Annotated in this window: 48 protein-coding genes (1 of these 48 running past the window's edge); 18 read left to right on the top strand and 30 right to left on the bottom strand. The window is 69.6% G+C overall.

The window, feature by feature from the left end; translation table 11 throughout:
- A protein-coding gene (gene dapA, locus M1E25_RS21415; RefSeq protein ID WP_251418220.1) for a 4-hydroxy-tetrahydrodipicolinate synthase crosses the window boundary here: on the bottom strand, window positions 1-243 show its start. 657 nt of this gene lie to the left of the window's left edge; 243 of the gene's 900 nt are visible here — the first part of the coding sequence; it begins with the start codon at window positions 241-243; its stop codon lies off the left edge, out of view.
- Between the two features lie 203 nt (window positions 244-446).
- Window positions 447-1,208 (bottom strand): FAD-dependent thymidylate synthase, encoded by a 762-nt coding sequence (gene thyX, locus M1E25_RS21410; RefSeq protein ID WP_285831049.1) that lies wholly within the window; start codon window positions 1,206-1,208, stop codon window positions 447-449.
- 208 nt (window positions 1,209-1,416) lie between these two features.
- Here thyX and M1E25_RS21405 point away from each other — a divergent pair, with 208 nt between their 5' ends.
- Complete coding sequence (locus M1E25_RS21405) at window positions 1,417-1,656, top strand: hypothetical protein (RefSeq protein WP_251418216.1); 240 nt, start codon at window positions 1,417-1,419, stop codon at window positions 1,654-1,656.
- 98 nt (window positions 1,657-1,754) lie between these two features.
- Window positions 1,755-2,303 (top strand): SCO5741 family PH domain-containing membrane protein, encoded by a 549-nt coding sequence (locus M1E25_RS21400; RefSeq protein WP_251418214.1) that lies wholly within the window; start codon window positions 1,755-1,757, stop codon window positions 2,301-2,303.
- Window positions 2,304-2,371: 68 nt separating this feature from the next.
- On the opposite strand, the gene M1E25_RS21395 is transcribed toward M1E25_RS21400, so the two are convergent.
- From M1E25_RS21395 to eccD, 6 genes are all read right to left on the bottom strand, one after another.
- Window positions 2,372-2,824, bottom strand: coding sequence for a tetratricopeptide repeat protein (locus M1E25_RS21395; RefSeq protein ID WP_251418211.1), 453 nt, complete (start codon window positions 2,822-2,824; stop codon window positions 2,372-2,374).
- A 2-nt stretch (window positions 2,825-2,826) separates the two neighbouring features.
- Entirely contained in the window at window positions 2,827-3,585 is a 759-nt protein-coding gene (gene dapB / locus M1E25_RS21390) for a 4-hydroxy-tetrahydrodipicolinate reductase (protein ID WP_251418208.1), read from the bottom strand.
- Window positions 3,586-3,613: 28 nt separating this feature from the next.
- Entirely contained in the window at window positions 3,614-4,993 is a 1,380-nt protein-coding gene (locus M1E25_RS21385) for a M16 family metallopeptidase (protein ID WP_251418204.1), read from the bottom strand.
- A complete protein-coding gene (locus tag M1E25_RS21380) occupies window positions 4,990-7,209 on the bottom strand; it encodes a polyribonucleotide nucleotidyltransferase (protein WP_251418201.1) in 2,220 nt (739 codons plus the stop codon). Before M1E25_RS21380 ends, M1E25_RS21385 begins: the two co-directional genes overlap by 4 nt.
- Before the next feature lie 415 nt (window positions 7,210-7,624).
- Window positions 7,625-7,915, bottom strand: a complete 291-nt coding sequence (rpsO, locus tag M1E25_RS21375; RefSeq protein ID WP_251418198.1) for a 30S ribosomal protein S15 — start codon at window positions 7,913-7,915, stop codon at window positions 7,625-7,627.
- A 275-nt stretch (window positions 7,916-8,190) separates the two neighbouring features.
- Window positions 8,191-9,663: a type VII secretion integral membrane protein EccD gene (eccD, locus tag M1E25_RS21370; protein WP_251418195.1), complete on the bottom strand. Its 1,473-nt coding sequence runs from the start codon at window positions 9,661-9,663 to the stop codon at window positions 8,191-8,193.
- Between the two features lie 232 nt (window positions 9,664-9,895).
- Here eccD and eccCa point away from each other — a divergent pair, with 232 nt between their 5' ends.
- Window positions 9,896-13,843, top strand: a complete 3,948-nt coding sequence (gene eccCa, locus M1E25_RS21365; RefSeq protein ID WP_251418193.1) for a type VII secretion protein EccCa — start codon at window positions 9,896-9,898, stop codon at window positions 13,841-13,843.
- Between the two features lie 132 nt (window positions 13,844-13,975).
- On the opposite strand, the gene M1E25_RS21360 is transcribed toward eccCa, so the two are convergent.
- From M1E25_RS21360 to M1E25_RS21350, 3 genes are all read right to left on the bottom strand, one after another.
- Window positions 13,976-14,770 (bottom strand): alpha/beta fold hydrolase, encoded by a 795-nt coding sequence (locus M1E25_RS21360; protein WP_251418191.1) that lies wholly within the window; start codon window positions 14,768-14,770, stop codon window positions 13,976-13,978.
- A 231-nt stretch (window positions 14,771-15,001) separates the two neighbouring features.
- Window positions 15,002-15,790, bottom strand: coding sequence for a WXG100 family type VII secretion target (locus tag M1E25_RS21355; protein WP_251418189.1), 789 nt, complete (start codon window positions 15,788-15,790; stop codon window positions 15,002-15,004).
- Window positions 15,787-16,101, bottom strand: a complete 315-nt coding sequence (locus M1E25_RS21350; RefSeq protein WP_251418186.1) for a type VII secretion target — start codon at window positions 16,099-16,101, stop codon at window positions 15,787-15,789. Before M1E25_RS21350 ends, M1E25_RS21355 begins: the two co-directional genes overlap by 4 nt.
- Window positions 16,102-16,412: 311 nt before the next feature.
- Between M1E25_RS21350 and M1E25_RS21345 the strand changes: the two genes are divergently transcribed.
- The 4 genes from M1E25_RS21345 to M1E25_RS25830 all read left to right on the top strand — a co-directional run bounded on the left by M1E25_RS21345 (window position 16,413) and on the right by M1E25_RS25830 (window position 24,906).
- Entirely contained in the window at window positions 16,413-16,814 is a 402-nt protein-coding gene (locus M1E25_RS21345) for a hypothetical protein (RefSeq protein ID WP_251418184.1), read from the top strand.
- A gap of 78 nt (window positions 16,815-16,892) precedes the next feature.
- Window positions 16,893-17,372: a hypothetical protein gene (locus M1E25_RS21340; RefSeq protein WP_251418182.1), complete on the top strand. Its 480-nt coding sequence runs from the start codon at window positions 16,893-16,895 to the stop codon at window positions 17,370-17,372.
- A gap of 64 nt (window positions 17,373-17,436) precedes the next feature.
- Complete coding sequence (locus M1E25_RS21335; protein ID WP_251418180.1) at window positions 17,437-22,743, top strand: toxin glutamine deamidase domain-containing protein; 5,307 nt, start codon at window positions 17,437-17,439, stop codon at window positions 22,741-22,743.
- Window positions 22,744-22,755: 12 nt separating this feature from the next.
- Window positions 22,756-24,906 (top strand): SUKH-4 family immunity protein, encoded by a 2,151-nt coding sequence (locus M1E25_RS25830; protein WP_251418177.1) that lies wholly within the window; start codon window positions 22,756-22,758, stop codon window positions 24,904-24,906.
- A gap of 357 nt (window positions 24,907-25,263) precedes the next feature.
- Here M1E25_RS25830 and M1E25_RS21325 read toward each other — a convergent pair whose 3' ends face one another.
- Together M1E25_RS21325 and M1E25_RS21320 are read right to left on the bottom strand one after the other, a co-directional pair.
- Window positions 25,264-26,919, bottom strand: coding sequence for an outer membrane protein assembly factor BamB family protein (locus tag M1E25_RS21325; protein WP_251418174.1), 1,656 nt, complete (start codon window positions 26,917-26,919; stop codon window positions 25,264-25,266).
- On the bottom strand, window positions 26,916-28,244 hold the full coding sequence (locus M1E25_RS21320) for a hypothetical protein (protein ID WP_251418172.1): 1,329 nt from the start codon (window positions 28,242-28,244) through the stop codon (window positions 26,916-26,918). Before M1E25_RS21320 ends, M1E25_RS21325 begins: the two co-directional genes overlap by 4 nt.
- A gap of 823 nt (window positions 28,245-29,067) precedes the next feature.
- On the opposite strand from M1E25_RS21320, the gene M1E25_RS21315 reads away from it, so the two are divergent.
- The 3 genes from M1E25_RS21315 to M1E25_RS21305 all read left to right on the top strand — a co-directional run bounded on the left by M1E25_RS21315 (window position 29,068) and on the right by M1E25_RS21305 (window position 32,871).
- Window positions 29,068-29,385 carry an SUKH-4 family immunity protein gene (locus tag M1E25_RS21315; RefSeq protein ID WP_251418169.1) on the top strand — a complete coding sequence of 106 codons (318 nt, stop codon included), beginning with the start codon at window positions 29,068-29,070 and terminating at the stop codon, window positions 29,383-29,385.
- Window positions 29,386-29,558: 173 nt separating this feature from the next.
- Entirely contained in the window at window positions 29,559-31,490 is a 1,932-nt protein-coding gene (locus M1E25_RS21310) for an ATP-binding protein (protein ID WP_251418167.1), read from the top strand.
- A gap of 64 nt (window positions 31,491-31,554) precedes the next feature.
- Window positions 31,555-32,871 carry an SUKH-4 family immunity protein gene (locus M1E25_RS21305; RefSeq protein ID WP_251418165.1) on the top strand — a complete coding sequence of 439 codons (1,317 nt, stop codon included), beginning with the start codon at window positions 31,555-31,557 and terminating at the stop codon, window positions 32,869-32,871.
- Window positions 32,872-33,086: 215 nt separating this feature from the next.
- Here the strand turns inward: M1E25_RS21305 and M1E25_RS21300 are convergent, their stop codons facing one another.
- Entirely contained in the window at window positions 33,087-33,449 is a 363-nt protein-coding gene (locus M1E25_RS21300) for a hypothetical protein (RefSeq protein ID WP_251418163.1), read from the bottom strand.
- Between the two features lie 475 nt (window positions 33,450-33,924).
- Here M1E25_RS21300 and M1E25_RS21295 point away from each other — a divergent pair, with 475 nt between their 5' ends.
- Genes M1E25_RS21295 through M1E25_RS21285 form a run of 3 tightly spaced genes read left to right on the top strand, consistent with a single transcriptional unit; the run spans window position 33,925 to window position 35,446 of the window.
- A complete protein-coding gene (locus M1E25_RS21295; RefSeq protein ID WP_251418161.1) occupies window positions 33,925-34,239 on the top strand; it encodes a hypothetical protein in 315 nt (104 codons plus the stop codon).
- A 23-nt stretch (window positions 34,240-34,262) separates the two neighbouring features.
- Window positions 34,263-35,021 carry a WXG100-like domain-containing protein gene (locus M1E25_RS21290; RefSeq protein ID WP_251418159.1) on the top strand — a complete coding sequence of 253 codons (759 nt, stop codon included), beginning with the start codon at window positions 34,263-34,265 and terminating at the stop codon, window positions 35,019-35,021.
- A 26-nt stretch (window positions 35,022-35,047) separates the two neighbouring features.
- Entirely contained in the window at window positions 35,048-35,446 is a 399-nt protein-coding gene (locus M1E25_RS21285; RefSeq protein WP_251418157.1) for a hypothetical protein, read from the top strand.
- Window positions 35,447-35,547: 101 nt separating this feature from the next.
- On the opposite strand, the gene M1E25_RS21280 is transcribed toward M1E25_RS21285, so the two are convergent.
- From M1E25_RS21280 to mycP (M1E25_RS21255), 6 genes are all read right to left on the bottom strand, one after another.
- A complete protein-coding gene (locus M1E25_RS21280) occupies window positions 35,548-35,865 on the bottom strand; it encodes a hypothetical protein (RefSeq protein ID WP_251418155.1) in 318 nt (105 codons plus the stop codon).
- 125 nt (window positions 35,866-35,990) lie between these two features.
- Entirely contained in the window at window positions 35,991-36,551 is a 561-nt protein-coding gene (locus tag M1E25_RS21275; protein WP_251418153.1) for a hypothetical protein, read from the bottom strand.
- Between the two features lie 76 nt (window positions 36,552-36,627).
- Window positions 36,628-37,713 (bottom strand): WXG100-like domain-containing protein, encoded by a 1,086-nt coding sequence (locus M1E25_RS21270; RefSeq protein WP_251418150.1) that lies wholly within the window; start codon window positions 37,711-37,713, stop codon window positions 36,628-36,630.
- A 100-nt stretch (window positions 37,714-37,813) separates the two neighbouring features.
- A complete protein-coding gene (locus M1E25_RS21265; RefSeq protein ID WP_251418148.1) occupies window positions 37,814-38,143 on the bottom strand; it encodes a WXG100 family type VII secretion target in 330 nt (109 codons plus the stop codon).
- A 288-nt stretch (window positions 38,144-38,431) separates the two neighbouring features.
- Complete coding sequence (locus tag M1E25_RS21260) at window positions 38,432-39,814, bottom strand: S8 family serine peptidase (protein ID WP_251418145.1); 1,383 nt, start codon at window positions 39,812-39,814, stop codon at window positions 38,432-38,434.
- A 104-nt stretch (window positions 39,815-39,918) separates the two neighbouring features.
- Window positions 39,919-41,202 carry a type VII secretion-associated serine protease mycosin gene (gene mycP, locus M1E25_RS21255; protein ID WP_251418143.1) on the bottom strand — a complete coding sequence of 428 codons (1,284 nt, stop codon included), beginning with the start codon at window positions 41,200-41,202 and terminating at the stop codon, window positions 39,919-39,921.
- Window positions 41,203-42,162: 960 nt separating this feature from the next.
- Between mycP (M1E25_RS21255) and M1E25_RS21245 the strand changes: the two genes are divergently transcribed.
- Window positions 42,163-42,753, top strand: a complete 591-nt coding sequence (locus M1E25_RS21245; RefSeq protein ID WP_251418226.1) for a hypothetical protein — start codon at window positions 42,163-42,165, stop codon at window positions 42,751-42,753.
- A gap of 20 nt (window positions 42,754-42,773) precedes the next feature.
- On the opposite strand, the gene M1E25_RS21240 is transcribed toward M1E25_RS21245, so the two are convergent.
- The 5 genes from M1E25_RS21240 to M1E25_RS21220 all read right to left on the bottom strand — a co-directional run bounded on the left by M1E25_RS21240 (window position 42,774) and on the right by M1E25_RS21220 (window position 46,996).
- Window positions 42,774-43,094 carry a hypothetical protein gene (locus M1E25_RS21240; protein WP_251418141.1) on the bottom strand — a complete coding sequence of 107 codons (321 nt, stop codon included), beginning with the start codon at window positions 43,092-43,094 and terminating at the stop codon, window positions 42,774-42,776.
- Window positions 43,087-44,295, bottom strand: coding sequence for a type VII secretion-associated serine protease mycosin (gene mycP, locus M1E25_RS21235; RefSeq protein ID WP_251418139.1), 1,209 nt, complete (start codon window positions 44,293-44,295; stop codon window positions 43,087-43,089). Before mycP (M1E25_RS21235) ends, M1E25_RS21240 begins: the two co-directional genes overlap by 8 nt.
- Window positions 44,296-44,501: 206 nt before the next feature.
- A complete protein-coding gene (locus tag M1E25_RS21230; RefSeq protein ID WP_251418137.1) occupies window positions 44,502-44,795 on the bottom strand; it encodes a WXG100 family type VII secretion target in 294 nt (97 codons plus the stop codon).
- Window positions 44,796-44,868: 73 nt separating this feature from the next.
- Window positions 44,869-45,192 carry a WXG100 family type VII secretion target gene (locus M1E25_RS21225; protein WP_251418135.1) on the bottom strand — a complete coding sequence of 108 codons (324 nt, stop codon included), beginning with the start codon at window positions 45,190-45,192 and terminating at the stop codon, window positions 44,869-44,871.
- 214 nt (window positions 45,193-45,406) lie between these two features.
- Window positions 45,407-46,996 carry a type VII secretion protein EccB gene (locus M1E25_RS21220; RefSeq protein WP_251418133.1) on the bottom strand — a complete coding sequence of 530 codons (1,590 nt, stop codon included), beginning with the start codon at window positions 46,994-46,996 and terminating at the stop codon, window positions 45,407-45,409.
- A 315-nt stretch (window positions 46,997-47,311) separates the two neighbouring features.
- On the opposite strand from M1E25_RS21220, the gene eccE reads away from it, so the two are divergent.
- The 4 genes from eccE to M1E25_RS21200 all read left to right on the top strand — a co-directional run bounded on the left by eccE (window position 47,312) and on the right by M1E25_RS21200 (window position 52,630).
- Window positions 47,312-48,523, top strand: a complete 1,212-nt coding sequence (gene eccE, locus M1E25_RS21215; protein WP_372501242.1) for a type VII secretion protein EccE — start codon at window positions 47,312-47,314, stop codon at window positions 48,521-48,523.
- Window positions 48,523-49,353 (top strand): hypothetical protein, encoded by an 831-nt coding sequence (locus M1E25_RS21210; protein WP_251418131.1) that lies wholly within the window; start codon window positions 48,523-48,525, stop codon window positions 49,351-49,353. The genes eccE and M1E25_RS21210 overlap by 1 nt, the downstream gene beginning before the upstream one ends.
- Window positions 49,354-49,585: 232 nt before the next feature.
- On the top strand, window positions 49,586-52,219 hold the full coding sequence (locus tag M1E25_RS21205; RefSeq protein ID WP_251418129.1) for an SCO5717 family growth-regulating ATPase: 2,634 nt from the start codon (window positions 49,586-49,588) through the stop codon (window positions 52,217-52,219).
- A gap of 135 nt (window positions 52,220-52,354) precedes the next feature.
- Complete coding sequence (locus M1E25_RS21200; RefSeq protein ID WP_251418126.1) at window positions 52,355-52,630, top strand: DUF2087 domain-containing protein; 276 nt, start codon at window positions 52,355-52,357, stop codon at window positions 52,628-52,630.
- 47 nt (window positions 52,631-52,677) lie between these two features.
- Here M1E25_RS21200 and M1E25_RS21195 read toward each other — a convergent pair whose 3' ends face one another.
- From M1E25_RS21195 to infB, 5 genes are all read right to left on the bottom strand, one after another.
- Entirely contained in the window at window positions 52,678-53,631 is a 954-nt protein-coding gene (locus M1E25_RS21195) for a bifunctional riboflavin kinase/FAD synthetase (RefSeq protein ID WP_251418123.1), read from the bottom strand.
- A gap of 138 nt (window positions 53,632-53,769) precedes the next feature.
- Window positions 53,770-54,708, bottom strand: a complete 939-nt coding sequence (truB, locus tag M1E25_RS21190; RefSeq protein ID WP_251418120.1) for a tRNA pseudouridine(55) synthase TruB — start codon at window positions 54,706-54,708, stop codon at window positions 53,770-53,772.
- Window positions 54,705-55,157, bottom strand: a complete 453-nt coding sequence (rbfA, locus tag M1E25_RS21185; RefSeq protein WP_251418117.1) for a 30S ribosome-binding factor RbfA — start codon at window positions 55,155-55,157, stop codon at window positions 54,705-54,707. The genes truB and rbfA overlap by 4 nt, the downstream gene beginning before the upstream one ends.
- Before the next feature lie 57 nt (window positions 55,158-55,214).
- On the bottom strand, window positions 55,215-55,511 hold the full coding sequence (locus tag M1E25_RS21180) for a DUF503 domain-containing protein (protein ID WP_251418114.1): 297 nt from the start codon (window positions 55,509-55,511) through the stop codon (window positions 55,215-55,217).
- Window positions 55,512-55,653: 142 nt separating this feature from the next.
- Window positions 55,654-57,671: translation initiation factor IF-2 (gene infB, locus M1E25_RS21175; protein WP_251418111.1), on the bottom strand; the 2,018-nt coding region annotated here is incomplete at its 5' end.

Below are 57,671 nucleotides of genomic sequence, written 5' to 3'. Positions count from 1 at the left end.
GTGGGCCCGGTCGCCCACGGCCTCCACGACAGCCCGCACGAGCCGGGCTTTCTCGACATCGCTGGTGGTCGGGGACTCGCCTGTTGTGCCGTTGACGATCAGACCGTCGTTGCCGGAGTCCACAAGGTGCACTGCGAGGCGCTGGGCACCGTCGATGTCGAGTTCACCGTCGGCGGTGAAGGGCGTGACCATGGCGGTCAGGACCCGCCCGAAGGGGGTCTGCGGTGTGGAGGTCGGAGCCATGGGTACCACGCTACTCGTAGCTCGCGCGGTCGTGCTCGCTCGGGGCGGCAGAGTGTGGATCCCGGCACTGCCTGCTCGGGGGTTCAAGCAGCGCCGGGTCCATTTCTTCAGCCTAGATGAACATCACTAAATGCCGCAATACGGACACCTCGCGCGACGGACCGGACGGTTCTCCGACCCGGACACGGGTGGCTCGCGAGCCGTCAGGGAGCGATACGTCCGTTGGCGTTGAAAGCGGCGTGGGTGAGCGGCATGAGCCGGGCCCACTCGGCCTCCATCAGCTCTCCTACCATCTCGATCTCACGCTGGGGGAAGGACGGGACGGCCGCCTGCTCGTGCTGCGTGCGCAGCCCCAGGAAGTGCATCAGCGACCTGGCATTGCAGGTGGCGTACATCGACGAGAACAGCCCGACCGGCAGGACCGCGCGGGCCACCTCCCGGGCAACACCCGCGTCGAGCATCTCCTGATACGCCACGTAGGACTGCCGGTACGAGGCCTCCATCACCCGGCCCGTGAGCTCCTGCTGCTCCCGGGTGCCGGGCACGAACTCGTACTTGCCGGGGCGGCCCTGCTGCACGAGCCGGCGGTCCTCGCCCGGTACGTAGAAGACCGGCTGGAGCTGCCGGTAACGGCCGGACTCCTCGTTGTAGGACCAGCCGACACGATGCCGCATGAACTCGCGGAACACGAAGATCGGCGCACTGATGAAGAAAGTCATCGAGTTGTGCTCGAACGGGCTGCCGTGCCGGTCCCGCATCAGGTAGTTGATGAGCCCCTTCGACCGCTCCGGGTCCTTGGTCAGCTCGTCGAGGGACTGCTCGCCGGCGGTGGAAACCCGGGCCGCCCACAGCACGTCGGTGTCCGCCGCGCTGTGTTTGACCAACTCGACACTCACATCACTGCGGAAGCCGGGCTTGGCGCTCTCTTCGGGTGTATGGGTCACCTGCGGGTCCTTCCGTGGCATCGCTCGTGCGGCGACCAGCCTAAGGCCCGCCACCGACAGAGCCGGACACCCGGCCATCGGCGCCCAAAGGGGGCCCTGCCCGCAGGTTCGGGGGCACGGGTTGATATTTTTCCGGTAGGCGTCGAATCCGGGCATGCCGCACAGGAGCGCGCAGACGGCCCGGATGCACATGAGCCGTCCCACCACATTCAGCCAGGAGAGTTCCGTTATGCCCCGGCGGGGAGAGCACGTCCCGTACGCCTTCGTTGCGGAGGCCGACAGGTTCCGCAGCAATGTCGCACCCCCACCGCGCCGACGAGCGGGTGCGTCCGAGATCGCCGGCCGCACCTTGATCGGGCTCACCGTCGTGGCGGGTCTCGTCGGCTCGCTGCTCTTCGGCATGCCCGCTCTCGAGACCGGGTCGGATGCCGGTCAGCCCCCGCGGTCGGAAGCGGCCCACCAGCCCTGATGCGACGCGTCAGCCCCGGGCTGGTCCCAGGGCGCGCCCGCGGATAGCCTCACCGATCAGCAAGCCCGTTCGAGCGTGCAGACGAGTGAGGACCCGCCGTGCCCCTTCCCTTCCTGACGGCCGAGCGCGCTGTGAACGGCGCCACTGCGGACCCCGCCCTTCCGTACGAGGACCGGGAGCGGTGGCGCCGCCCCTACCGCCCCGGCCCCGGGCGAGTGGCCGGTGCGGCGGTTCTGCTGCTTCTCGCCTCGTACATCCTCTTCGCCGCGGTGATCATCGCAGTGGCCGGCGGTCTGCCCGGTGCCGGTGTCTGCACCGCCCTGGCCACGGGCGTCATCGTGCTCGCACTGCGGCTGGTCAGATCGGGGGTGTGGGTCAGCCGGACGGGGATCCGAAGGATCGGCCTGGTCAGCACGTCGACGCATTCCTGGCCGGAGGTGCGGTCCGTGCGCACCGTGCAGCAGCCGGTCAAGTGGCTCGGCATGCCGCGCACGGTGCAGGGCCAGGCGGTGCTGATCGACACCGCCGACGGCGGAACACTGCGTCCCCTGGTCACCGACCGCAACGCCGATTTCCTGGGGCGCGCCGAGGCGTTCGACATGGCGGCCGACGCCGTCGAGGGCTGGGCTGCCGCCCACGGCCGCTGACCTCGCACCCACGGACCGAGGGCGGTGGAAGGAGACTCGTGCTCCTCCCACCGCCCATGCGGACATTCTCAGGCCCGCACCTGCCGTCCGTCGTGCAGGGCGATGGCCCGCTGCATGGCCTTCCTGGCCCGCGGGGTGTCTCGGGCGTCGTGGTAGGCGATGGCCAGCCGGAACCAGCAGCGCCAGTCCTCCGGGGACTCCTCGGCCTCGGCCCGGCGCTTGGCGAATACCGCGTCCGCGGAGGCGCGGTCGATACGCCCGGACGGGGTACGGACCAGCTCGTCGACCGGCAGGCCGCCCTCGGCGTCCAGCTCCGCGGCCAGCCGGTCGGCCCGCCGCGCGAACACAGTCGTCTGCCACAGGAACCAGACACCGATCAGCGGCAGCACGAGGACCGCGACACCGAAGACGACGGTGACGGCCGTGCCGTGCCGGATCAGCATGACGCCGCGGCTGCCCACCAGCACGAAGTAGACGACCAGAACAGCCGCGAGGACGAAGTAGGTGATGCGGGCGCGCACGGTCAGTGGTCCAGGTCCAGGAAGTGCTCGAGGCCGAAGGTCAGCCCCGGCGCCGAGCCGACCCGCCGCACACCGAGCAGGATGCCCGGCATGAAGCAGCTGTGATGGAGCGAGTCGTGCCGGATGGTGAGGGTCTCGCCGGTGTCGCCGAAGAGCACCTCCTGGTGGGCCAGCAGGCCGCGCAGGCGGACGGCGTGCACCGGAACCCCGTCGACGTCGGCTCCACGGGCACCCTCGAGGGACGTGGTGGTGGCGTCGGGCTGCTCGGCGCATCCCGCCTCGCGGCGGGCCGCGGCGATGAGCTGGGCGGTGCGGGTCGCGGTGCCCGAGGGGGCGTCGGCCTTGTTCGGGTGATGCAGCTCGATGACCTCGGTCGACTCGAAGAACCGGGCGGCCTGCTGGGCGAAGGCCATGGTCAGCACGGCACCGATGGAGAAGTTCGGGGCGATGAGCACACCGGTCTGCGGCGACTGCGCGAGCTTGCCGCGCAGCGTCTCGAGTCGCTCGTCGGTCCAGCCCGTGGTGCCGACGACGGCATGGATTCCGTGGGCCACGCAGAAGTCGAGGTTGCCCATCACCGCGTCCGGGTGAGTGAGGTCCACGGCGACCTGGGCCCCGGCGGCGGTGAGTTCGTCCAGTGCGTCGTCGCGGTCGAGTGCGGCGACGATTTCCAGGTCGTCGGCCGCCTCGACGGCGCGCACGGCCTCGGAACCGATCCGGCCCTTGGCCCCCAGGACGGCGACGCGGAGCTTGCTGCTCATGGTGGTTCGTACCTCCGGTTGAACGTCTTCAGGAGACGGCGTCGTGCAGGCGTGCAGCCTGCTTGTCCTTCAGCGGGCCGATCACGGACAGCGAGGGCTGCCGGCCCAGTACGTCGCGGGCCAGCTCGCGCACGTCGTCGGGGGTGACGGCGGCGATGCGGCCGAGCATGTCGTCGACCGAGAGCTGGTCGCCCCAGCACAGTTCGCCCTTGCCGATCCGGTTCATGAGTGCCCCGGTGTCCTCCAGGCCGAGGACGGTGGAGCCGGCCAGCTGGCCGACGGCACGTCGCAGTTCCTCGTCGGTCAGACCGTTCCGGGCCACCCGGTCCAGTTCGTCGCGGCAGATCTCGAGCACGTCGTGGACCTGGCCGGGACGACATCCGGCGTAGACGCCGAACAGGCCGCAGTCGGCGAACCCGGAGGTGAACGAGTAGACGGAGTAGGCCAGTCCGCGCTTCTCCCGGACCTCCTGGAAAAGCCGGGAGCTCATCCCGCCGCCGAGGGCGGTGTTGAGGACACCCATGGCCCAGCGGCGGTCGTCGGTGCGCGGGATCCCGGGCATGCCGAGGACGATGTGGGCCTGCTCGGTCGACCGGTCGTCGAGTGCCACGGCGCCGGCCGTCCGGATGCCGAGGGAGCCCGAACGCGGTCCGACGGGCTCGGCCGACGATGCGGACAGGGCCCCGGCGGACTCGAATGCCTCGGCGACGCGGCGCACCACGTCGTCGTGGTCGATGTTGCCGGCCGCGGCCACGATCAGGTGCGTCGGGTCGTAGTGCTCGCGGTAGAAGCGGGCGATCCGGTCGGCGGACAGGCCCTCGACGGTCTCGACCGTGCCGAGGACGGGCCGCCCGAGCGGGGTGTCGCCGAACATCGTGTGTGCGAAGAGGTCGTGGACGACGTCACCCGGGTCGTCCTCGGTCATCGCGATCTCTTCGAGGATGACGCCACGTTCGGCCTCGACATCGTCGGGCCGGATGAGCGATCCGGTCAGCATGTCGCACACCACGTCGATGGCGAGCGGCAGATCGGTGTCGAGCACCCGCGCGTAGTAGCAGGTGTACTCCTTCGCCGTGAAGGCGTTCATCTCGCCGCCGACGGCGTCGACGGCGGCGGAGATGTCGAGGGCGCTGCGGCGTTCGGTGCCCTTGAAGAGCAGGTGCTCGAGGTAGTGCGTCGCCCCGTTCAGGGACGGCGTCTCGTCGCGCGAGCCGACATGCGCCCAGATCCCGAAGGTGGCCGAGCGCACGGAGGGGAGGGTCTCCGTCACGACACGCAGGCCGCCGGGGAGGGTGGTCCGCCGAACGGTTCCGATGCCGTTCTCGCCCTGCAGAAGTGTTTGGGTACGGGCGACGGCCCGCCCCTCCGAAGAGGCGCGGGCCGTCATTCCGTGTGCACGGGACGTCACTTGGCGGCGTCGTCCTTCGACTCGTCCTCGGCGTCCTCACCCTCGATGACGGGGATGAGGGACAGCTTGCCCCGCTGGTCGATCTCGGCGATCTCCACCTGGACCTTCGAGCCGACGCCGACCACGTCGTCGACGTTCTCCACGCGCTTGCCTCCGGCGAGCTTGCGGATCTGCGAGATGTGCAGCAGTCCGTCCTTGCCGGGCATCAGCGAGACGAAGGCGCCGAAGGTGGTGGTCTTCACGACCGTGCCCAGGTAGCGCTCGCCGACCTCGGGCATCGTCGGGTTGGCGATGCCGTTGATGGTCGTGCGGGCGGCCTCGGCGGCCGGGCCCTCGGCCGCACCGATGTAGATGGTGCCGTCGTCCTCGATGGTGATGTCGGCGCCGGTGTCCTCCTGGATCTGGTTGATCATCTTGCCCTTGGGGCCGATGACCTCACCGATCTTGTCCACCGGGATCTTGATGGTGATGATCCGCGGGGCGTTCGGGGACATCTCGTCCGGGACGTCGATGGCCTCGTTCATCACGTCGAGGATGTGCAGACGGGCGTCGCGGGCCTGCTTGAGGGCCGCGGCGAGGACCGACGCAGGAATGCCGTCGAGCTTGGTGTCCAGCTGCAGGGCGGTGATGAACTTCCGGGTGCCGGCGACCTTGAAGTCCATGTCACCGAAGGCGTCCTCGGCACCGAGGATGTCGGTGAGGGCGACGTAGTGCGTCTCGCCGTCGATCTCCTGGGAGATCAGGCCCATGGCGATACCGGCGACGGCGGCCTTCAGCGGCACGCCGGCGTTCAGCAGCGACATGGTGGAGGCGCACACCGAGCCCATGGACGTCGAGCCGTTGGAACCGAGAGCCTCGGACACCTGGCGGATCGCGTACGGGAACTCCTCGCGGGTCGGCAGAACCGGGAGGATGGCCCGCTCGGCGAGGGCACCGTGGCCGATCTCACGGCGCTTCGGCGAGCCGACGCGACCGGTCTCACCGACCGAGTACGGCGGGAAGTTGTAGTTGTGCATGTAGCGGCGGCGCGTCTCCGGGGAGAGCGTGTCGAGCTGCTGCTCCATGCGCAGCATGTTCAGCGTGGTGACGCCCAGGATCTGGGTCTCACCGCGCTCGAACAGTGCCGAACCGTGAACCCGCGGGATGGCCTCGACCTCGGCGGCCAGGGTGCGGATGTCGGTGACCCCGCGGCCGTCGATGCGGACCTTGTCCTTGATGACGCGCTCGCGGACCAGCTTCTTGGTCAGCGTGCGGTACGCGGCCGAGATCTCCTTCTCGCGGCCCTCGAACTGCGGCAGCAGCTTCTCGGCGGCGATGCTCTTCACCCGGTCGAGCTCGGCCTCCCGGGCCTGCTTGCCGGCGATGGTCAGCGCCTGGGCGAGCTCACCGCGGACCGCGGCGTCCAGCGCCTCGAGGACGTCGTCCTCGTGGTCCAGGAAGATCGGGAACTCGGCGGTCGGCTTGGCGGCCTTCGCGGCGAGGTCGGCCTGCGCCTTGCACAGGGTCTTGATGAAGGGCTTGGCGGCCTCGAGACCGGCCGCGACGACCTCCTCGGTCGGCGCCTCGGCGCCGCCCTCGACGAGGGTGATGGTCTTCGTCGTGGCCTCGGCCTCGACCATCATGATCGCGACGTCGCCGTCCTCGAGGGTGCGACCGGCGACGACCATGTCGAAGACGGCTTCCTCGAGCTCGGTGTGCGTCGGGAAGGCCACCCACTGGCCGCGGATCAGCGCGACGCGGACGCCGCCGATCGGGCCGGAGAACGGCAGGCCGGCCAGCTGCGTGGAAGCGGAGGCGGCGTTGATGGCGACCACGTCGTAGAGGTGGTCGGGGTTGAGCGCCATGATCGTGGCGACGACCTGGATCTCGTTGCGCAGGCCCTTCTTGAAGGACGGGCGCAGCGGGCGGTCGATCAGGCGGCAGGTGAGGACGGCGTCCTCGGAGGGCCGGCCCTCACGGCGGAAGAAGGACCCGGGGATGCGCCCGGCGGCGTACATCCGCTCCTCGACGTCCACCGTCAGCGGGAAGAAGTCGAGCTGGTCCTTGGGGTTCTTGGAAGCTGAGGTGGCCGACAGCACCATGGTGTCGTCGTCCAGGTAGGCCACGGCCGAGCCGGCGGCCTGACGGGCCAGGCGGCCCGTCTCGAAGCGGATGGTGCGGGTGCCGAAGGAACCGTTGTCGATGACGGCCTCGGCGTAGTGGGTCTCGTTCTCCACCAGGAAAATCTCCTCATCTGCGTCCCGCGCCCGTGTGGCGGGGGACGATGGCGGTGAAGCGCCCTGGTCCGCTCTGTCCCGGCGACCGGGCCGGTCTTCGATCGAAGCCTCCGGGATGTCTCGCGTTTCCGGCGGCCACTACCGAGGACCGGCGCCTGCGGCGTCGATGCGGCGGAGAGGGGGCGCTCCTCCTCGTGCGTTGTTCTGTTTGCGCTCTCTGGCGTTATTGCGTTGTGCGACCAGACTACAAAGCTTCCGTCGCTCTCACGACGGGTGAGCGGTCCGGTCCGCCGGCCGCCGGGCGGCGCGCGGTGCGTGCCCGGTGAGCCGCGAGGGGGCTCCGGCCCTGACGGAAGCGCCGGATACGGCAAAGGGAGCGGCCCCCGCGGGTGGGAACCGCTCCCTTCACGGCGTACTACCTGGCGCCGCCGGCAGCACCGCGGCGGATGCCGAGGCGCTCGACGAGCGCACGGAAGCGCGTGATGTCCTTCTTGGCCAGGTACTGCAGGAGGCGGCGGCGCTGGCCGACCAGGAGCAGCAGACCACGACGGGAGTGGTGGTCGTGCTTGTGCTCCTTCAGGTGCTCGGTGAGGCCGGAAATCCGGCGGGTGAGCAGCGCGACCTGCACCTCCGGGGAGCCCGTGTCGCCTTCCTTGGTGGCGTAATCGGCCATGATCTGCTTCTTCGTTGCGGCGTCGAGCGACACGCAGTACTCCTCAGGATTCCTCGTCATGGGCAGCCGAGTGCCCCTGGTCTCTGTCACAGGGGGGCTTCGGTGACTCGGCAGCCGGATCGGCAGTGTCCGAGGTTCTCGATCAAGGATGATCACGAACATGGACACACGGCCGTCACACAGCGTACCAGCCTGTGCCGGTCCCCGGTTCCGGAGCCGTTCCCGCCCGGAGCGGGGGAACGACGCAGGGGCGGTGCCGGTCTCCCCGGTCACCGCCCCTGCTTCCCGTTCCGCTCCGTGGCGGCGGACTAGCTGGTGAGTCCGCGCGCGAGCGTGTAGACGTCCAGGACCGCAAGGCACAGCGGCACCAGGGACAGCAGGACGATGCCGTCGAAGAGATCGAGCAGCCGGCCCCAGAACGGGGAGACGCCGGCACGCGGAACGATCAGGCCGACAGCGACGAGCAGTGCGGCACCGAACGCGATGCTTCCGCTGAACCAGATGGTGCGGATGTTGAGCGGTCCGCCGTCGCCGTCCTGGAAGAACGCCCGGAGCGCCTCGGCCGGCGGATCGAGGGCGATGCCCAGAATCAGCAGCAGGACGGTCAGTATCCCGGCGACGAGCAGACAGGCGACCTGCGAGGTGTAGTCGAACAGGCGGGCCCGCAGCATGATCGTCACACCGGCGGCGAGAGCGAGGAGCTGCGCCCAGCCGTTGTCGGAGAAGCCGAGGACGACGCCCGCGGCACCGACGACGAGCGCGGCGCAGCCGGCGACCAGGCCGAGCAGCAGCTCGTGGCCGCGGCGGGCCTGGTTGCCGATTCGCTGGAAGTCGACGGTCTCCTCTTCGGGGGCACGGTTGCGGCCCTCGTAGTCGCGGCCCTGAGCGATCTGGTCCGGCGACCGGTAGCCGATGGGCAACCTCGCGAACCTGGCCGACATCCCGGGCAGCCACGCCACGACGGCGATGCCGACCACCGCCGTGACCGAGGCGACGTCGCGAGGCGGGGCGTCGGTCAGCACGGCTGCGAAGGTGGCGAGGGTGCCGACGGCAGCCAGGAACGCGGCGGCCACGAACGGGGAATCGCCACTCGGCAACAGCCCCACCAGCAGCACCGAGGCGACGAGGACGACGACACAGCCGACGAGGAAGTGGAGCCGCCCGGGACCTTCGCCCTTGTCGACTCCGAAAACACCGGAGCCGGCGAGCAACAGGTGCGGCAGCGCGGCCAGTCCGAGGGCGACGGAGGAGCCGCGGTCGTCGTAGACGCGCGCTCGTACGCCGGCGATGGCGACGAGGACGACACCCGTCACACCGGCCACGATGCCGGGCAGGCGGTGCATGTCTCGGTCGACCGGGTTGGAGAACCAGAGGGCGAAGGCCATCATCGCGAGCAGCAACACGCCCGCGGTCAGGCCCACCGTGTTCATGAGGTCGTCGCTCCAACGGCGCCGGTCCCTGCGGACGTTGGAGGCGATGGCATCGGAGACGTCGTCGTAGACCGCGGACGGCAGCGACTCGGCGAACGGGCGCAGCAGGAGCAGGTCGCCGTCGAGGATGCGCTGCTCGGCGAGCGACCGCCCGGCGTCGAGCACGGTGCCGTCTCTGCGGACCAGGTGGTACCCGGTCGGAACCCCCTCGGGCTGCGACTGGCCGGAGAGTTGCAGAATCTCCGGATAGATGTCGACCAGTGCGACGTCCTCGGGCAGCGCCACATCGATCCGTGCGTCCGGCGCGGCGACGGTGACGCGGCAGAATCCGGTCCCTGCGCTCGTGCTCACCTGGCGGTTCCCCCTCGACAGATTCGACTGATGGCCGTCCGCTCGTGCGAAACCAGGCGGCGGCGGTGCGTCAGCGTACCGCCCGGGACCGCTTTGCCCCCACTCCCCCCTCGGGTTGACCCGAGTCAGTAGGATCACGGGCCTGTGCCAACGGAGAACTGGTTTGGCCGGGGGGACCGTTCAAAAACGGGGGCGGTCCGAACTGCGATCTGCGTGAAGGACTGGTGCCTCGGTGAGCGTGGTCATCGTCAAGCGCCCGCCTCGGGCTCTCCCGCCCGAAGTTCCCGGTGAGGAGGTGACACTCGAGCCGCCACCGGAGTTGCCCCGCGAGGGCGACCAGAACCTGATGATGAATCTGCTGCCCATGCTCGGCATGTTCTCCTCGGCGGCGTTCTTCTTCATGCCCGGGATCCAGCCGTTCATGAAGATCATGGGCGGCATGATGTGCGTCTCCGCCGTCATCATGGCGGTCGTGCAAGTCGTCAAGGCCCGGCAAGGGCCTGCGGGGGAACTGGTGCAGGAACGCCAGGACTACCTCAAGTACCTGGCCCAGAAGCGCCGCGAGGTCCGGCGGACGGCCCGCAGACAGCGCGATGCCCAGCTGTTCATCCACCCCAGTCCGGATCAGCTCTGGTCCATCGTGGCCGAGGGCAAGCGGGTCTGGGAGCGGCGCGCCTCGGACACCGACTTCGCCCAGGTGCGGGTCGGGCTCGGCCCGCAGCAGCTGGCCACGCCGCTGAAGGCGCCGGAGACGGCACCGGTGGACGAGCTGGAGCCGCTCACTGCCCACGCGATGAAGCAGTTCCTGGCGTCGCACGGAAGCCTGGACGGGCTGCCGCTCGCGGTGTCGCTGCGCGCCTTCTACCACGTCACCGTCTCGGGAGACCCGGACACCGTGTACGGCACGTCGCGCGCGCTCGTGGCGCAGCTGTGCACCCTCCAGTCGCCCGAGGACCTGGTGGTGGCCGTCGTGGCCGCACCGGGAGCGCTCGCCGAGTGGGAGTGGGCCAAGTGGCTGCCCCACACCCAGGACTCCTCGCTGGACGGCGCCGGCACCCGGCGGCTGATCGTGGGCGACCTGGAGGAGATCGAGGAGCTGCTCGCCGACGAACTGGACGGCCGGGGCCGCTTCAGTACGCAGGCGCCTCCGGTGTCGGACACCCCGCACGTGGTCATCGTGCTGGACGGCGGCAACGTCCCGATGGACTCGGTGATCGCCGGGGCGGACGGGCTGCAGGGTGTCACCATCATCGAGGTGGTGCCCGGCGACCTGGACGAGATGCGCAGCTCGCTGGCCGTGCAGGTGTGGCCGGACAAGCTGGTCCTGGAATCCGCGAGCGGTGCCGTCTACACCGGCACGCCGGACGTGCTCTCGGTCTCCGAGGCGGAGTCGCTGGCCCGCCAGCTCGCGCCGCTGCGGGCCGGCACCGCGGACGGCGACGAACCTCTGCTGGCCAACCTGGACTTCACCGATCTGATGAGCATCGGTGACGCCGGCTCGGTGGACGTCTCCCGCACCTGGCGGCCGCGGACCCTGCACGAACGGCTGCGGGTACCGATCGGCATCGGCCAGGACGGCCAGCCGATCATGCTCGACATCAAGGAGGCCTCGCAGGAGGGCATGGGTCCGCACGGCCTGTGCGTCGGCGCGACCGGCTCCGGCAAGTCCGAACTGCTGCGCACCCTGGTGCTGGGCCTGGCGGTCACGCACTCCTCCGAGACGCTCAACTTCGTCCTCGCGGACTTCAAGGGCGGCGCCACGTTCACGGGTATGGCGGAGATGCCGCACGTCGCGGCTGTCATCACCAACCTCGCCGACGACCTCACCATGGTCGACCGCATGCGCGACTCGATCACGGGTGAGCTTCAGCGCCGTCAGGAACTGCTGCGAACGGCCGGCAACTACGCGAACATCACGGACTACGAGAAGGCGCGTGCGGCGGGTGCCCCGCTTGAGCCGCTGGCCTCGCTGGTCATGGTGCTCGACGAGTTCAGCGAACTGCTGACGGCGAAGCCCGACTTCATCGACATGTTCATCCAGATCGGTCGCATCGGCCGTTCGCTGGGCGTGCACATGCTGCTGGCCTCGCAGCGGCTGGAAGAGGGGCGGCTGCGCGGCCTGGACACGTATCTGTCGTACCGGATCGGTCTGCGGACCTTCTCGGCGGCGGAGTCCCGGGCGGCGATCGGCGTCCCTGACGCCTACCACCTGCCGAACGTGCCCGGCGCCGGCTACCTCAAGTACGACACCGAGTCGATGGTGCAGTTCAAGGCGGCGTACGTGTCCGGCCCGTACCGGGCGAGCGGCTCGGTCGGCAGTGGCGGCGGCAGCCGTACGGACCGTCTGCCGGTGCCGTTCACCGCGGCACCCGTCGTCCGGCACGTCATCGAGGAGCCGGTCCAGGAATCGGTCATGCCGGAGACGGACGACGCGCTCGCCGACACGGTGCTCGACGTGATCGTGCAGCGGCTGCAGGGTCAGGGCCCGCCGGCCCACCAGGTGTGGCTGCCCCCGCTGGACGAGTCCCCGTCCATCGACCGTCTGCTGCCCCCGCTGTCGGTCACGGCCGAGCGCGGTCTCCATGCGGCCGAGTACACGGCTCTGGGCAAGCTGGTCGTGCCGGCGGCGATCGTGGACAAGCCGTTCGAGCAGCGGCGTGACGTGATGTACCTCGACTTCTCGGGGTCCGCCGGTCACGGCCTGATCGTCGGTGGACCGCAGTCCGGCAAGTCGACGATGGTCCGCAGCGCGATGACCGCGTTCGCCCTCACCCACACGCCCTCCGAAGTGCAGTTCTACTGCCTGGACTTCGGCGGTGGCGGCATGCTGGCCCTCGACGGCCTGCCGCACGTCGGCGGAGTGGCCTCGCGGCTGGACGCGGAGAAGGTGCGCCGCACCGTCTCCGAGGTCGTCGGCATCCTCAACGAGCGCGAGGAGTTCTTCCGCGCCAACAACATCGACTCCATCGGCACCTACCGGCAGCGCCGGGCAGCCGGTCACTACCCCGACCAGGCGTGGGGCGACGTGTTCCTGGTGATCGACGGCTGGGCGACGTTCAAGACGGACTACGAGCAGCTCGACAGCGTCATCCTCGACATCGCCGGCCGCGGTCTCGGCTTCGGTGTCCACCTGGTCATCAGCGCCGCCCGCTACACCGAGGTGCGTCCTGCGCTGCGTGACCAGCTGCTCAACCGGGTCGAGTTGCGACTGGGCGACCCGATGGAGTCGGAGTTCGACCGCAAGCGGGCCGAGAACGTGCCCATGGGGCAGCCGGGCCGCGGTCTGTCGCCGGACAAGCTCAGCTTCCTCGCAGCGCTGCCGCGCGTGGACGGCTCCAGCGACCCGACGTCCCTGGGCGAGGGCATGGCGCACCTGGTGTCCACGGTGGCCGAGAACTGGTCCGGGCCTCCGGCTCCGAAGGTCCGGATGCTGCCGACCCTGCTGGAGATCAACGAACTGCCGCGGGGCGGCGACCACCCCGAGCACGGCATCGCCTTCGGTGTCGACGAGACCACGCTCTCGCCGGCATTCATCGACTTCGAGACCGACCCGCTGTTCGTCGTCTTCGGCGAGAGCGAGTCGGGCAAGTCGTCGGTGTTGAGGCTGCTGGCCAAGCAGATCGCCGAGCGGTATCCGTCCGACAAGGCGCTGATGGTGGTGGCGGACTACCGGCGTGCGCTGCTCGGCGAGATTCCCGAGAGCCACATGTACAAGTACTGCGCCGCCGCACCGCAGTTGCAGGAGGTGCTCACCGGGCTCGCGGGGTCGCTGGGCCGCCGGATGCCGGGGCCGGACGTCACTCCGGAGCAGCTGCGCAACCGCAGCTGGTACGACCTCCCCGACGCGTTCGTGATCGTGGACGACTACGACCTGGTGGCGACCAGCAGCGGCAACCCGCTGCAGCCGCTGCTGGAGTACCTGCCGTTCGCGCGTGACCTGGGCCTGCGCCTGATCATCGCCCGGAGTTCGTCGGGCGCCTCGCGGTCGTCGTTCGAGCCGGTGATGCAGCGCACCAAGGAGCTGGGCGCACAGGGACTGATCCTTTCCGGTGACCCTGGTGAGGGTGCGCTGATGGGCAACCACAAGGCGATGCGCCTGACGCCGGGCCGGGGGCAGTTCATCACCCGCAAGCGCGGTGCGCAGCTGGTGCAGACGGGCTGGCTGCCGCCGAACAGCTGACGGTTCCACCGCGCGGTGCCCGACCGCACGGACCGACGGCGGTGTCCCCGATGGGGGCGCCGCCGTCGGCGTTCCTCTCCGGGTGCGCGCCGTGCCGGAAGATTCCGGGCGGGCTCCCGGTGGGGCAGGTGCTCAGCCGGCCGCCGGCATGTCCTCCAGGAAGCGCAGCAGCAGAGCGGTGGTCTCGTCGGGACGTTCCAGGCTGGGCAGGTGCCCGGCCCAGTCCAGTTCCAGGTGCCGGGCATCGGGGAGCAGTTCCGGTATCCGGGCGGCGATCCGGCGGAAGTCCTGCAGGTCGTGGGCGCCGGAGACGACCAGGCAGCGGGCCTTCACCGCGGCGAGGGCGGTCTCGAATCCGGTCCCGTCGGCTTCGTCGCCCTCGTCGGGCGCGTCCTCGTCGGGAGCGCCGGCGGCGAGTTGGACGTCGAACGCGTGCCGCTGCATCGCGCGCACCTTCTGCCGGGTGGTGTCGTCGGCGTCCGGGCCGATCCAGGTGCCCAGGTTCAGCTCCACCGCGCCGTCGATGTCCCCGGCTTCGAGGAGTTCGTCCTCACGGTGCGCGAACCCTTCGAGTTCGGGGCCGGGTTCGTGGCCGGGGACCGCCGGGCAGAGCAGGGCGAGGCCGGTGATGCGCTCGGGGCTTCGGGCGGCGATCTCGAGGGCGACCTCACCGCCGTAGGAGGAGCCGACCAGCACGGTGGTCTCGACGCCGAGGGAGTCGATCAGGTCGAGGACGTCGTCGGCGTCGCGGTACGGGTGGGTCGCGGCGGGGGTGTCACCGAAGCCGCGGAGATCGCAACGGATCACGCGACGGCCGGCGGCGATCAGGGCCGGCCACTGCGGGTCCCACATCCGCCGGTCGCACACGCCGGAGTGGAGCAGGAGCACGGCAGGGCCGTCGCCGGCCACGTCATGGGAGAGCGTCATTCCGCGGATGCTATGCGGGCCCGCCGGGCGACGCCTCCCTTTTCCTGCGGCGGAGCTGGGGCGAGGGTGCCCGTAGGCTCCCCGCTCCTGCCCTCCGCAGGCTCCGAGCGCTGCCCGGTCACCGGGGCCGCCGGGCTGCCGGGCCGCCGGACCGCCGGGCTGCGGACGAGTGTGGGGCAGTGCCGGTCGCCGCCGTCCGGCGTGGAGCCACGCCTGCCCCGTGGCCCGCTGTCAGCCGAAGGCGCCGTGCCGGCGCGGATCGGGCTGTGCGGGCGTGATGTCCCGTGCAGTGCGCTCCCCCGACGGCTGCGCGTGCGGTGCCTCCCGCTGCTCGGTGTCCGCCGCCGCTGCCGGTTCGGGCGCGCTGCCCGGCGACGGATGCTTCTCGGCCCGCCGCCCGTCCGGCTCGGATCCGTCGGGCGCGGGCGTTCCGGACGACTCCCCCGCGTTCGCGCTCCGCGAGGGGCTCCGGCGGCCGGGGGCCACACCGAGACCACCTGTCGGCTTCTCCTTGACCGCACCACCGGTGTCCGGGGGGCCGAAGGGGTCGGCGGTGCGGTGGTTTTCGGACGTGGGCTGCGGGACGTTCCGGGCAAGGCCGGCTCTGCCCCGGGCCCCTCCGGCAGCTCCGCGTCCGCGTCCGAAGGTCGCCGCCAGGGCAGAGCCGATCTGGGACAGGGCCGTGAAGGCGTAGGCGACGTTGTAGGAGGCCGGAAGCCGTTCGGCTGTTGCGGAGGCGCCGTCGTCGCCCGGCGCTGCGGACCGTTCGACGTGCTCGGCTGCCCGGTCCAGATCCGCAGCGGCCAGCTCGAAGACGGGCAGCGCCTCGTCCACGGCCTTTCTGAGCCGGTTCCAGTCGCCTGTGAACGCCTCCGCCGCGGGCCCCTGCCAGTGAACCGCCCTGGTCCGGCCGACCTCGTGATCGAGACTGCGGACGGTCTCCTCGATGCGGCGTCCCATGTCGCGCCATCCGGCGGAGGTTTCCCGCAGGGCGCGGGCCCGGTCCTCCGCCGCGTTCACCGGGCGCTCCGCAGGACGCCCGCAGTCTCGCCCTCGCTCGCCTCGGTGGTCAGGGCGGCCGTCCTCAGCCCGGCAGCGATCTCGTCCAGCCGTTCCCGGAGAGAGCCGACCATGCGCCCCGCCTCCTCGGCGAGATCGCCCAGCTCCGCGAGCGAGGCCGCCGTTCCGGTGCCGAGTTCGTCCCGGAGGATCCCGGCGTCGGTGCGCCGCCGGAACGCCGACAGGTGTCGTCCCAGGTCGTAGGCGTGGTTCTCGAAGGCTGTGCCGAGCCTGCGCAGCTCGCCGGTGTCGACGTGGACTTCCTCGGACATCTCTTCTCCCCGTGGTTCGGAACGCGGCGACCCGCGATCCGAACCAGGTCTAGCACACCCGTTCGTGGCACCACCGGGCCTGTCGCCGGGCCGGCGGGAGGACACGGTGGTGCGCGTTCCGCCCTGGCGTACGTCTTCCCCTCCCCACGCACGGCCACGCTCGGCCGGTTGCGTCCCGGTCCTGTCTCCCACGGCTCGAACACGTCCTCTCCATGTGGCTGTTACACAACGTCAATTGACGGTGTGTTCGCGGTGCTCGGTAGAATTTCGGCAGGCTGATGCGATCGTGCAGCCGTGCCGAAGGGGGATCGATGAACCGCGAACGGGAGATCGACGAAACGGAGTTGGTGGACTTCGCCCAGGAGCCCGAGCAGGCGCACCGCCTGCACAAGGCCCTGCGGACGATGTCGTCCAACCCGAACGTCGACAACCGGCTTCAGGAGATGGCCAAGGAGGTCCTCTCAGGCCGCATCGGGATGCGCGACGTCATCGAGACCGAGCGGTACATGGGCGCGCTGGGCGACCGGATGCAGGAGATCCGCCGCGCGGCCGAGAACGAGACGCTCGCGGACAAGGAGGCCAAGCGCGATCAGGTCGAGCGCTGGGAGCGGACCCGTCGCGAGGAGGAGGACAAGGACCGCGCCGAGCGGGACGGCCCCACCCGGCCTCCGGCCGATACGGGCCGGCACCGTCCGCGCGGTCATCGGCCGTAGGAGTTCACCGGACGGATGCACCGGCAGGGTGCGAAGCGCCACCAGAGCAGCTGAGAAGACGGATTCCGGGGGGAAGTTGTGGCATCGGACGGGCTCAGGAGCAACACGGAGACCCTCAGGACCGAGGGTGGGAACTTCGTCGCCCTCGGCAAGGACTTCCAGTCCGCGGTCAACCGGATGATCAACGGCCTGAGCGCGCTGGGCGCCGGTCCGCCGGCCGGTAATCAGCCGCAGGGTTCTCAACCGCCCCAGCAGAGTGTCGGGGAGCAGTTCTGGAGCGGACTGGCCTCGTTCGACAGCAAGGCCGGCGCTCCGCCATGGGGTGACGACGAGATCGGCGAGAAGTTCGGCGTCGCTTACGAGGGCCTGCGGGACGGCATGTACGAGTCCATGGGGCACCTCTGCTCCAAGCTCCAGGAGATCGGCAAGGCCCTGGAGAGCATGGCCAAGAACCACGAGGCCAACGAGGACTTCAACGAGTTGCTGATGAAACAGCACGTCCGGAACCAGCAGGCGGAGCACCAGGCCATCGCGCATCTGAGCCGGCCGCACCACTGACCTGCCTCACCGGTCCGCCGGAGAGCGACCTTGTCGCAGGTGTCCGAACAACGGGGGAACAACGATGTTGATGCTGCCGGACTCCCTTGAGTGGGTCCTGGAGATGCTCGGCTTCCAGTGGCCGACCGCGGACGAGGACAAGCTCCTCGAATGCGCCCAGGTATGGCGGCAGTTCGCGGCCGACATCACTGAAATCCAGGTCCAGGGCGTCTCCTCCGCAGGCAACGTGCTGGGCGAGAACTACGGCGACTCCATCGAGGGGTTCCGCTCGACGTGGGAGAAGTTCTCGGGCGGCTCGGGCTACCTGGACGACGCACGCTCCGCCGCCGAGATGATCGCGTTCACCTTCGAGGCCGCGGCGATGCTGGTCATCGGGATGAAACTGGCGGTGATCGCCCAACTCATCATCCTTGCCTGCGAGATCATCGCCGCCCAGGCCGCCGCGCCGTTCACCCTGGGCCTGTCGGAACTCGGCGCGCTGGGGGCCACCGCAGCGACGCGCATGATCGTCCGGCAGATCATCAAGGAGTGCGCACAGCAACTCCTGCAAGCCGTGATCGAGACGGCCAAGGAACCGTTCGTCTCCGCACTGCAGGCCATGATCTCCGACGTCATCGCACAGACCGTCAACCAGAACTTCGGCGCCCAGAGCGGTTACGACCTCGGCCGCACCGCGAAGACGGGTCTGGACGAGGGCGTCAACGCAGCCAAGAACTCCGCCAACACCTTCGGTGAATCCCTCCGCGACGGCGCCGCCGGAAAGGCCGGACACCGCGCCCGCCAGGGCATCGATTCGGCGGCGGGGCACGGCAGCGACGGCGGGAGCGACGGCTCGGACTCCTCGTCGGGCAGCCGGTCCTCGTCGTCCGGTTCGTCGTCGTCCGATGGTTCGCCGTCGCCGTCGTCGACTTCCTCCGGCTCGTCCTCCGACAGCGGATCCGGAAGCGGCTCCGGAAACAACTTCACGTCGTCGAGCGATAGTTCGAGTACTGCTGCGAGCAGCGGCGGGCGATCACCGGACGGGGCCGGGCTCATCTCCACCTCCGACTCCCCGGCGTCGAACGATGGAGGCGAGCCCTCGCCGTCGCGGTGGGCGGATCCCGCGCAGCGCCCCACCGACACCACGGGGCAGAACTACGCGCCCAGCCCGTTCGACGCAGCGCCGTCGCGGCAGGACGGCGGTGGCACCGAACCGGCCGCGGGTTCCTCCTCGACGCCGGACGGCGGCGAGCGTCACAGCACGCCGGGCGAGAACATACCCGGCGGCACCGAGCCGTCCCGTGCGGACAGCGACGCGCCGCGCAGCACGGTGGGCGACGACGCTGCGACCCCGCAGTCCGACGGGCCGGCCACGCATCAGAACGCTCCCGGTGATCAGGGGCCGCCGCGAAGCGATGACAGCGGGAACACGGATGCGTCGCCGCCCGCCGACGCATCTGCGTCGACGGAGCGTTCCGCCGGCCCCGAGGACCGAGCGGCCCCGGAGTCGCACCGGGTGGACGGCTCTGCGTCCTCCGAGGGCGCGCCGATCGCTCACGACCGCCCCGGGCCCGGGCCGACCACGCCGGACCCGTCGCCGTCGCCGTCCCCGGATCCCGTGTCGCCCGTCGACACCACCCCCGGCGACACCACACCCGCGGCCGAAGCACACACCGGTACACCTGTCTCTCCCGGGCCCGGCGCGGACCCGGTACAGAACGAGGACGACAACACCGCTCGGACCGGCGGCTCTCGACCGAGCATGCCGAACGCGACGATGCCGCACGGCGGTCCGGAGCGCAGTCACACGGGTTCCTACGGGCCGCAGCCCGGCCCGGCGCACACCGCCGACCCGGAGGACGAGGGCATGGCCCTGCAGGGTTCGGCCACGGCCACCGCGCCACCGCCCACCACCACGCCGGCCGACACCGGCCCCGCTCAGCACAACCCGGCACCGTCCGCTCAGCAGAACGCGGCCCCGACCACAACTCCACCGGCGCCGGGCCCGGTTCCGCACCGGACACCGCAGACCGCGCAACCCGGTCCCACGAGCCGCCCGGTCACACCACGTACCGACCGCCCGGCCCCGCCACGCGACGGCAATATCGCCGACGTCTCCCGGCAGACGCCGACCACTCGTCCGTACGACCCCCGCCTCGACGGCCCCCGCCGCGACGACGCCGGCACGCGGACGCCCGGACGCATACCCCCGCAGCGCGACGGCCGGGACCACAGCCAACCCGAGCCCGACCCCCGCAACCCGAACGACAGCACGGACCGGGAGCGCACCCGCACCGGCACTCCGGGGCAGGACCGGCGCCCCGGCACCGATCCCGACCATGGGCAGCCGGAACCCGACACGCCGAACCCGCCGGACCAGGGCGACCCCACTCCGGACAACCCGGACTCCACCCCCGAGCAGCCGCAGGACCAGCAGCCGGACAACGAGAAGGACCAGCCGGCCGAGAAGGCGGACCAGCCGCCGGGCGAGAACCTGCAGACGATCCGCGACGGGCTCGACACACACCCCGGCGGCCTGCTGCCCCCGGCCCCGCACGACCAGCAGGCACTCGAGAACGCCTTCCCGCGCAACCCCGACGGCACCCCGCAGCGGTTCGCCAACCCCTTCGAGGGCTGGAACCAACTCCAGAACGACGGCGGGCTCAACGTGTGGGGCAGGTCCAACAACTGCGCCGACTGCTCACGTTCGTTCCTGGAGAGCTGGTACGGAAACCCCACTGTCTCCGCACCCCGCACACCGGACACCAACCCCGACGGATCCCCGGACCGGACGTCACCCGAGAACGACTCCGTCGACAACCAGCAGCGCTGGGCCGGCGCACCCTTCACCTACAACGGCGACAACATCCCCATGGCCGCCTACCAGGTCGCCAAGGGACTCTGGGACGCCGGCCACGGCTCCGCCGCACTCATCGCCGTGTCCTGGCCCGGTGGCGGAGGCCATGCCTTCAACGCCGTCAACTGGAACGGCCACATCGTCTGGGTCGACACCCAGTCGGGGGCGGTCAGCAAGGACTTCCCCTACCCGCAGGCCGAAGGCATCTGGTCCATCCCGCTGGACGCCAACCGCCAACCCATACCGCCGGCCCAGCCCCAGACAACCGACAACCAGCAGAACCAGAACGCCCAGACCGAGACGCAGCACAACAACAGCAGCCAGCACACCGACCACACACAGCAGAGCAGTCCGGCAGCAGACCCCACGGCAGCGGACACTGCTGCGGACACCGCTGCGCCCACCGCCCAGGCGGCACCACCCGAGACCTCCGGCACCCCGGATCGGCAACCGCCGTCGACTGCCACGGACTCCCCGGACCCGGCGCAGCGCCGCGAGCAGGCGGACGAAGCAAGCGACACCACGGTGGACGCCGCACCCGCCGACACGGAGCGCCCGGAGAGCGATTCCGATCGGGTCTCCGACGAAGGGCCGGCCGATGCTGCCGATACGGCGCCGACGTCCGATGCCGGTCAGCCCACGGTCGGCGCTCCCGGCGAGCCGGCGTTCCCCTCCTCCGACAGCCGTCCATACGATGTCGACCCCGGCGGCGTGCAGCGCCCCGACCCAGCAGACCAGCAGGCGCTGGAGGACAGCCTCCCGCGCAACCCCGACGGCACGCCTCAGCGGCATCCCGATCCCGACGAGGGCACCTGGGTCGGCAACGTCAACGGGCAGAACCCCCATGACGCCGGCCGCGCCAACAACTGCGCCGACGCAGCTCTCTCCTTCGCCGACACCTACGCCGGCCGCCCGACAGCAGCCGCAGCACGCACCCCCGACCTCACCCCGGACGGAACTCCCTCCGACCGCGGCGAGACCGGCGGGCGCGACCGCATCGAGAACACGCTCGGCGCCCGTTTCACCGACCAGGGCGATGGCGCGGAGGCGTTCACCCGCCTCGAGACCACACTGCTGAACGAAGGCCACGGATCCCAGGCCGTCATCATCACCCAGGACGCCAACGGCCGCGCCCACGCCTGGAACGCCGTCAATCACAACGGCCGCATCAGCTACATCGACCCCCAGACCGGCCAACGCAGCAACACCCCCCTGCACGCCGGCGACAACGGCGTCTTCGCCATCCCCCTCGACGCCGATCGCCGCCCGATAGCCGCCGACGGTGCGGGTGAGGGAGTTCGCCCCGACAGCCGCGCTGCATCCCGCGCAACAACTTCCCCTGCCGTGGGTGGGGACCGGAGACCGGATCAGGCACCCGCGGGTGCGAAGACCGACTCCGCATCAGGGCACAGCGGTCCACCCCGAGGTTCGTCCCCATACGACCAGAAACAGGATGCGGACCACACGCATTACGGGGTACGGGGCGACAAGGGGCAAACCGATCTGCGCGAGGTCGGCCGAGATGTCCAGCAGATGGATCTCGCTCCGGTTCACTCCTATCTTCTCCACCTGGCGGAGAACGAGCGTTCAGCACTGGCGGACGTCCTTGCCGGCTGCAAGGACGGGAAGACCTTCAAAAAGGCAGACCTGATGACGGCGCTTCCGGGCTTCAAGGATCTGAAGCACGAGGGCGAAAGACTCGCTGTCGTGGCCGCTTTGGGACGGCTCAGCGTCGAGTTCCATCGGAGTCACTCCGTCGGAGTGGCTGTCGACAACAGCCGTACCCAACCCTACCGATGGCGCGAGGACGCGGATGTCACCCGGAGTCCGGCGCGGAACCGGGACGAACTCCGGCAGAGGAACGATCCGAAACTCATGAATGTCACGCAGTCGCGTGGCGTCTCGCTTCATGAGTCCACGGACCTCGACAGCACCAAGCCCTCCGGCGCCAAGAGCGCCCAACCGGCGCAGAAGGCGAAGAAGTACCTGCAGGACAGGTACGGTGAAGATGCCATGGACGCCGCCCTTTCCGCCCTGGCGGAAATGAAGCCGGATCTGACCGGCAGGAACTACGCGGCCATCGAGGTGCTCGACAAATCGAACAACGAAGCTCATTACGTCGTGGACAGCTCGTTCTCCAATGACAAATTGCCACGGCCGTCGCACTCCGAGCCTCACCTCGGAGGCTTCATCGAACGTCTCAATGAAGGCCAGGACGGAGACGGTCCGCCACCGGACACTGATCGATACGAAATCCTGAGCATGTATACGGAGAGGGAGCCGTGTGGCACATCGCAAGGTCACGCGGACTGCTCCGGCTACATCAAACATTACGTGACATCGTCTGCCGTGACTCATTACGGAACCGGATACAGGAAGGGTGATCGGACGGAGGAGTTCGACGGGCAATCCGACCCTCGTCCCCAGGTCCTCACGCCTCGCGATGCGATGAATGCCGACTTCCAGCATCACATGAATGTGCTGGGCGACGTGTTCATGCGCTACGCCGGGAAGCCTCCCCTGATCACGTCGTGATGTGATGTGACCGTGGATCGAGTGAACGGACCGTCGACAACGCCTCCTGGCCCCGGCTACGAACAGGCTTGCACGTGGCTGGAGGAACATCCGGGTGGTCTGCTGTGGGTCGGCGGCCTTCCGAGCGCGGGGAAGAGCCGGCTGCTCGAGCGGGTGGCAAGAGAGCAGAACGCGGTCGTGGTCGATTGCGGTGCAAAGTCCGCCGAGCAGGTCGCGGAAGACCTCGCGATCGCGTGGGGCACCGATTCCCCCCTGATGTTGGACGAGGGCCTGCGCAGCGCAGCGCAGCGCCTGGAGGAGAGCCACGTGGTCCTCCTGCTCAACACCCAGTGGGCCGGGCAACTGCGCACGTCCGTCGAACCGGACCGGGTGGTGCGCCAGATCGCGAAGTCGGTCCGGCAATCGACCCGGCCGGAGGTCGAGCTGACCCTCCTGGTCGAGGTCGCCGACGCCGTGAAGGCCGTGGAACGTCACGGCGGCCACGCACTCCGGCTGACCGGCGGAGTGCCTGCGAGCACTGCCCCGGAACGGGCCGGGCTCGCCGGAGGTCCGTCGGCACCCGAGGGGGTCAGCCCCGTCCTGGTGCCGGCGCTGGCGGAGACCGCGCGGATCCCTCTGGACCTCTGGGGCTCCTTGTGCACGGTCCTCGGAACCACACGGTCGGAGAGCCAACTCCGCACCCTGGCCGAGAACGAGGAACTTCTGGACCTCACAGAGGGAACAGACGGGGAGTTCTGCTTCGTGTCCTTCCGGCGCGAAGCCGATGCGCTTGCCTGGAGAAATGCCCTGTCCCCGGAACGGGCCGCTGAACTCCACACGCGAATCGTCGGCTTTCTGACGGCTGAGGATGCCTTCGGGGACTACTCCGCGCGCGCCCTTCCCGGGCATGCAGCAGCAGCCGGGCACCTCGAAACGCTCATCTCGGATCCCGCGCTCCTGGCCCGGCTCTCCCCGGAAGCGGTCTTCGAGGCCCTGCATGCGGCGCATCATGCGGATCCCATCGACCCGGACAGCCGATCTGCCGCGATGCACTACTTCTTGGAGCGCGGTGCGGCGCCGTGCTCCCAGGGAGAGTGGGTGGCGCTGCTGCATCACCATGCGGTCGGCAGCGGAGACGCGGACACGGCCCGAGCACTGCTGGCCACGGATGTGACACTGCCCTGGCGAACACTCTGGATGTACGGTCACAGCCCGGGCGCCTTCGACACCAGTGCCCCTGTGCGCCGCCCCGAGGTCAAGAAGCTGAGCTTCATGCGGACTGCTGATGCCGATGTCGTGGTGTGCACCGACTACGAGCGTCGGCAGAGTGCGTGGTCCGCCACAACCGGGCAACCAGTGGCGTTGGGATCGTCGTCCCCTGATGCGGCGGATGTTCTGCCGGCTGTGTACCGGTCGAACGCCGGATGGCCCGCATCCGGTGAACATCCCCAGGATGGAGCGCAGTTCCCGCGGCTCGACGGCAGCGTGCGCCGCGGCCTCCGTGTCGGTGAACTCGCGGTGCTGAGCGGTGAGGACGGGGTGTTCGTCCTGACTGTGGATCCCGCGGAGGTCGCTCGGCAGCCCGCACGTGTGATGAAGCGGATGCTTCCACCGGTCACCAGGATCGGGCGACGACCCCTGCCACCGGAGGCGCGTCTTCCGACGACCTCGTGGATGGAAGCCTCCCTCGGCCCAGGAACGGTCCACCGCATCCCTGAGAGTCGGCTTCCGGCCGGCCTCACCAACGCCGCTGCCCGCACGTTCCTGACGACCGTGGGGTTCCCGGAAGTCACCGAGTTCCTGGAGCTGCAGACCCCGAATGTCTCGGAGACCGGCCTCGCCCGCGATGAACGGTCACCGGAGGACTACGAGTTCCCCGTGGCCACCGGCGCAGCCTTCTATCACCTTGGCGAGTGGCAGGGTGCGTGCCTGCTCCTGGACGGAACCACGGGCCGGGTCGTGCAGGACGGCACCTCCGGAATCCGCGACCCGCTGGCTGCGAGCAGCCTCGGACAGTTCTCGGCCATGGTGAGGCTCTACCACTGGTGGTTCACTTCCGACTGGACCGTGGAAGACATGGAATCCCAGTTGTGGCAATGGCTGGAGGAAGTCGACCCCGATGCGTTCAGGTCGGACGGCTGGCAACGCGTTGCCGAGGACCACAACTTCGGCGACCGGGTCTGAGTCTAGGACGAGGGAGTGAGGCGACCCGGTCAAGACCGAGGAACAGCAGAGCCGATACCAGTCGACTCCGCGGGCATGGATGCCGACCACTGGGACCCTTCGGCTACGCACCCGGCTTCCCGAACCCGAGCCCCCTGACCCGGCACCGGCCCCGGATCTCGGACGACTCCACGGACCGGGGCCCACACGTACCGGCACCCCGCCGCAGGACCAGCTGTCGGCGAGAACCCGCAGACGACCCGCGACGGTCCCACCGCCCACCCGGCGGCCTGCTCCCCCGGCCCCGCACAGCGGACGGCGGTGCGGGTGACGGTATCCCGCCACCCGCACCGCAGCCGGAACGTGCCGGCCGTCAGCTCACTCGGTGGGGAGGGCGACCAGCGAGTACGCCTTCTGGTCCTCGAAGACGATCGGGGAGCCGTTCGACGTCACGAAGATCCGCCCGTTGTTCCAGTGCGGCATGGCATGGACGGTCGTCCCCTGGTCGAGGTCCTCCGGGTATTCGACCACGACGTTCTCGGCTCCGGTCCGGGGGTCGTACTCGATCAGCCGGGCACCCCTGTCGTTGTCGTTGTCGCGGACGAAGGCGCGGACTCGGTCGCCACCCGCGGCGGGCAACGGCACGAACCGACCGAACTTGAGCAGCTTCGTCTTCCAGAGCTGCTTGCCGCTGTCCAGGTCGTAGGCGGCCAGCAGTCCCATGTCCTTGTCCTCGGTCACCCCGATCGTGAAGACGTCCCCGAAGGCTCCGGCCGTGATCCAGGGCTGCCCGTCGGGGTCCTGGGTCTGGACGTACCTCGCCGGGAAGGGCGGCGAGAACTCGCTGCGCACCTTGCCGGTCTTCTCGTCGAGGGCGAACAGCCCGGCCTCCTTGCCGCCGCGCTCGAGGACGATGGGCGACGTGGAGATCACGGAACCGTCGTGCGCGATCTCGTGCCCAAGAACGTCGGTCGACGGGTAGCGGTAGGTCCACTTCGCCCGGCCCGTGGACGGGTCGATCAGGGAGACCTCGTCCCATTCCTTACTGGGGCTGATCCCCTGGCTGCACCCCCGCACCCTGATCAGTGCCTTGCCTCCGGTGAACTTTCCGGATCCGCAGGCTTTCGTCGCGAAGGCCCTGGGGTTCCACAGGGACGACCCGTCGCGGGTCCGGAGCGCGAGATTCGCCTTCTCCCCGCTGACGACCACGACCTCGCCGGACCGGGCGAGGCCCACGTTCGACGGCAGGTCCTTGTGCCACAGTTTCCGCCCGCTGCGGAGGTCGAACGCGGCGACATGATCGCACGCCCTCTGTTCCCCGTAGGTGACGATGCCGACGGATCCGCTGGAGTCCGAGGGAGCCTCGCAGACACGGTTGCCGTCGCCGGGAATGGCCGTCGCCCACAGCCGTTTTCCGTTGGCGGGATCGTAGGCCTTGAGTCCGTCGGGCAAGGTCTGGATCACGGCCTTCTCGGTGAACCACGTACCCCGGTTCTCCTGGGGCGGGTTCGTCGGATCGTGATCACCGTAGGCCGGCATGCTCCACAGGACGTTCTTGTCGGGTGACCCGTAGAGCAGGTACCAGCCGCCGCCTCCGGCACCGGCCAGGAGGAACAGGGCGACCACCAGGAGGACGACGAGTCCGGTCTTCTTCCGCGGCGCTGCGGGGTGGGGCGGCATGCCGGGCCCGGCTGCCGGGCCCGGGGGAGCCTGCAGCTGGTTCGGGAACGGACCGGGGGCTACGGGCTGCCGGACCGCGGCCGGCTGTTGCGGGCCCCAGCCCGAAGCGGCCTGCGGCTGCTGTTGCTGCTGCTGCTGCTGCTGCGGAAAGCCGTAACCGGAGGCAGGACCGGCCGGCTGCTGCGGAAAACCGTAGCCCGCAGCGGAGTCCGGCCCGGCGGACGGCGGCGGCTGCGGGCCCCAGCCAGGGGCCCCTCCGGGAGGAGGCTGCGCCGGGCTTCCGGGTGGCCCCAGGGGAGGCTGCCCTCCCGTGTCGGCCTCGTTCCCCGGCCCGGGGAAGCGGGCGTCACTCATCGGGCCATCCTCCTCACGTAGTCGGCCCATGCGGTCCGGAATTCGCTCGTCCCCATCCCGACGGCCGTACGCAACTGCGCATCGAGCTGCTTGGGGTTGCGGTAGTGCTCGACGACGAACCGGAACGCGGCCTGTTCGCCACCCTTCTCGGCGATGAACCGGAGGGCGAGATAGCTGAGGGCGTAGTCCATGGAGACGGTGTGCGGGTACTCGCCGAATGTCTCGCCGGGGAGCTTCCCGTCGAACCCCTTGCCCTTGAGCGAGCCGTCCACCCTCCACGAGGCGCGCCGGGGGTCGAAGCGGAAGGCGACGTAATCGGCGAATCCCTCGGCCACCCAGCCCCGAACGCCCTTGTCCTCCCCGGAGAAGAGGGTGTATTCGCCGCGGTCCATGGGCTGGAGCATGGCATGCGCGATCTCGTGCCGGGATATCTCCTTGGCGCCGCGGCCCCACTGCGATGAGGTGAAGCGGCTGGTGGAGGTGTCCATCTTGATGCGGGCGCCACCGAACTGGAGGCGCTCCTTGCCGGTGTTCTCCGTGTCGAAGGTCGGCATCGCCACGCTCATTCCGGCGTCCCAGCCCACGTCCTCCGAGGAGCTCGTGTAGAGGTTGGCATAGATCTTGCGGTTGGGTTCGAGCACGACCAGGAAGCCGCGGGGAATCTCGCCTCGAGACGGGCCCTTGGCCTTCCACAGGGCCAGATCGTCGCGTGCTCCTCGTTCGATGTGGGGAGCGAACCTGCTCGCCGCGGCCGCGTTCTTCGCGTCGGCGACGGTGATGGTGTTCGCCTGGCGCTTGACGTACATGTCGTCGTAGACGTCCCAGGGGGCCGGGTAGTAGACGAACCCCTTCTCGCCGTAGGCGGAGGGCGATCCGCCGACGCGCGTGATGCGGGGCTCCTCGTCCGCGGAGCCGCGCTTGACGATCCAGCGGTACCACTCGGCCACCGGCCGGACGTCCACGTTCTCGATCTTGTGGACGAATGCGACGTCCAGGGCGACCGAGGCGCCGTCGCCGTAGTCGTCGTTCCCGGTTCCGGTCTGCTCGAGAACGGTGTACTCGGCCTTCGCGAAGGGCACCTTGCGCAGGTTCCGGAAGACCTTTCGCTGTGTCTCCTTCGCCTTCCCTTCGAAGGGGGCGAGATAGGCGTCCTCGTCACCGCTCTTCAGTGCCCGCGTGCGGTCCTTCAGCAGCGCTTCGATCTCCTCGTAACCGAGGAGTTGCTCGGACTGACCGCCCGCCACCGAGGGCAGGGAATCCTCGAAGACGGTCCGCGCCAGTGCGATTCCGCCGATGCCGAGCACGGCCAGCACAGCCAGTGCCACGACGGCCGTGACAGCGCGCTTCAGCCCTCGGCCCCCGTCGTCGCCGGACGGGGTCGGCGGGTGGGGTGGACCGGCCGGGGGCGGATAGGGCTGTTGCTGCCAGGGCTGCGGCGGGCTCCCCGAGGGCCCGGGCGGTGGCGGATACGACATGAACTCCCCCTCTGATACCGATCAGTGCTGCACGGGACCGGTGTCGGCCGCACAGGCGCGGGAGGTGTGGCCGTATGGTGCGGCCGGTGGCGCGTGATGCTGCATCGCGCGAGGTCGACGAACCGAACCAGCTCGCGACCTGAAGCCCCCTGACCGATCTTCCCCGGTAGCGCACGCGCCGTCTTGATGCGTCGTCGCCTGCCGGAGCCCCTCCCCCGTTGATGTCCATGACACGGTACAAGCGCTGTCGAGCCCGATCGACGGTGAGCACCCTCGCGGTCGTGAAGATGTTGTGGGGGCGAAAGCGCGGCTTCTCCGACTGCTTCCTGAACCACCGGCATCCGCAGGCAAATCGATCGAGGCGGCAGGGGACACGACGTGCCGTCGATCAACGGTCGACAGCGCTCAGCCCCTGTGGCCGGGCCGGACGCTTCACCACCTCGGGGAAGGTCACGCGCCGGGGCTGTGTCGTCGTCCTGCTGATCGACGGCGGTCGTCCACAGCCGGGCAGGGGCCCAAGTACGCTCCACATGGACGGGCCGGCTCGCGACGGCCACCCGGTGCGGCGGCGCCGACCGTCTGCGCCGCCCTTCCCCGGCCGGGGCCCCGGCGAGCCCGACCGTCACCACCGACAGCCCCGTCCCGACAGCTTCGCACCCCACCGGGAGATCCCATGAACCCGTCACCTGAGCCCGCAGCGTCCGCGCCGCGCCCGCCCGCGAATGCCGACGAAGCACTGGCCATGGCCCGCGCCGAGTTCCAGCCCCTGCTCCCCGACGGAACCCCCGCGCCCCTGCACGTCCAGGAGTTCGACCTCGGCTACCTCGTGTACGCCGTCTTCCCCCGCCACGAGGACACCACCGCACCACCCACCCTCGGCGGCAGCCACGTGGTGGTCTCCAAGACCACCGGCAAACTCGGCTACGTACCCAACTTCCCGCCGGAGACCGCCATCGAGACCTACCGCAGGCACTACGCACCGGACGCATAGGACGCGAGGTCCCGGACCCGGCACCCTGGCGCCCGAACCCCGCCCCTCGAGGACGACGGACCGCGGTACTCATCGGCCTGCTCCCCCGGGAACCCGCACACGTCCTCCCCCCGGCCGGTCTTAGGATCGGGGAGTACGGGTGGACGTCCGCGACGGCGGAGGACGGGGGAACCATGACCGGCTCGACCGAGGGCTACGCACCGCACCCTCATGTCGGTGGCCGCACAGCGGCGCTGCGGGCGCTCGCCGCCTGGCGCATGGAGTGGCCGGGCACTCCGAGAGTCGTGGTGCTCACGGGTTCGCAGGGCAGCGGCCGTTCGCGTCTCCTGACCGGCTTTCTCATGCTGTGCGACCCGGAGTTCCGCAAGCGGTTGCCCCTGGACGACCTCGATCCGTCCACCGTGCCCCCGGAGCTCCCGGCACCGGCCGTGCCGAGTCCCGAGGGACTCACCGCGGCCCAGACGCTGTGGGCGCTGGCCGACCACTTCGGGCTGTCGGCCGCACGCACCGAGGACGTCTTCACCGAACTCTCCGCCCGTGACGACCCGTTGACGGTCGTGGTCCCGGACGTCGACCGGGCCGGCCCGGTGCGCGCCGCCGGGGAACCCGCCCGGTTGGTGCGTGAGATGCTCAAGCCGCTCGCCGCCACGGACACCGTCAGGCTGCTGGTGGACGTGCCGCGGGAGCTCGCCGCCGAGGTGCTCGCCGGTCTGCCCGACGGCACGGGCCGGATCGTCGACCTCGACGACGCGCAGTGGGCCGACCGGGAAGGGCTGGTACGCCAGGCGGAGGCACTGCTCGATCCCCGCTCCGGCGCCCCGGACCTTCCGTTCACCACCGATCCGCAGGCGCGTCGCGCGCTCGCCGAGTCAGTGGCCACGCAGGCCGGAGGCAGCTGTCTGACCGTGCAACTGGCCGCCCGGTGCATGCTGATGCAACCCGAGGGCTTCGACCCGTCGGACCCGTCGTTGCTCCCCGGCGACGTCGCTGAGGCCCTGGACCTGCACGCGCGGCGCCTGGGGTCCGATCCGCGGACGCTGCGGCTGATGCTGGCGCCACTGGCACTGGCCGAGGGTGACGGGCTGCCGCTGTCGCTGTGGGGCCCGCTGGCCCGGGCCGTTGCCGAACGGGACATGGACCGGGCGATCACCGACGGGATGCTGCTCGCGGGCCCGTTCGTCCAGCCGGTCGAGGCCGGACCCGCGGAGAACGGCGGCGCGGACCGCACCCTGCTGCGGCTGCTGCACCCCGGGGTGGCGGAGGAGATCCGCTCCGGGCTGCCGGACCTGCGGGCCGCACAGACCCGGGTCGCCATGGCCATGCTCGAATCGGTTCCGGGACAGGACTGGTCCAAGGCCGACCCGTACGTCCGCGACCACATCGCCGGCCACACGCTCGAAGCCGGACTGCTGCCCCAACTGCTCACCGACCCCGGCCTGTTCGCGCACGCCGATCCGGTCGCGCTGCGGGCGGCCGTCGAGGCCGTGCCGCTGGACCTGCTCGACGCACCGGCACGGACGTACCTGCGCACCGCCCCGCTGCTGACCCGGACCCAGGCACCCGCTGCGATGCGGGCAGCGCTGCTGGAGACCGCGTTCGTCGAGGACGGGCTGCCCGAGTACGCGGCCGCCGTGCATGGACTCGGTCTGGACCTGCCCTGGCGCACCCTCTGGAGCGTGCCCGCATCCGGCATCGGTGCGGTGACGGTCGGCCGTGTGCCGCAGCCGCCCGGGACCGACGGCGCCACCGTGCCGGCCCTGCCCGTCGCCGTGCTCGTCGTGCCCCCCGGTACGCCGGGGGCGCGGCAGGTGGACGCGTCGTCCGCCGTGCTCGTGCATCACCTGATGCAGCCCGGCCACGTCGACACCGATCCGCAGCACGTCCTGCGGCCCACGGACGAGGAGCGCGCGGCCGCGCCGCTCGGACTCAGCCGGGGCTCCGACTACCTGCGGGTGTGGGACCGGACGGCCGAGCGCATCGTCACCGCTCTCGTCTCCGACACCCCGGTCACTGCGGCGGACATCTCGCCCGACGGCGTGCTGGTGATCGCCACCGAGCGCGGTGCGCGGGCGCTGTGGATCCGCCCGCCGTTCGACCCCCGATAGCCTCGAACCGGACACCCGTGCACACCGTGACCACCCGCCTCCCGCGATACCGAAGGAGCTTCCCGTGATCAGCCAGGCTCAGGCGATCGCCGTCGCAGACCGATGGCTCAACCCGGACGGCGTCCAAGCGCCGCACCGCCGAGTCGGCATCCAGGAGTTCGACCTCGGCTGGGTCGTGTGGGCGGTGCCGCCCCCGCCGGAGCGCGACCCGGTGACCGGGGAGCGCCGGCCCCCGAGCGAGATGGGTAACGCGTGCGGGGTGGTCGACCGGCGGACGGGGCAGCTGTCGGTGTGGCCGTCGGTTCCGGTGGACGAGGTCGTGCGGATGTACCAGCTCAAACACCGTGGCAGGGGCGGGGGCGGCGACGGAAATCCGCCGGTCACCGGTCCCGGCAACACCACGGTCGTCACCTACCTCGACCACACCGACGGCACGGAGACCTCGCTGTTCCGCAACTCCGCCCCGGGACTGCCGCATTCGGAGTACCAGGCGTACGCCGAGCTCCAGCGGATGGGTGTGCCGGCGCAGAACGTGCTGGCCGTCCACACCGACCTCGCCTCGAGCGAGCTGCCCGGCGGTTACCCGGGCGTCATGCTGCGCGGGGCGTTCCCCAACGCGAAGTTCTCGTGCACGCAGCCGTACGGCCTGCGGCCCCAGGAGCGTGCCGAGGGCGTGGCCGGGCTGCTCCAGCACGTCGAGACGATGCACCGGATCGCGGGCCAGGAGCCGCCGCCGGCGCCGCACCGGACGCCGGTGCCGGCGAACGTGACGGCGGCCGAGCCGATGTCAGACCCCGATCTCGGCCGCCATCTGGCCGAGGCGTTCGGCGGCGGCGTGCTGCGGCATGCGCCCGAGGTGATCGCGGGCACACCGCTGCCGGATGCCTCGAAGGCCACGCTCACGGAGGCGGGGCTGCCCGCGGACCTGCCGTTCTTCTTCACCGCGGACCGGCCGGACGCGCCCCCGCCGGGCGGGCTGTTCACCGATGCGGCGACATACCTGCGGGAGATCGGCACCGGCGCCAACGAGACGGTCCTCAACACGCTGAGCGGCCATGTGCGGATCGGCTCGGACGGCGTCAGTGCCATCACGGTGCAATGCAACGCCCCTGAGCACATGCCCACGCCCGCCGGCCAGGTGTGGGCGGTTCCGCAGGACGCCATGGGCCGTCGGGTGAACCGGTCGGTCGCGGCGTTCGTCCGGTCCCTGGCCCTGCTGGCCACGACGCGTCAGCGGATGCAGGGCATGGACCCGATGGCTGCGGGCACCGCGGTCGCGGAGTTCCAGCAGCAGCTGGTCGCCGTCGATCCGACGGCGCTGGAGGAGGAGAACGGCTGGTGGACGGTGATCGTCGAGCAGATGTGGCACGGCCTGTTCTGACGGCCCGGCTCGACCTGGACATCCAAGGCTTGTGTGAAAGTAGCGGCGTCCACCCCTGGGGCAGGGCTTGCGGCGTCTGTGCGGCCGCAAGGCGGAGAGTCGGCCTCTGGGGTTCCCCATGCCGCAGGCCAGGGGAGGGATACTCGGACGATTCGACAACGCAGCGGATGTGCGTGCCGGGCGCCGCGAACCAGAGGGGACTTTCACAACACGCCTCAGAAGTACCCGCTGATCAGCAGGCTGTCCGTCAGGAGCAGGACCACAACGATCGCAAGGCTGATCCGGGTGCGGCCCCGGCGGCTCAACGCGGCCGCCCCTGCAGCGCAAAGGAGCACCGCCGCGTACCAGGCCGTCATCGCAGCGCCCCGCCCCTCGCTCAGGGAGCGCACGAGGCCGTGAACGGCCGAGACCGCGAGCACCAGGACGACGATCAACGAGGCGTTGCGGGTGAGAGCCGGATCATCGCGCCGTTCGGGGTCGTTGAGCAGGCCACGTCGTTCGTGCGAGGTCCGCGCCGTCTGCCAGTGCAGAGCGAAGTTCTCCCGGCGCTCGTGCTCGTCGCCACCGCGGTTGTTCATGGACTGGAGCCTACAAGCGGCGGAACGGGACCTCTCGGTTGCGTACGACGACCGCGATGAGGGCACCCGCACCCCATGCCGCCCAACACCGGTGAGCGAGGACGGCAGCAGGGCCCGCGCCGGCACGGCGGGCACGCGCGGACACCGACCGGCGGCAACCGCGTCCGCAACTCCGCTCCGGCTCCGGCTGAGTCCACCTCTGTGGCTCGGCGGGGCATGTGGAGACCGGACCACCAGGATGCCGCACATCCCGGGTCCGACCACGACGGTCCGAGCAGAAACGTCTGGGTGTGGATGCGGCCCCAGAGCTCGTTGCCGGGGTCGTGGCCGCCGGGGCTGTGTGCGACGGAACCGTGCGAATGCGGAAACCAGGCCGTCGTTCCTGTCGCGGAACAGGCCTTGTAAGGTACCCACCGGCCAGGCCGACGGCTCAAAGGTGACCCGGCCGGAGGATGCGGGAGCGACGGGGGCAACGATGGGTTTCGACGTCGAGCACACCGATCTTGAGAGCTACGCCAAGCAGATAGCCCGCGCTGCCGAGGATCTCGAGCAGGCAAGGCGCTACTGCAACGCCCACAGCGCCGTCGGCGTGTCCGACCAGGGCCTGATCAACCTGTTCCTCACCACGCACACCGCGGCCGTCCAGCAGGCGACGGAAGCCCTGGCAAAGGCCCAGGAGATCGTTCGGCAGTCCGGGGCCGAGATGGCCGCGTCGGCGAAGTACTACCGCGAGACGGACGAGAACAACGCCGCCGAGGTCGACGCCACGTACCCCGCGAGCAAGCGGTAACGGCGGGAGAAGGAGACCTCGACATGTCAGGATTCGCGGACTCGTCCGAACCGACGACGTTCCTCACCCCGCCGAAGCAGCCCGAGGAGTTCTCGCAGGGCCTGCTGCTCGACACGTTCAACGACTGCAGTGACCTGATGAGCCCGACGTACTGGGTCACCGAGGCCTACGACATGATCTTCGGGTTCAATCCGCTCGACGAGGTCGTCGAGTGGTTCTCCGGGGACTGGGAGGCTCTCGCCAAGTGCGCCGAACTCTGGACGAACATCGGCAAGGCCTGTGAGGCAGTCTCGGAAAACCTGAAGGCGGGCAACAAGTCGCTGGACGCGACCTGGAACGGCAACGCTGCCGACGCCGCCTACGTCTACTTCGACGAACTGGCGAAGAAGCTGCACGGCCAGAAGGAATCCTTCGACACACTGTGCACGGAGTACAAGCGCCTCGCCCATGCCGCCTACTCGACTGCCGAGGCCATCAAGGGCTACCTCTCGGGAATCATCGATGGGCTGCTGATCACGGCGCTCGAACTGGCGGGCGGGACCTTGCTCTCGTGGACGGGCGTCGGAGCCGCGGTCGGCTACGGGCTCGCCGCCCTGGAGATCGCGAACATCCTGCGGCTGTGGGCCCAGGCGACCTCGGCCCTGGGGAACGTGCAGGCCATCGTCAACGGCGCGGTGGGCGTCGTCGAGACGGTCGGCGCCACCCTCTACGGAACGTTCCAGGGCTTCCCGATCCCCAACAGCGGCTCCCCCTACGAGCACCCGAATCCGGCCGTCACCTGACGCCCCGGTGAATCGAGAGATCCACGTTGAGCAACGAACGCGAGATCGGCGATGCCGACCTGACCGACATCACCGGTGGCGACGAGGCGCGGGCCCGTGCGCTGCGCAAGACGCTCCAGAAGCTGGCCAGGAGTTCCGAGGCCGGTGCGCCCCTCCAGGAGATGGCACGGGAAGTGCTGTCCGGGAGAATCGGCCTGCGCGAGGCAATGCGGATCAACGCCTATGCCGAGGCTCTGGGCGAGCGGGTCGCCGAGGGGCGCAGGGCCTACGAAGCCCTGCCACCGGAGGAGTTGGAGCGCCAGCAGGAGGAGGCTCGGCGTTACCTCGACGCACAGCGCGAGGAGATCGAGGACGAGCGCCGGGGCCCCGCGAGCGGGCCTCCCGGCGGGCCGTCGCGCCACGACGGTGGCGGCCGACGGCTGTAGGGCGCATCCGGCGGAGCTTGCGCAACTCCCACCGGGGCCCGAGTTCGGTGCAGCCCGACGGGCGCCGCTCTGCGCCCTGCCGTGAACCCGGACCTGCTTGCTCAGAGGGCTCGTGAACCGAACATGACCAGACCGGCAGCCGCAAGGATTCCGAGAGCGCTGAACAGACGCCGCCATGACCGGATCCTGTTGGCCCTGACCGCCAGGATGCCCGCTCCGACGGCGACCGCACCGCCGACGATGCCTCCCACCCGTCCGGCGACGGACAGCCCCGGCGAGTCCGTGAAGAAGGCCAGAAGGCCGCCCGTCGTCCCTGCCACCGCCATGCTGCCGCACAGGAACAGGACCAGGAGGAAGGTGTTCCTCCACACCAAGTCCCACGTCTGGGCCGACCCGTCGTCTCGCATGTCGTTCATCATGGCCCCGATGCTACGAGGCCGTACCGCGATCGGGTACGGCAGCATCCGAACTCGCAAACGCGACGGGCCGTGATGCCCGCCGCGCTGCAGCGGCGGCGGACGGCAACTGCCGGGCGCAGCCGGTTTCAGCCCGAACGCAGCCACTGGTCGGCGAGGGCGACGGCTACGAGTCCGCCGGCCAGCATCCACATGCCCAGGCGGGTGCGACCCCGGCGGCTCAGCTCGATGACGACGCCGCAGAGTATGAGCGCCGCCCCGTAGACGCCCATGACCAGGACCGACGGCTGGTCGCTGAGCCGCACGACGAGCACCACGGCCGCGATCGCCATGAACGTGCCGGCCACGCGCATCCGCAGGCTGCGGGCCTGGCTCGGGCTGAGCGGTCGCTTGCCGTCCTCGTCCGGCGCGCCTTCGTCGTATGCCTCTCCGTCCGGCGGCTCCTCGGCGACGGCCACATCGGCACGGGCGTCCTCACGAAGTGCGTCCTCGGTGTCGACGGCCCGCGCTTCCTCGCGAGGTGCTGCCCCGTCGAGGGCCTTCGCCTGCGCCGGTTTCCCGGCTTCGGGGGCCGCCGCCTCACGCCCGCCCCGGGTTGAATCGTCGCCTGCTTCAGCGGACCCGTCGTGCGCTTCGGCCGGCTTCGGGGAGTCGTCGCGACGCTCGTCGCTGTCGGTTGTTGAGGTCATGACCGGAAGCCTAGACGGCGCAGGTCGGGGCTTGGCCGCTTTCGTCGTACCGGCCTTCTGCGAGGGGTCCACGGAATCAGCCGAAGGTGCTGCGGACGTCGTCCGCCGACGCCGGGACCGGAGTACGGCTCGCCTCGCCGGGGTCTGCGGACGCAGGAGGCTCATCGGTGGACGCCACGGCATCGGATGCAGCCCCGCCGTCCGTACTGCCGTCCGCAGGGGCACTGTTGCCACCGGACGCCCATGCGGTCAGCCGGTCGACGTGGGGCTGCGCGTAGCCCTCCGCACGGGACTGCGCGTGTCCGGTCGCAGCGTCCACATAGGTCTTGGGGTCGGCCAGGCCCTGCGCCGCGTCCACCTGCGCCTCGTAGGTCTCCTTCACCTTGCCGGTGAACGCGTCCTTCCCGGCGCCGACCGCCTCCCCGACGTCGACCCCGTCCCGGGCGCCGAAGTAGGCCTCGACGCCCTGTTGGCCGAGGCTCTGGGCAGCGGCGGTCCCCGCGTCCTTGCCGCCTTCGACGACCATGTCCGTCGCCGTCTGTTTGGCGTAGTCCCAGGCCTGCTTGCGGCCGTAGTCGGCCACCGCCTGGAGGGTCTCCTTCGCCACGGCCTTCTTGAGCAGGCGCTTGATGGTGTCCATCGTCGCGTGCTTCATGGCCTTGGTGACGGCCTCGACGACGGCCTGTTTCATCTCGTCCAGGATTCGCCGGACGATCACCCGGGTGGCTTGGGTGGCACCGAGGGCGCCGACCTCGGACAGGCCGAGGGTGAAGGGTGCGGCCGCCTGGGCAGCGATGATCTCGCAGGCCAGGATGACGAGTTGGGCGATGACCGCGATCTTGCCCGCAAGGACGGCAACCGCCGCCGCATCGAAGGCGAAGGCGATGGCCAGGGCAGCAGTCTGCGCGTCCTGCAGATGGCCACCCGAACCCCCGCCGAACTCGTTCCAGGTCTCGGTGAACGCCTCGATGGCCTCACCCGAGTTCGCGGCGACGACCTCGTTGGACGCGGTGACGGCCCGGTATTCGAGCTCGCTGATCGTGGTGGCGAAGTCGCGCCAGGTCTGCGCGACCTCGTGGAGCTTCTCCTCGTCGGCTTCCGGCCAGTTGTACCCGAGCAGGTCCAGGACCCACACGAGTTCGCCGGGCAGTGTCAGTGACACAGTCTTCTCCCCCGTACTGTGGCTGAGCTTGGGTATTGCGCCCGGCGCCCGCCGCGGACGCACCGGCCTCCGCGGGGCGCCGTGAGCGCGGCGGTGCGGATCAGACCAGCGGGCGCTGGACCTGGCTCATGGTGGTGACGCCGTCCAGGTCTGCGGCGCTGTACTTCTTGCCCATCGCGTTCAGGTTGTCCCCGATGGTCTCGAGTCGTTCACCGAGCGAATCCATGGACGTGAACATGCCATCCCGGATCGGGGTGTAGACGTCACCGAAGATGTCGCCGAAGTCCGCATCGGCCCAGGGCTCACCGAGCTTGTCGAGATCCGCCTGCAGGCGACGCGACGCTGCGGTGAAGTCGGCGCCGATGTTCACGAAGGCGTCGCCCTGCTGCTTGAGAACCGCTGGATCGACGTAGAACTCACTATTCGGCACGCAGTCCCCCTGGCCACTGTCTTCAGCTGACGACTCCACGCGGGAGTCGTGCGCTCACCCTAGGGGAGCAGGGTGATGGAGCGTCAAATTTACTGCTGTGCAGAAATGTTGTGCGGAATGTAGAGGTCGCAGGTGCACCGGCTCAGTGGCCGTGGGCAGGCAGACGACGGGCGATGGAGCATGTCCGAGGAGACCGTGTGCGGCGGATGCGGCAACCGGCCACCGACAGCCGGGTCCGCGGCCCGAAGGCTGCGGACCCGGAACCCACCACGTCACCCAGTGCCCGAACTACAGCCGCGGCGGCGGCCCGGGCGGATAGGGGCCGGTGGGCGGATCCTGCTGCGGCCCGGGCGGGTACGGGCCCTGCGGAGCGGATCGCCGGTACGGGCCGGACGGGTACGAGCCGTGCGGAGTCACCTGCTGCTGGTACGGACCAGGCGGCTGCTGCGGGTACCCGGGAGCAACCGGCTGCCCGTAGCCGCCAGGCCCACCAGGAGGCGAACCGTTGCGGCGGGCCTTCTTCACCACGACGACGATCAAAATGACCGCCAGGGCGAGGAACCCGGCGATGACGGCAATGACGGCAAGCATCATGAGCAGGCCTCCGGCCAAGATCGCCGTGAGCAGCGGGCTGGCCCCTTCGTCCGCACCGGTCTGCGCGTCGGACGCATCGTCCCGTGACCCCTCGACGTCGGCCGGGTCCGCCTTCGGTACGTCCAGAGGGCCGTACTTGGAGCCGGCAGGAATATTCTCCGTCAGGGCACGCAGGGGACGAATGACGCCATACCCATAATGCTCGTCCGGAAGCTTCTCGACACCGTCCGGCTTGAGCGCGGTCTTCGTCAGTCGATTTGCAACCTGGCCAGCCGTGAGGTCCGGGAACTTGGATCGGATCAGGGCTGCAGCAGCTGGCACGTAAGCCGTCGCAGAGGATGTACCTTCTGTGATCCCGTAGGGTACCGAGTTTCCGGCCGAATAAACATCGACTCCAGGAGCGGTCAACTTCACCTGCGGACCATAGCTGGAATCCCTCCAAATTTTGGCGGAAGCATCGACGGCTCCAACCGCGAAGACGCCTGGGTAGGATGCAGGATATTGTTTGGTGTCAGTCCCAGAATTTCCGGATGCAGCAACCAACAACACGTCACGTTTCAAGGCATGGGCAACCGCTCGCCTCTCCTGTTCCGAAGAACCGTAGCTGCCAACCGACATGTTGACCACAGAGGCACCGTTGTCAACGGCATAGCGAATTGCTTTGGCTATCTGCCACCCCTCCCCTCTGCCTTCTTCATCGCCGGCGTAGAGCTTGATAGGGAGGATCTTCACATCGGGAGCCAGACCTTTGATTCCGTCAGAGCCCCGGGGACCGTGACCATGTCCAGCGATGATGGACGTCATCGCCGTGCCATGGTTTCCCTGGACTTCCTGATTGGCGGCACCGCCCCCGCTGATCAGACTCGTTCCTGGGAGAACGCTTCCCTTCAGATCGGGGCGATCTCCGTTCACCCCGTTGTCGATGACGGCGACGGTGACACCTGCACCGGTGGAATCCTTCCAGACTCGCCGGGCATCGAAAGCCTTCAACGGCCATTGGTTGTCCCGCGTTTGGTCTGCCGAGGCGACAGGGGCCATCCCAAAGAACAGTGCTCCCACCATCGCGGCGCTGCCCACCGCATGCAGCGTTCGTGTAGTTCTCATCCCCTGCCTCTCACCAAATCCGGGTCCGCAGCCTGAAGGCTGCGGACCCGGAACCCACGAGTCATCCAATGTGCGAACTACTGTCGAGGAGGCGGGGCAGACGGGTACGAACCCGGCGGAGGTTCCTGCTGCTGGTGCGGGTTGGGGTGGTGCTGCGGGTAGCCAGGCACACCACCCTGATGGCCCCAGCCTCCCGAACCACCGGAAGGAGGGCCGTTCCTGCGGTTCTTACCCTTCACCACCAGCGCGATCACGACGACAAGGAGGGCCAACACGCCAAGAACAAGCACGATGGCTACCGGGCTGATCCCACCGTTCTCATCACTCGCGTTGTCGCCGGACGAACTCCCCGGTGCCCCGGCCGAAGGATCCGACTTCGGCACTTCCAGGGGGCCGTACTTGGAGCCCGCCGGAACGTCCTCCGTCAGTGCGCGGAGGGGACGGATGGTGCCGTATCCATAGTGCTCGTCCGGAAATTGGCTCACGCCATCAGGTTTGAGTGCAGTCTTCGTCAACCGATTGGCAACCTGCCCAGCAGTGAGATCAGGAAATTTCGCGCGGAGCAGAGCGGCTGCAGCCGACACATAGGCGGTCGAATCGGATGTGCCGTCTGCGAACCCGTACTGAACTTCGGTTCCCGCAGAGTTGATGTGAACTCCGGGTGCGGTCAACTTCAGATGGGGACCGTAAGTCGAGTTTTCCCAGATCGTTCCCGTCGAATCAACAGCTCCGACTGCAAGGACACCCGGATAGGCAGCCGGATACTGCTTGTTGTTCGTCCCTGAGTTACCCGCTCCAGCTACGACGAGCACATCGCGCTTCAAGGCATAGGCGATTGCTCGCTTTTCCTCGTCGCGCGAATTGTGCCCCGCAATGGACATGTTGATGACCGTCGCACCGTGGTCAACGGCATACCTGATCGCCTTGGCAAGCTCACCGTCGCCTGCCGAATCTTCCTCGCCATCGCTCACCTGCAGGGGGAGAATCTTGACATCCGGTGCGAGACCCTTTATCCCCTGGGAACCACCCGGCCCGTGACCGTGCCCTGCGATCAGGGATGCCATCCCCGTACCGTGGTCACTGTTCTCCACGCGATCCGCCGTCCCAGCACCGGTGAAATCCTTCCCCGGAAGGACGTTCCCCCTCAAATCGGGGTGATCACGGTTCACTCCGTTGTCGATGACTGCGACCGTGACACCCCGGCCCGTGGAAAGCCGCCACACCTTCTCGGCGTCAAAGGCCTTCAATGGCCACTGGCTGTCCCTGATCTCGTCGGCCGACGCAACAGACCCGGTTCCGATGAGCAGCGCTCCCGCCAGCACAGCGCTGCCCACCGCACGCAGCGTTCGCGTGACACTCATGCCCGTACCTCTCCCCAAAGGGCGGGCCGCAGAGTGAAGACTTGCGGGCCCGCCCACTGTCGATGGCTCTCTTGGCTACTCGATGACCCGAGGAGCAACATTACGCTGCGGGGTCCACGTCTCCTCTTCCTCAACCAGGTAGTCAGGACGCTCACCCCCCCTGTCCTCCCGGTTCCCGGATGCACCGTGAGCGCCAGTGGCTCCCGCCATTCCGCGCCCGCTGGCAGGCTTGCCCGCCTGACTTCCACCTCGGCTCCGGTGCAGACCCGAGCCGCCTTGCGCACCGGCTCCAGCGCCCTTGGCCTTGCCGACGACGCCCCCGCGCTGACGCGCCAGGGAACCTCCACGGCCCGATCCCTTGGCACCCCCCGCACCAGCAGCACCTGCACCTGCAGCACCTGGCATGCCGGTTCGTGCACCACCGCGTGAGCCCGCGCCTCCGGCAGCGCCTGCTCCCATTCCGCCCCCAGGCATCCCTGGGATACCTGTAGTCCCGGAGGTTGATCCTGCACCCCCGGCTCCGACACCGCTGCCGAGTCCTCCGGCTCCGAGGCCACCGCCGCCGACCCCACCACCAGCACCCACTCCCCCGGTGCCGCTGTTGAAGCCACTCAGACCGGTCCCGATCTGAGATCCGCCTCCACCCGAAATTCCGGGCGTACGAGGCGCAGTGATATCGGACGACGGCATCGAGATGCCTCCTGGACTGGTCGGCTTGTAAGCGCCGGCTCCGCCTCCGGAAGGCATTCCTGACGGGACCGGACCGACCGATCCGACGTTCGGATTGTTCGGCCCACCGGGATAAGGAGGTGGTGTTCTTTCATGAACGCCTCCGGACCCGCCCTCCTTCAAGACCTTCGACTGCGCCTTGTAGGTCGCAGCCAGAGACTCCATGGGAATGGCAGCTTGAAGTGCAGCCTCCTTACCCGCCGACAGCGAACCCGAGTTGTTCTCCAGCGCTTGTCGAGTGCTGGCCCCGGCTGCCAGGTCGCGCTTGAGCCCCTCGTCGCTCCGGCCGACGTCGACGCCGAACATCTTGGCACCGCCGTACACAATCGCGCTGCCACCAGGAACCCCGCCTGCGAGTGCAGCCGCTGCGCCGCCCGGGCTGGTCGCAGTGTCAGTGCCCCAGTCCCATGCCCTTTCGGCGATATTCGGCTCTTCGACCGCGCTTACCGCATCGACTGCTGCCTGCAGGGCACCGGCCACAGCGCCCATGGCCTGGGAGGCGTTCTGTACCTCCGCCGCTCCCTCGCTGATGTTCTGGCTGATCTCGATCGCCCGTTTGCGGAAGCGGTCGGCGGACTTGCCGTGCCAGGTCTCCAGGACCTTGTTCACGGCCTTCTCGAACTTTTGCTGAATGCCGTGCTCACCGACGAGCTCTTCCTGGATGGCCGCGTAGTGCTGGCTGACTTCTTTCACCAGGCCGGGGTTGGCTCCGGCGACCATCGCCTTGAGCTCTTTCAGCCCCATCTCGTTGAAGCTCGTGTCGAAGTCGACACCCCTGATCGGATCACCCTGACCCATCTTTCAGCCCCCATTTCCGTCTGATGTTGTCTTCGGCCCAGCTCTTACGACAGATCCTTGGGCTTGACGGAGTTCGCGGTCTCGGCGTCGTCGTACGCGCCCCGCGTCTTCTCCGTCTTCTTGCCGAAGTCGTCGATGAGGTCCTCGATCTTCTTCAGGATCTCGTCCTCGATCTTCGCCTTGGTCTCGGCATGCTCCTGATAGAGCTCTGCCTCCTCGGAAAAGCCCTTCCCCAACGCCCCTTTCGGGATGTAGGTGTTGTGCTTCGCCTTGCTCCTCGGCCCGCCCATGTCCTTCAGGACCTGGTTGAGCTCCTTGACCACCTGGTCAAGGGCGCTGAGGTCCACCCCGTACTGCTCAGCCACTGTTGGCCTCCCCGTGAGAGCTGGTTGAAGTCTTGCGGCGCCAGTCGCGGATCGCCACGCCCGAGCCGACGATGAGGCCGATGGCGAGCAGCCCGGCCGTGAAGACATACACCCCGTAGCGGGTACGCCGCTCCTGCGGCGTCTCGCCGATGATCAGGTGGGCCGGTTTGATGTGCGCGGCGCCGGCGTCGTTGCGCGCTGTGTCCGGGGTGGGCTCGGCGGTCGGCGTCGTGTCGTCGCTCATCGCGGCCACCGGATCGACGACGCCCCAGCCGATGTTGTCGGTCCGCCCCGGCTCCACCCGGTCCGCGGTCTGCTCCATGTGCCAGATGATCTGGTCCGGCGTCCACTTCGGGTTCTTCGCCTTCAGCAGAGCCGCGACACCCGCAGCATAGGGTGCGGCGAAGCTGGTGCCCTGGTCGACGCAGTGGCCGCCGCCCGGAACGGTCGAGACCATGTCGACGCCCGGTGCTGCGATGTCGACGTGCTCGCCCGCCTGCGAGAACCCGGCGCGCTCGTTGCTGCGGTCGGACGCCGCCACGCCCAGCACGCCCTCGAACGCCGCCGGATAGGTGTCCTTCTGCTCGCCGCTGGCACCGTCGTTGCCGGCGGAGGCGACGATCAGGACATTGGCCGCCCGGGCCTTGTTGATCGCCTGTTCCAGGATCGAGTTCGGCGGCAGCGCCTGCGTCGTTCCCTGGGAGATGTTGATGATGTCGGCGCCCTGGGCAATGGCGTAGTTGATCGCCTTCACCATCGTGCCGACATTGCCGTGCTGCTCGTCGTCGTTCTGCCGGATCGGGATGATCGTCGCCTCGGGGGCGATGCCGAAGAAACCCACGGACTTGATCTTGCGCGCGGCGATGATGCCTGCGACCTTCGTGCCGTGCCCGACGGTGTCGTTGGTGCCGTCGCCCTTCCCGATGAAGTCCTTGCCGCCGACGAGGTTGGCGCCGATCTGGCGGTTGGTCCTGCTCACCCCGGTGTCGATGACCGCGACCTTGACACCCTTGCCCTTGGTGTCGGCCCACATCTGGTCGGTGAGCAGCCGCTGGAGCGACCACGGCGTGCCCTTGATCGAGCCGGCTTGGACGTTGCACTGTCCGTTGTCGAGCCTCGTGCCGGTGCCCGTCCCCGGGTCAGCGGCGGCCGGTGCGGCAACGGCGCAGGACAGGCCGAGGGCGCACAGCGCAGCGGCCATCGCGCGCCGAGCATGCACGCGGCGCCCGGATCGGAGTCCGGCTCGTTTTCCGACGACGTGGGATCCCACGGTGTTCCTGCTCCCCCTCGGCATGTGCCGCAGCGTCACGATTCGGTCAACGGAAACGAGGGCGAGCGCACCAGTCGCAGCGCGCCCGCCCTCGCTATCACTGGGCAAGCCGGTGAGGGCTGCCAGTCGTCCTGTTGTCAGCTGCCCCAGATGTTGGCGTTCTGGGACTCGGTGGACTGGTAGTTCTGAGCGGCCGTGTCGAGCGCCTTGGCGATGGCCTCGAGCGTGGCGTGCAGGGACGCGGCGCGCTTGTCCCACTCGGCCTGCTTGGCGCGGTAGCCCTCCTGGGCCGCACCTTCCCAGGTCTGGGCGATCTTCTTGACGCCCGACTCGAGCTCGTCGAGCTGGGACTTGATGTTGCCTGCGGTGGCGCGGACGTCGGTAGCGCCCTGAGAGATCGTCGAGAAATTGACGAGGATCTGGCCGGACATGGTGTCTCCTCGGGGAGTCGGTGAGGTCGATGCGTTCAGCGGAGTGCGTACGCCGGACGGCGACGCGGCTCCGTCATCCGAACGGCGAGGCCGAAGCGCCGGCGTTCGAGACGATCGACTGCTGCTCCTCCTCGGAGGCCACGTAGTTCTTCGTGGTCTGGTCGATCGCTTCCTTGATCTCCCCGAGGATCTGGTTGAGCTTGTTCGCGTCCTCGTTGACCTGCGTCTGCATGTTGTTGTAGGCGGTGGCCGCTGCGCCCTTCCACCCGCCGGTCAGGGTGTCGATCACCGTCTGCAGACGCTTGATCTCGCCCTGGATCGAGCTGTTGACCGTGGAGATGCGGTTGCTGAACGCAACCATCTCCGCCTCGGTCGTAGTGAATTGCTGACCAGCCATAAGTCAACGTCCCCCATGAGACTCGAACCTCACTGCGCGCCACCCGAGAACGGCCGCACGCCGACATCGCCTTCCGATGCCTGCCTTCACCATAGCCACCCCGTCCGACGGAGCCCAACGGGGTAAGCCGATTGTCACCGGTTCACTACATTCGCCAACTGGACGGCGCTGCAACGATTTCGAACCGGAATCGAGGCGTCCGAACCGCTCGCGATCAGGAACTCTGCGGCCGCTTCGCCTCGGTCACGTTCAGGGACGGCCCGGCCGAGAGCAGCCGCGACCACTCCTTGGGCACCAGCGGCGGGCTGGCGATGGCGCCATACCCCAGCCGGATCTGGGACTGGTTCTTGTCCTTGGCGTCGTTGCCCGTCGTCGTCGAACTGTCGTTGTTGACCGGGATCGAGTAGCGCAGACCGGTGTCCGTCACCAGGAACAGCGAGCCGTCGGTGGACTTGCCCATCGTCTCCTTGTAGAGCAGGCCGCTGCCGGAACTGACGTACGAGCTGCTGCCCTCGGCGATCGGCGCAGGGTAGTCCTTGCCGGCCCAGGTGGTCATCTCCGGGAAGCCCGTGGATACGCCGCCGATGGTCTTTTCGCCGCCGTAGTAGACGCTGCAGACGACCGAGTCACCCCCCGCCTCGGGGGAGTTCGCCGCACTGGTCGCCTCCTTCGGCCACACCAGTTTGTGGCCGCCCAGCTCCTCGAGGAACTGCGGCTTGTCCGGCGTCACGCTGGCTCGGCCGACGCGGATGGCCTCCGGGTCCTCACCCGGGTATGCGGTCCTGCCGATCGGCCCCTCCAGCAGGAGCTTCGCCACGAAATCGGAGACCGGAGCGACTCCGTCGTCGAGCACCACGAAGTGGTCCCCATCGGCCTCCAGCACCTTGCCGACGGTCCGGTGCTGCTCGTCGACACCGGTGGTGGACGATCGTCCGCCCGGGTTCTTCACCAGCGGAAAGAAAATCGGCACCGGGGCCTGGATCAGGCTGTCCAGCCATTCCTGGCTGACCTGCTGGGGCTGGGCCTGCTTGAACAGGATGCCCTCCATCGTCTGGTCGAACTGCTCCGCGTTCCCCACGGACTGGCCGAGCTTGCGGGCGTACCAGGTCGCGTCCAGCCGGTGCGCGACACCCTGCTGATCGACCAGATACTTCTTCTCGTCCGGCGTCTGGACGAAGAGCGAGTGGTGGCCGTCCACCTTGCCCTTGCTGGTGTCCGTCAGCTTCTTGCGGTGGCCGTCCTTGTCGCTGAGGACGAACACCGCACGCTGGGACCTGGCACCTTCACCGACACCCGGCCGCTCGCACAGCGCCCAGGTCTTCTTCGCCCGGGCCTCGTCCACGCTGGGGAGCCGGTCGGGCGCGTACGGGATACCGATCATCGGGCCGTGGGGCGGCGCACCGCGTCCGTCCAGCACCGACTCCTTGACCTTGAGGACGTCGGCGTTCTCCTTGAGCAGCAGCCGGGCCGAGGCGAGGTTCATGACCGGGTGCAGCTGCGTCTTGGCGCGCCCCTGCCGGTCCTTCTCGCCGGTGTTCAGGACGACGTAGCGAGTGGTGGACTCGTCGCCGACGATCACGTGCGCATACGCCTTGTCCCAGTCCTTGGGAGCCGCGGGCTTGATGAGACCGCAGGCGCCGAAACCGGCGAGGATCACCATGCCGAGGACGACGGAGGGGAGAACGGTGCGCACCGGGCGTGGAGCGCTCTCCATGGAGCCGTTGGGCAACGGCTTCAGAAATGAAGCAACCGTCCGTTTGCGTGCGAAGCTGTACGCATTCAGCTCGTCCCGACGTGATGCCATGGTCGCCTTGTCTCCCCGCCTCTTGGATCCAACCAGTGACCGCCCCCGGCTACGGGGCCGATGCGCCCTCTACTATGCCGGGTGTGGTGATCGCCCCGTACGGTACGGGGGCCGCGTCACCAGGCGCCAGCCGAAGCGTCGACCGCCTCAGCACCGAGGCCAGACAACAGAGGAGCGGGCCGGGGGATGTCCAACGCCACCAGGAGTCGAAGCCGCGTCGGACGGCAGCGGCAGCCTGTCGATGCCAACCGTCAGGGACCACCTGGAGCAGTTCCGGGCAGTGGTCTGCAGGAGCCGCCGCGGGCATCGGGGTCCGTGACACCCCGTCTGCGTCCGCAGACCGGCCGTATCGGCGGCATGCGGGTGCAGCAACTCGTGCTCATCGAGGTGGCGGCCGCCGTGCTGCTGGTGGGCTTCGCCGTCCATCCGCTCGCGCTCATCGGTGCGGCGGTCATCGCGGGGGCCCTCGTCATCGTCGCGGTGGGCCGGCGGCGGCGGATCCCACTGCCGGAGTGGATCGCCACCGTGCGGGCCATGAAGCGCCGCCGGATCGGTACAGAACCGGTGCCGCCGGGCGTGGAGTCGGCCCTGGCGCCGGTCGTCGAAGCCGACCCGAGCCTGCGGACGTACGAGTACATCGACCGCAATCAGCGGCCGATCGGTTTCGTCGGCGACGGCACCTTTCTGACCGCTCTGGTCCTGGTGGAGGCGCGGGACGAACCGCTGCGCCCGGCGGCAGGCAGCCGTCCGCTTCCGCTGCACCTGCTGCATGCCTCGCTCGACGTCGAGGACATCCACCTCGAATCGGTCCAGTTCGTGCAGTACACCCAGCCCGCACCGGCGCCGCACCTGCCCGAACAGGCCGTGGCCGCACGCTCGTACGCGCCGCTCCAGGCCCAGACCCAGACCCCGGCGGTCCAGGTGTCGTGGATCGCGCTGAAGCTGGATCCCGAACTGTGCCCGGAGGCCATCGAGGCCCGCGGCGGCGGCCTCGGCGGCGCCCAGCGCTCTCTGCTGCGCGCCGCCGACCAGCTGGCCGGCCGCCTGAACGGCCTGGGCCTGCGGGCCGACGTGCTGGAGGAGCGGGACGTGGTGACCGCGCTCGGCACCTCGGCCTGCGTCAACCCCCGCGTGACCAGCGGGGCCGTGGACCGCAGCGGCCGGGCGACGCTTCGCACCCAGGAGACGGTGCGCGCCTGGCGGTGCGACGACCGGTGGCACACGACGTACTGGATCCGCAGCTGGCCCCAACTGGGCCCGGGGGGTGCCCCGTTGGCGGGCATCGCTTCCCTGCTGAGGGGCACGCGGGCGATGGCCAGCACGTTCAGCCTCACCGCCACGCGGAACGGGAACGCGCCCGGACTCTCCGGCCACGTCCGGCTGTCATGCCGCAGCGAGAACGAACTCGAAGCCGCACGGCGGGAATTGGAGCGTCGCGCCGGCTCGGTCAAGGTGGGCCTGGTCCGCCTGGACCGCGAGCAGCTGCCCGGCGTCCTCGCCACGCTCCCCCTCGGAGGTACCCGCTGATGCCCGCTCCCAGCTACCCGCCGCGTGCCGACTGGGGCAACCGGAACGACTGGAGCAACCGGCCCGGCCGGCCGACGCACCTGCCCACGCCCGAGCCGGAGCTGCCGCAGGATCACCTTCCGGAGCAGCAACTGCGTCCCGGTTACGGCCTCCGCGGCCCCCGTCGGGACCGGCACGTGCTGCCGGCCGAGTCGCTCGGCGGCCTCAGCCTCCCGGTGGGCGAGGACGGGCTCGTCATCGGCGTGGATCCGCAGAACCAGCCCGCAGTGCTGAGTCTGCTGCGGCCGAAGCCGCTGGACGTTGTGCTCGTGGGCAGCATGTGGCTGGCCCAGTTGCTCGCCCTGCGCACGGTCGCGGTGGGCGCGCGGATCGCGGTGGAATCCGCACGGCCCCCGGCCTGGGGCCAGATGGCGCAGGCCGCCGGCGGCGGCCAGCAGTGCGTGTCCGTCCACGACGTCCGGCAGATCGCACCGCAGGGGCCGTCGGTCTCCAGTCCGGTGCTGGTGGTGCGGGACTGCGGGGCGCAGCCGCCGCGCAACCAACTGGCGCCCAGTCCCTGGCAGTCCGTGATGACGCTGCTGCCGTTCCTGGGGCCGAAGGCACCGCGGCTGCTCGCCCGGGCCGACCTGGTGGGCCTGCAGCGTCTGTCACCGCAGGAAACCGAGGTCGTCACCCGCATCATGCGGCTGCCACGCGATGTCGCGGCCGCGCTGCCGAGTCTGAGCGACAACGCGATGCTGTGGTGCACGCGGGACCACCAGCAGTTCGTTCTGGTCCAGCCGACCGACGCGGAGACCGGACTGCTGGGCGCCGCGCGGCGCATGGACTGACGCCGGTCCGAGTCGCCCTGGGCCGGGGAGCCGTCACGGGCCGGTTCCTCGGCTGCGGTTCTGCGCGTCGAATGATTAGTCTGTCTGGAAGCGGCAGGGAGACGCCGGGACGCCGGAAACGGGGGGATCCGTCGATGCAACTCGATTCGGTGTGCCCACAAGGCCGCAACGACCGAATGATCCGCCTGTATCCGGTCCTGCCGTTCAGGTGCGTTTCAGTGCAGGAGGCACAGTGAACAGCGATCAGGACGACCTCCGTCCCGACGGGACCTACTCCGACGAGGAACGGGATGTCGAGCTGACGGGGGAGTTCAAGCTCGATTTCGCCGCGCCGGACTGGTACGCACAGAACAGCAATGACACCGGCGGCGGTTCGTCCGGCGGGCCCGCGGCCGGCCCTCCCCCACCCGTCGGCACCCCGTTGCCGTACTCGGGGCCGCCGTCGTACCCGGGGCCGAATGTGCCCGCGCAGCCCGGGCCGCCCGTCCCACCGAGCACGCCGGCGGCACCGCAGGCCCCCGTGAGCACGCCGCAGGCGGATTCGGGTTCCGTTCCCGCGGCGAGCGCCTCCGAGGCGCCGCCGTTCTCCACGCCGGCGGCCGGAAGCCCGCCGCCGCCCGCGTTCCCCATGCTCAGGCCGGTGGACCCGGAGGACGCTCCGGCGGCCTCGGTGCCCGGACCGCGCGACGCGGCAACCCCGCCGGCCGAACCGCAGGCCCCCGCACCCGATTCCGGTACGGCCGATGCTCCGGACGACGATGCCGCGTCCTCCGAGCCCACGGGACCACGGATGCGGACCGGCACCGGAGTGGACCCGTCGGCCGATCTCTGGGGAGACGACGAGTCGGATGAAGCGGACGAACCATCCGCTTCTGCTGTGACTGCCGACGACCACGCCGGGGGCAGTGAGCAGCGCGGGGCGGACGGCGAGGCCGCTCCGGCGTCCACCTCACCGGCCTCGCCCGGCCCGGCCGACGTCTCCGCCGGAGTTCCGCAGCAGCAGACACCCGGCCCGCAGGCGCAGCAGCCCCATCAGGGTGCGCCGTGGATGCCTCCCGCCGAGGGACAGTCGGGTGCGGTGCCGCCGCTTCCGCCGAACTACCAGGCCGCGCAGCCACAGCCGCAGCAGCCCCAGCAGGGGGTCCAGGTGCAGCCGCAGGGGGTCCAGCCCGGCTACGGCGCCCCGCTGCCCCAGCAGCAGATGCCGCAGGGAAGTTACGGCTACCCGGGCCAGGCCCCGGCGGGGTACGGCTATCCGCAGGCCGGCATGCCGCCCCACGCCGGACAGCAGACGCCCGACCCGCAGCAACAGCCGCACCAGCAGCAACCCCCGGCCGCCCAACCACAGCCGCAGCAGCCCATGCCGCAGAGCGGTTACGGCTACCCGCAGCAGCCGCAGGCCGGATACGGCTATCCGCAGGCCGGCATGCCGCCCCACGCCGGACAGCAGGCGCCCAACCCGCAGCAACAGCCGCACCAGCAGCAACCCCCGGCCGCCCAACCACAGCCGCAGCAGCCCATGCCGCAGGGTGCGGACCCGCGGGCGGACGGATGGGCCACATCGCCCGGTCAGCAGCAGCGTTCCGCGCCCGGTGCGCCCCTCGGTTACAGCGCCGCGGTGGAGCTCACCTCGGACCGGCTCATGCGCAACCAGCCCAAGCGCAGGAAGCCCGGGGCGAACGCACAGCCTTCCCGCTTCAAGATCGGGGCGAAGAAGGAAGAGGCAGAGCGCCAGCGGAAGTTGGAGCTGATCCGGACGCCGGTGCTCTCCTGCTACCGGATCGCCGTCATCAGCCTCAAGGGCGGCGTCGGCAAGACGACGACCACCACCGCTCTCGGTGCGACGCTCGCATCGGAGCGCCAGGACAAGATCCTCGCGATCGACGCGAACCCGGATGCCGGCACGCTCGGCCGCCGGGTGCGCCGCGAGACCGGTGCCACGATCCGTGACCTGGTGCAGAACATCCCGCACCTGAACAGCTACATGGACATCCGCCGGTTCACCTCGCAGGCGCCCTCCGGGCTGGAGATCCTCGCCAACGACGTGGACCCGGCCGTCTCGACGACGTTCAACGACGACGACTACCGCCGCGCCATCGACGTTCTGGGCCGCCAGTACCCGGTCATTCTCACGGACTCGGGGACGGGGCTCCTCTACAGCGCCATGCGCGGAGTGCTCGACCTGGCGCACCAGTTGATCATCATCTCGACGCCGTCCGTGGACGGCGCGAGCAGCGCGAGCACCACGCTCGACTGGCTGTCGGCCCACGGGTACGCGGATCTGGTGCAACGGAGCATCACCGTGATCTCGGGTGTGCGCGAGACCGGAAAAATGATCAAGGTCGAGGACATCGTGTCCCACTTCGAGACCCGCTGCCGCGGCGTGGTCGTCGTCCCGTTCGACGAGCACCTGTCGGCGGGTGCCGAGGTCGACCTGGACATGATGCGGCCCAGGACCCGCGAGGCGTACTTCCACCTCTCGGCAATGGTGGCCGAGGACTTCCCGCGCGTGCAGCAGGGGCACGGGATGTGGCAGGGCGACGGGCAGGCTGCGCCGGTGGGCCCGCCGCAGCCGTACGGACAGTACCCCGGCCACCCGCAGCACCAGGGCGCCCAGGCCCAGCAGATCGATCCGCGGACCGGTCAGCCGGTGCAGCAGGAGCACCCGCAGCAGGGTGGCCAGTGGCACCAGCAGGGGCAGCAGGGGGTGCCGCCGCAGCAGAGCTCCGGCGGCGCCGTCCCGGCCGGCTGGACCCAGCAACCGCAGGGTGAACAGCCCCCCCAGCAGGGGCAGTTCCCGCCCGGCCAGGGCTGGCAGCAGCAGGGCTACGGCTATCCGCAACAAGGGCAGCCTCCCCAGCAGTGACGTGACACGCAGTGATGCGGGAGGGGACCGGGGCCGCAGCGGCGTACCCTCGGCCCCCTCCCCCGCTCTTCCGGTCGGCCGGTCCCGCCGGAATATGCGTTGCCGTGCGGGGACCGGCGCGCGATGCTTCCCCTCATGACGGAGCAACGAAGCACCGGTTCGCAGGACGTGTCCGCTCTCTTCTCGCGAGGGCGGCTGACAGTTCTGCCCCGCAGGACCGCCCGCCGCGAGCAGCTGCTCACGCACCTGGCGGAAACGCTGTTCGAACGGAACCGGGACTACAGCGAGCGCGAGGTCAACGAGGCCCTGCTCACCGTCCACGACGACTGCTCGTCACTGCGCCGCTACCTCGTCTCCGGGGGGCGGTTGACGCGGGCCAGGGACGGCAGCGTTTACCGGCGGGCCGTCTGAGGGGATCCCCCGAGGAGAGCCGACGAGCCTGCCGCGGGTCGTGACGCTCACGTCCCGGAGCGCTCGCCGACCAGCTCACGTGCCCGCTTCACGTCGTCAGCCATGCGTTCCGTCAGTGCGTCGAGGGTGTCGAACTTCTCCTGACCGCGCAGATAGGCCAGGAACTCCACGGCCACGTGCAGTCCGTACAGTTCGAGACCGACGCGGTCGATCGCGTAGGCCTCGACCGTGCGCTCGGTGCCGTCGAACTGCGGGTTGGTGCCCACGGAGATCGCCGCGGGCATCGACTCGCCGTCCACCTCGAGCCAGCCGGCGTACACGCCGTCGGCGGGGATAGCGGTGTGGGGCAGCGTCTCCACGTTCGCGGTCGGACAGCCGAGCTCACGCCCGCGCTGTGCACCGCGCACCACCACGCCCTCGACCCGGTGCGGACGGCCCAGGACCTCCAGGGCTCCCGCCATGTCGCCCTCGGCCACCAGCCGGCGGACCAGCGTCGAGGAGAACGGTTCGCCGCCGCCGGCCTCACCCCGCACGAACAGGTCGACGACCTCGACGGTGAAGTCGTAGGTCTTTCCCATCTCGGCGAGGAAGGCCATGTCGCCCGCGGCCTTGTGCCCGAAGCGGAAGTTGGGGCCCTCCACGACGGCCTGTGCGTGCAGTTTGTCCGCGAGGACCTTGACGACGAAGTCGGCCGGCGACAGCTTGGAGAACTCCGCGGTGAACGGCAGAACGAGCACCGCGTCGACCCCGAGGCCGGCCATCAGTTCGGCGCGGCGGTGATGCGGGGCGAGCAGTGGCGGGTGGCTGCCCGGCCGGACGACCTCGCTCGGGTGCGGGTCGAAGGTGACGACGACCGACGGCACGCCCAGTTCGCGTGCACGGGCGACCGCCCGCCCGATGATCAGCTGGTGTCCTCGGTGCACGCCGTCGTAGGAGCCGATGGTGACGACGCTGCGTCCCCAGCCGTCGGGGATGTCCTCCAAGCCACGCCAGCGCTGCACTGTGACCGCTCCTCGCCCGAACCGTGTGATGTGAATCGAATGCGCAGATCCAAGACTGCCATGCCGCCGTTCCCCGACCGGCACCGGCATCGCATCCAACCTGGGGCGATACCGGCCTGCGGGAAGCCGGCCCGGAGGTCAGACAAAAACGGCCAGGCTCTTGGCCCGGCCCTGTGCCTCCTCCACCAGGGCCAGGAAACGGCCGTCCGGGTCGAAGACCGCGATCGGGCCGCCGCTGCCCAGGCCCGGGGCCGTCAGCCGCACGCCGTTGCCCAGCAGTCGTGCCTGCTCGGCGTCCACGTCCCAGCGCGGGAACGCCGCCGCGGCGGCCTCGGCAATGGGCATGATGCACGGTCCGAAGCCTTCGGGGCTGTCGGCGGCGGCCTGCATCTGCTCGAGTGTGCGGGCGTCCTTGATCCCGTACGGGCCGACCCGGGTGCGTCGCAGGGCGGTGAGGTGGCCGCCGACGCCGAGCCCGGCGCCCAGGTCGCGGGCGAGCGCGCGGATGTACGTGCCGGACGAACAGACGACCGTGGCGTCCAGGTCGAGGACCGGGGTACCGTCGGCCGCTTCGGCCGGCCGGACCTCGTGCACCCGGAACGACGGGACGGTGACCGGGCGGGCCTCGAGTTCGAAGTCCTCGCCCTCGCGCACCCGCGAGTAGGAGCGCTTGCCGTCGACCTTGATGGCGCTGACCTTGGACGGCACCTGGAGGATGTCGCCGGTCAGCGCGGCCACACCGGCGTCCAGAGCCGTCCGTTCGATGCCGGACGCCGCCGCGGATCCGGTGATCTCACCCTCGGCGTCGTCCGTCACGGTCGTCTGGCCGAGCCGGATCGTCGCCTCGTACTCCTTTTCGGTGAGCGCGAGATGTCCCAGCAGCCGGGTCGCCTTCTCCACGCCGACCACAAGCACGCCGGTCGCCATCGGATCGAGGGTGCCCGCGTGGCCGACCCGGCGGGTCCGGGCCATGCCACGCGTCTTGGCGACCACGTCGTGGGAGGTGAAACCGGCGGGTTTGTCGATCACGACGAGGCCGTCCGGGGCGGCCGGCCCTCGCTTCTTCCTGCCCGTCATGCCTGTGCGGAGCCCTCGTCCTCGTCGTCCTCGCCGGGCCTGCGGTACGGATCCGCCTCGCCGGCGTACGAGGCGCCGGTGGACGACTCGCGCACCTGCTCGTCCTGGGCCCGGGCCTTGGCGAGCAGGTCGTCGATGGTCCGGGCGTTGTCGGGCAGCGCATCCGGGACGAAGGCCAGCGTGGGGGTGAAACGCACCCCGGTCTGCCTGCCGACCTCAGAGCGCAGCACGCCCTTGGCGCTCTCCAGTGCCGCCGCCGATGCGGCCCGCTCCTCGTCGTCGCCGTAGACCGTGTAGAAGACCGTCGCCTCCCGCAGGTCCCCGGTGACCCGGGCGTCCGTGATCGTCACGAACCCCAGCCGGGGGTCCTTGATACGCCGGTCCAGGGTCTCCGCGACCACGACCTGGATGCGGTCGGCCAGCTTGCGGGCCCGCGCGTTGTCGGTCACCGGTCCGTCTCCTTCTCGTCTTGCATCATGATGCTGGGGTTGGCGACGCGGACCGGGTCAGTCGTCATCGTCGCCGTGGTAGCGCCGTCGTACGGACAGCAGCTCGATCTCCGGCCGGGTAGCGACCCATCGCTCGCACCGGTCCAGGACGTCCGTGACATGGCCGGCGTCCCCCGAGACCACCGCGAGGCCGATCAGGGCCCTGCGATGGAGATCCTGGTCGCCCACCTCGGCCGCGCTCACCGCGTACCTGCGGTGCAGCTCGGCGACGATCGGGCGCACGACGGAGCGTTTCTCCTTCAACGACCGTACGTCGCCGAGGAGCAGATCGAAGGACAGCGTCCCTATGTACATGCAAGTCCGGGTCAAGCCACCCGTGGGGCCTCGTCCTGAGCCCTGCCGGCGCCCGGCAGGGACAGGAAAACCGTACACGCAACGGCCGGGGCCGATCGACGGGAAATCCTCCCGCCGACCGGCCCCGGGCCGTTACGGACGATCAGCCTCGCGGCTTCTCGCGCATCTCGTACGTGGCGATGACGTCGTCGATCTTGATGTCGTTGAAGTTGCCGAGGTTGATACCGCCCTCGTAACCCTCACGAATCTCGGTGACGTCGTCCTTGAAGCGGCGCAGACCCTCGATGTTGAGGTTCTCCGCGACGACCTTGCCGTCACGCAGCAGGCGCGCCTTGGTGTTGCGCCGGACCTCGCCGGAGCGGACCAGGACACCCGCGATGTTGCCGAGCTTGGAGGAGCGGAAGACCTCGCGGATCTCCGCCGTACCGAGCTCGACCTCTTCGTACTCGGGCTTGAGCATGCCCTTGAGGGCCGCCTCGATCTCCTCGATCGCCTGGTAGATGACCGAGTAGTACCGGACGTCGACACCCTCGCGGTCCGCCATCTGCGTCGCACGGCCTTCGGCACGCACGTTGAAGCCGATGACGATCGCGTCGGAGCCGGACGCCAGGTTGATGTCGGACTCCGTGACGGCACCGACGCCGCGGTGCAGCACGCGGATGTCGACCTCTTCACCGACGTCGAGCTGGAGCAGCGAGGACTCGAGAGCCTCGACCGAACCGGACGCGTCGCCCTTGATGATGAGGTTGAGCTGCTGCACCTCGCCGGCCTTGAGCACCTTGTCGAGGTCCTCGAGGGACACCCGGCGGGTGCGCTTGGCGAAGGCGGCGTTCCGCTCGCGGGCGGCACGCTTCTCGGCGATCTGGCGGGCCGTGCGGTCCTCGTCGACGACGAGGAAGTTGTCTCCGGCACCGGGCACGTTGGTCAGACCCAGCACCAGGACGGGGGTCGACGGACCCGCTTCCTGCACGTTGTTGCCCTTGTCGTCGAGCATCGCCCGGACGCGGCCGTAGGCGTCGCCCGCAACCATCGTGTCGCCCACCCGCAGGGTTCCGCGCTGGACCAGCACGGTCGCCACGGCACCGCGGCCGCGGTCGAGGTGGGCCTCGATCGCGATGCCCTGTGCGTCCTGCTCCGCGTTGGCGCGCAGGTCGAGCGCGGCGTCGGCGGTGAGGACGACGGCCTCGAGCAGGCTGTCGATGTTCTGACCCTGCTTGGCGGAGATGTCGACGAACATCGTGTCGCCGCCGTACTCCTCGGCCACCAGGCCGTACTCGGTCAGCTGACCGCGCACCTTGGTCGGGTCGGCACCCTCGACGTCGATCTTGTTGACCGCCACCACGATCGGCACGTCGGCCGCCTTGGCGTGGTTCAGAGCCTCGATCGTCTGCGGCATGACGCCGTCGTTGGCGGCGACCACGAGGATCGCGATGTCGGTCGACTTCGCACCGCGGGCACGCATGGCGGTGAACGCCTCGTGACCCGGGGTGTCGATGAAGGTGATCCGACGGTCCTCGCCGTTGACCTCGGTACCCGCCTGGTAGGCGCCGATGTGCTGGGTGATGCCGCCGGCCTCGCCCGCGATGACGTTCGTCTTGCGGATGGCGTCGAGCAGGCGCGTCTTACCGTGGTCGACGTGACCCATGACGGTCACGACCGGCGGACGGCCGACGAGCATTTCCTCGCCGCCCTCGTTCTCGCCGAACTCGATGTCGAAGGACTCGAGCAGCTCGCGGTCCTCCTCCTCCGGGCTGACGATCTCGACGACGTAGTTCATCTCCTCGGCGAGGAGATGCAGCGTCTCGTCGGACACCGACTGGGTCGCGGTGACCATCTCGCCGAGGTTCATCATCACCGCGACGAGCGACGCCGGGTTGGCGTTGATCTTCTCCGCGAAGTCGGTGAGGGAGGCACCGCGCGACAGGCGGACGGTCTGTCCGTTGCCGCGAGGCAGCATCACACCGCCGACGGACGGGGCCTGCATGGCCTCGTACTCCTGGCGCCTCTGCCGCTTCGACTTGCGGCCACGGCGCGCGGGACCGCCGGGACGACCGAAGGCGCCCTGCGTGCCACCACGGCCACCGGGGCCGCCGGGACGACCGCCGAAACCGGGACGACCGCCGAAGCCGCCGCCACCGGGGCCGCCGGGACGACCGCCGA

The organism is Streptomyces meridianus (assembly GCF_023703325.1).
In the GTDB taxonomy this organism is placed as follows: domain Bacteria; phylum Actinomycetota; class Actinomycetes; order Streptomycetales; family Streptomycetaceae; genus Streptomyces; species Streptomyces meridianus.
This window is presented reverse-complemented; position numbering and strand designations above follow the sequence as displayed.

What these genes read in the sequence shown, in the direction of transcription:
- M1E25_RS21315 (WP_251418169.1), top strand. Translation starts at nt 29,068, where the DNA reads ATGAACCCGTCACCTGAGCCCGCAGCGTCCGCGCCGCGCCCGCCCGCG.
- truB (WP_251418120.1), bottom strand. Translation starts at nt 54,708, where the DNA reads ATGACGGGCAGGAAGAAGCGAGGGCCGGCCGCCCCGGACGGCCTCGTC.
- M1E25_RS21295 (WP_251418161.1), top strand. Translation starts at nt 33,925, where the DNA reads ATGGGTTTCGACGTCGAGCACACCGATCTTGAGAGCTACGCCAAGCAG.
- M1E25_RS21225 (WP_251418135.1), bottom strand. Translation starts at nt 45,192, where the DNA reads ATGGCTGGTCAGCAATTCACTACGACCGAGGCGGAGATGGTTGCGTTC.
- thyX (WP_285831049.1), bottom strand. Translation starts at nt 1,208, where the DNA reads ATGCCACGGAAGGACCCGCAGGTGACCCATACACCCGAAGAGAGCGCC.
- M1E25_RS21180 (WP_251418114.1), bottom strand. Translation starts at nt 55,511, where the DNA reads ATGTACATAGGGACGCTGTCCTTCGATCTGCTCCTCGGCGACGTACGG.
- M1E25_RS21310 (WP_251418167.1), top strand. Translation starts at nt 29,559, where the DNA reads ATGACCGGCTCGACCGAGGGCTACGCACCGCACCCTCATGTCGGTGGC.
- M1E25_RS21350 (WP_251418186.1), bottom strand. Translation starts at nt 16,101, where the DNA reads ATGTCCGAGGAAGTCCACGTCGACACCGGCGAGCTGCGCAGGCTCGGC.
- M1E25_RS21290 (WP_251418159.1), top strand. Translation starts at nt 34,263, where the DNA reads ATGTCAGGATTCGCGGACTCGTCCGAACCGACGACGTTCCTCACCCCG.
- M1E25_RS21220 (WP_251418133.1), bottom strand. Translation starts at nt 46,996, where the DNA reads ATGGCATCACGTCGGGACGAGCTGAATGCGTACAGCTTCGCACGCAAA.
- mycP (WP_251418143.1), bottom strand. Translation starts at nt 41,202, where the DNA reads ATGAGTGTCACGCGAACGCTGCGTGCGGTGGGCAGCGCTGTGCTGGCG.
- M1E25_RS21200 (WP_251418126.1), top strand. Translation starts at nt 52,355, where the DNA reads ATGACGGAGCAACGAAGCACCGGTTCGCAGGACGTGTCCGCTCTCTTC.
- M1E25_RS21275 (WP_251418153.1), bottom strand. Translation starts at nt 36,551, where the DNA reads ATGACCTCAACAACCGACAGCGACGAGCGTCGCGACGACTCCCCGAAG.
- mycP (WP_251418139.1), bottom strand. Translation starts at nt 44,295, where the DNA reads ATGGCCGCTGCGCTGTGCGCCCTCGGCCTGTCCTGCGCCGTTGCCGCA.
- dapB (WP_251418208.1), bottom strand. Translation starts at nt 3,585, where the DNA reads ATGAGCAGCAAGCTCCGCGTCGCCGTCCTGGGGGCCAAGGGCCGGATC.
- M1E25_RS21405 (WP_251418216.1), top strand. Translation starts at nt 1,417, where the DNA reads ATGCCCCGGCGGGGAGAGCACGTCCCGTACGCCTTCGTTGCGGAGGCC.
- M1E25_RS21345 (WP_251418184.1), top strand. Translation starts at nt 16,413, where the DNA reads ATGAACCGCGAACGGGAGATCGACGAAACGGAGTTGGTGGACTTCGCC.
- M1E25_RS21280 (WP_251418155.1), bottom strand. Translation starts at nt 35,865, where the DNA reads ATGATGAACGACATGCGAGACGACGGGTCGGCCCAGACGTGGGACTTG.
- M1E25_RS21335 (WP_251418180.1), top strand. Translation starts at nt 17,437, where the DNA reads ATGTTGATGCTGCCGGACTCCCTTGAGTGGGTCCTGGAGATGCTCGGC.
- M1E25_RS21300 (WP_251418163.1), bottom strand. Translation starts at nt 33,449, where the DNA reads ATGAACAACCGCGGTGGCGACGAGCACGAGCGCCGGGAGAACTTCGCT.
- M1E25_RS21325 (WP_251418174.1), bottom strand. Translation starts at nt 26,919, where the DNA reads ATGAGTGACGCCCGCTTCCCCGGGCCGGGGAACGAGGCCGACACGGGA.
- M1E25_RS21230 (WP_251418137.1), bottom strand. Translation starts at nt 44,795, where the DNA reads ATGTCCGGCCAGATCCTCGTCAATTTCTCGACGATCTCTCAGGGCGCT.
- M1E25_RS21210 (WP_251418131.1), top strand. Translation starts at nt 48,523, where the DNA reads ATGCCCGCTCCCAGCTACCCGCCGCGTGCCGACTGGGGCAACCGGAAC.
- M1E25_RS21360 (WP_251418191.1), bottom strand. Translation starts at nt 14,770, where the DNA reads ATGACGCTCTCCCATGACGTGGCCGGCGACGGCCCTGCCGTGCTCCTG.